Genomic DNA, 55,940 nt, shown 5'->3' with positions numbered 1-55,940 from the left:
AACGCCTTGGTTCTCAGCGCCTCGAGCGACTCCGTGGTGTTCGCCCGCAGGTAGTAGAGCAACTCGGCATGGCCGGGAACGATGTTCGGCGCCGCCCCGCCGTCGCTGACGATGCCGTGGAACTGCTGACCGGGCGCCAGATGCTGACGCAGCAGACCGAGCGCCACCTGGCTGATGGTGACCGCATCGCCAGCGTTGATTCCCCACTCGGGAGCGGCCGACGCGTGCGCGGCGCGGCCGGTGAACTTCACGGCGACGTCGGCCAGAGCCAGCGAGGTCGCACCGACGATGTCGAAGGGTCCGGGGTGGACCATCAGCGCCGCGCCGATGCCGTCGAACACTCCGCGCTCGAGCATCAGCACCTTGCCTCCGCCGGTCTCTTCGGCCGGGGTGCCGAGCACTCGGACGGTGATGCCAAGAGAGTCGGCGACCGGAGCGAGCGCAAGCGCAGCCCCCACCGCGGAACCCGCAATGATGTTGTGCCCGCACGCATGACCGATCTCGGGCAGCGCGTCGTACTCCGCACAGATCCCGATCACCAGGTCGCCGCTACCGAACGACGCGGTGAACGCGGTGTCCATGCCTGCGACGGCCGTCTCGACCTCGAAATCGTGGGCTCGGAGCGTGTCGAGAATCTTGGCGACACTGCGATGTTCCTCGAACGCCAGCTCCGGTTCCGCGTGAATCGAGTGCGAGAGCGCGACCACTTCGTCCGTGGCGGTGGCGAGGGCGCGGTCCATTGCCTCGCCGACCGCAGCGCTGTTCGATTCGTCGATCACGAGAGACAGTGTGTCACTAGCGCGGCCGATAGTCGGAACGGCTGTGCCGAGTTGCGGAAAGAGACGGGGCTTCTACTTTCCGAAGCTGAAGTTGCTGTCGTCGGTGGCGGTGTTCAACGCGGCCAGCAGATCCACGTGAATACGACTCTTGATCCCCGCCAGGTTCGCGCCGCGGGTGCTGGTCAGTGCTGCGGCCTTGGCGACCGCGTCGGAGACCAGCGATTCCTCGGGAGCCGTCGACTCGACTATTCCCGCGGCCTGCGCGTCGGCACCGCCGTAGCGGCGTCCGGTCGTCATCGCGTCGACAGCGGTCTGTTTGGGCAACCGGGAGTTGATCAGTGCGGACATTCCGACGGTGAACGGCATGTTCAGGTTGACCTCGGGCAAGCAGTAGAAACCGCGATCGACGCGTTGGATGCGGAAGTCGTGCGAGGTGGCGAACATTGCGCCCGCCCCGAACGCGTGCCCCTGCACCGCGGCGACGGTAGCCATCGGAAACGAGAGGAGCCGGGTGTAGAGCGTGTGCACGCGGTCGAGGTACCAGGTGATCTTGTCCAGGTTGGCGAAGAGCCAATCGGTGTCGAGACCGTTGGTGTAGAACTTGCCCGCCGACGTGGTGACCAGCGCCGCCGGACCGGTCGCCGCCTCGACCTCGTCGAGCAACGCGTGGACGGCGTCGATCCAGTCCGGGTGGAACCGATTCTCCGGATTGTTCGCACCGTCCTGGGCACCGAGGAACAGGATGTGGACGTCGCCGTCGCGTTCGAGATAGGGCATGCAGCGGATACTACTCGGGGGTAACTTGCTGGTGGCAACCTCCATCGGTCGCACATCCATCGCGCCGATCTCCTACTGTTGATCATCGTGGCAATCACCGACGCACATGAGACCGACCCCGTGACCGACCCCGAGGGGGCCGCGCGCACCGCCGCCGACGCTCTCGCCGCGGCAACCGGAGTCGACACCCATTCCGTGGCCATCGTCCTCGGCTCCGGCTGGCAGGCTGCAGCCGATGTCTTCGGCTCCCCCACCGCGACCGTGCGAATGGCAGACCTGCCCGGTTTCGCGCCGCCGTCGGCTTCGGGTCACTCGGGCACCATCACCTCGGTGGACGTCGGTGGTACCCACACCCTGCTGCTGCAGGGCCGCACCCACGCCTACGAAGGTCACGACCTACGACGCGTCGTGCACCCCGTGCGCACCGCGATCGCCGCAGGCGCGACGACCGTCGTGCTGACCAACGCCGCAGGCGGAATCCGCGAAGGCATGAGCGTCGGGCAGCCCGTCCTGATTTCCGACCACCTCAACCTCACCGCACGTTCGCCTCTCGTCGGTGCCGAGTTCGTGGATCTGGTCGACGCGTACTCCCCTGAACTCCGCGCTCTTGCAGCCGAGATCGATCCGTCGCTCGAAGACGGCGTCTACGCGGGTCTGCCCGGTCCCCACTACGAGACGCCTGCCGAGATCCGAATGCTGCGCACTCTCGGAGCAGACCTCGTGGGTATGTCGACGGTGCACGAGACGATCGCCGCGAGGGCGAAGGGCGCTCGAGTCCTCGGCATCTCGCTGGTCACCAATCTTGCGGCCGGAATGACCGGCGAGCACCTGAACCACACCGAAGTGCTCGCCGCCGGTAAGGATTCCGCTGCCCGGATGGGTGCCTTGCTGCACGAATTGGTTACTCGACTGTGACCGAGGAGCTCGCCGAACGTGTACAGCGCTGGATCGCCGGCGACCCGGACCCCGCTACCCGCGAGGAACTTCACGGCCTGTCCGATGCCGAGCTCACCGATCGGTTCAGCGGCCCACTGACGTTCGGCACGGCGGGCTTGAGAGGACCGGTACGCGCAGGACCGAACGGCATGAACGTGGCGGTGGTGGTGAAGACCACCGCCGGTATCGCAGCATGGTTGATCGAGAAGGGCCTCGGCGGGTCGACCGTCGTCGTCGGTCGCGACGCCAGAACCGGCTCCGAACAGTTCGCTTTCGCGGCTGCGGAAACCCTGTCCGCTCAGGGCTTCTCGGTGGTGTTGCTGCCTCGACCACTCCCGACTCCCGTCGTCGCCTTTGCGGTACGGGCCCTCGGTGCCGAGCTCGGCGTGCAGATCACAGCGTCACACAACCCCGCGGCGGACAACGGCTACAAGGTGTACCTCCGCGGCGGCTCGCAACTGATCCCGCCGAGTGACGCGGAGATCGAGGCGCTGATCGCCGCCACCGGCGACGCGGTCGACGTTCCCCGTTCGATCGTCGAACCCAGCGGTACCGACATCGCTGCGCGCTACCTCGATTCGGTTGTTGCACTGCCTCGTTCGACGCGCCGAGATATTCGCATCGCCCTCACGGCACTGCACGGCGTCGGCGGCGAGCTGGCCACCGCTGCGCTGCGTGGAGCAGGGTTCCGCGACGTCCAGGTGGTCGAGGAACAATTCGAGCCCGACCCCACGTTCCCCACCGTCACGTTCCCCAACCCCGAGGAGCCGGGCGCTGCCGATGCGGTGCTGGCTCTCGCGGCCGAGATCGATGCCGATATCGCGATCGCCCTCGACCCCGATGCCGATCGTTGTGCAGTCGGAGTTCCGGGGCCGGACGGTTGGCGAATGCTGACCGGGGACCAGACCGGAGCCCTGCTCGCGAACTATCTGCTGAGCGATTCGACGGCCGACCCGTTGGTGGCCAACACCATCGTCTCGTCGCAGCTGCTCTCCGCGCTCGCTCCGGCGCGTGGTGCCCGCTATGCCCGCACCCTGACCGGTTTCAAGTGGTTGGTCCGCGCCGGCGACGGCCTCGTGTACGCATACGAGGAAGCAATCGGGCACTGCGTCGATCCGAATGTGGTACGCGACAAGGACGGCATCTCGGCGGCGGTGGTGCTCGCGGATCTGGCCGCCGGACTGAAACTGGACCGCCGCACGCTCCTCGACGTACTCGACGACCTCGCGGTCGAGTTCGGTGTGCACCTGGGTTCACAGGTGTCGCGGCGGGTCGAGGACCTCGCCGAGATCGGGAACATGATGCGCAGGTTGCGTACCGAACCGCCGACTCACCTGGCGGGCCGCCCTGTGGCCATACTGGACTACGCCGACCGCGACGACGAATTGCGTACCGACGCAGTCGAGATCGGCGGATCGGGGCTACGGGTGATCGTGCGGCCGTCCGGTACCGAACCCAAACTCAAGGCCTATCTCGAAGTTGTCGAGCAGGTCGACAACCGAGACGACCTGACGAGAGCGCGGGCGACGGCGGGCGAGCTGCTGGCCGAGCTGACAACCTTCGCCCAGCAGCTCTAGACGCGGCGGACGCCAGGAGTCAAAACAGCGCCGATTGCACCGCGGGCAGGTCAGAGGTGAAGGCACCGAGTTCTATTCGCCGACCCTTGAGTGCTGCCAGATCCACGACGTAGGTGTCGTCGTCCACGGTGGCGATCACCGCCTGCCCGACGCATGTCCTGATCGCGAGTCCGTGAGACCCGGTCGCGACATCCGCGGGGTAGGCGACGCGACTGACGTTCTCGCTCAACGCTTCACGCCCAACAGGAGGCGTCCACCGGTCGTCGATCGGGGTGCACCCTGCGATGCCCGCGCCGGTCAACATCTCGCGGACCTGTGCTGCGCGGCGGGCGGTGGCGGCGTCGAGCTTCTCGACGTCGATCGGAAGACACAGCGAGGCCGCTTTCGCCGCGGATCGCACTGCTTGCCGAAGCCCCATCGACTCGGTCACGAGATCCTCGGCCACCCGAACGGCTTTCCCATCGTCGGCGTGGGCGACGTACCGCGCACTGATGGCACCCTGCTCGGCGAGCCGGCCCCACTTGCGCGTGTCGGCAGCCGTGCCGATCTTGAACGCTCCGTTGGCGAAAGCAGCTAGATAGAGCCAATGTGGCTGCATGACATGCTTTTCCAGATCACGCGAGACGAAACCGCTGCGATGCACGGTGTGCACGAACCTGAAGCTGTCCTTACCGGCGCACGTCTCGCACTGCCCCGACCCGACAGCCCGCTCCCGGCCGGGGCACGGAACGTAGCGCGGTGGACCGTCGGCCCGGAAGGCCGTTCGCCCGGTGCAGTAGCGATCGGTCGAGGCACCCAGCGCACGGAAACCGAGCCTGCGCCCGACCAATTCGTGGAACTCGATCTGCTCGGTGTCGATATCGAGTACCCGCAGCTGTGGAGATGGCATCAGGAGTGGAGCTTGCGGAACGTCCGTTGGCGTCGGCGATGCATTCGAGGGCCAGGAGACCCCGAGCACCAAGCGGGCGGCGGTAGCGGAGGTCAGCGCGGACCGAACTGACGATCGCCGGCGTCACCGAGGCCGGGGACGATGAACGCATTCTCGTTCAGGCCGTCGTCGATGCTCGCCGCCACCAATCGCACCGGCAGGCCCGAGGCTTCGAGCGCGGCAACACCTTCGGGAGCGGCCACGACGCAGATGGCCGTTACCTCCGCCGCACCGCGACCGACGAGCAGTTCGATCGTGTGCACCATGGAACCGCCGGTGGCCAGCATGGGATCGAGCACGTACACCGGCGTCTGCGACAGGTCGTCGGGCAAGGACTCCATGTAAGGAACGGGCTGGTGGGTCTCCTCGTCCCGGGCCATCCCCACGAAACCGACGCGGGACTGCGGGATGAGGCTGCTGGCCTTCTCGACCATGCCGAGACCTGCACGCAGTACCGGTACGAGCAACGGCGGTCGAGCCAGCCTGGTTCCTTCGGTCACGGCGACGGGGGTACGCACTTCGAAGGTGTCGATGGCGGCGTCTCGGGTGGCCTCGTAGACCAGCATGTGGGTGAGTTGACGAAGAGCCGTCCGGAACGTGGCGTTGTCGCTGCGCTCATCCCGCATCGTGGTGAGCAGAGCTGCGGCCAGTGGGTGGTCGACCACGTGTGTTTCCATGCCGTCCAGGATAGGACTTCGGGGGTCGGACGCGAACGGCAAGTCACGGGAACCGAATGGCGGGCATCCGCGTCGAACCAGTTGGGCGTCGCACTCGGCGGCTTACGAATCGATTGCTTTCTCAGGGGGCACTGATGGCCGAACTCGTCGTCGATACCGAGGGGGTCCTCGCATACGGTGCGGTGGCGTCGACCATGGCCCAACAGATCGCCGCAGCGGGTGCCGCCGCTGCTGCCTGCGGGCCCGCTGTGCTCGCACCGGTATTCGGCCTGATCGGACAGGAATTTCTCGGTGCTGCCGCCGGTACCCACCTGGCGCACACCGACGCCGTGGTGCGCTTGGCCGGGGCAGTGGCGAGCATCGGTTCCGCGGCCACGGCGTCGGCCGTGTCGTACGCCCTCACCGATGCCGGCACCGGCGCAACCGTCGCGGGCTCGGCTGCCGGTATCGCGCCGGACGCGCGGTAGCGGCCATGATCGATCTGTTGGCCCGTCCGATCGTCGATCTGCTCGGTGCCTTCGGCAACGGAGCGGTTCCCACCGGGGGTCCGGCCGACGTGCTTCGTGTGTCCTCGGCAGCGATCGAGGCAGCGCAGGGAGTCGGCAGGGTCGCGATCACCGAGCTCGCCGCGAATTGGAACGGTGAGGCCGCCGACGCCGCAATTCGGTACGCCGAGAACGCGCACTCGTCCGCGATCGCCCTCGTGGACCACGCCGACGACATCGCTGCCGTCGTCGATCAGGCCTGCCGCGATACCAATCAGGGTTTCCTCGAACTGCAGGCCATCGCGGCGTCGTTCGTGGGCATCGCACTCTCGGCCGGACCGATCATCGCTACACCGGTAGGGCAGACCATGCTGATCTCGGCAGCCATCGAGCACCTCGAGCGGGCTCTGGTTGTGATTGCCCGTGTTCGCGCCGAATTGGCCGCGCACACTGCGAAAGTCGGGGCACTCGCTGCTCCGCCGACGGTGCCCGCGCCCGTGGGCGGAGGGCCGGCTCCGGCCCCCGGATCCCCCTCGAATCTCATGACCTCACCTGCGACGTCGCAGGTGATCGAGGCCGGCGAGAAATTGGCGAAGACGTTCGCGCAGTCGTTGTCCTCCCCTGATACCGGAGCCGACGCGCCGGGTGGCGGTGGCGGTGGCGGTGGCGCACTGAACTATCTGGGTGATCCGGGCTCCGATTCTTCCCGGTCGACCGACAGCGCCGGTCGCGGTGTCGAGGTGCGGTTGCCCGACGGCAGTATCGTCACCGCACCGAACCCCGAGGCCGCCGGTGCCGTACGTAGTGCATTGACGCAACAGGGCGTGCCCTACGCGTGGGGCGGAACCACTCCGGGCAGCGGACTCGACTGCAGCGGATTGACGCAGTGGGCGTATTCGCAGCAGGGCGTCGAGATCCCCCGTCTGGCTCAGGAACAGGGAATCGGCTCGGCCGTGGCACCGGGTGAGGTGATGCCCGGCGACCTTGCGGTCTGGGACGGCCACGTGGCCATGGTCATCGGCAACGGCCAGCTGGTCGAAGCCGGAGATCCGGTGCAGGTCGGACCGATCCGAACGACCAACAGCGGTATGGGCTTCAAGGGCTTCTACCGTCCGACCGAATGAGAGCCGATCGAATGAAGGGCCAGACGATGACCGACTCCACCCTCACCGTCCTCAGCGCGGTATCGGGCACCAGATCGGGATCGGTGACAGTGCGCTCCACCGAACACGGGCTACCGATCGCAGTTGCCATCGACGAGCGCGAACTGCGTTACGGCGGAGGCGCATTGGCAACGACGATTCTGCAGCAATGCGAGCGAGCGAGCGCCGCAGCCCGCGCCCAGCGTCGTATCCTGCTGGCCGAGGACGGAGTTCCTGCCGACGTACTCGACCGCCTCGGACTACCCACGAGCGCCCGAGTGGCTGCCGCTGCGAACGAGCACCTGGCCGAGGACGTCGCACCCGCGAGTTGGCTGAGGCAGGCATGACCCACACGCACTCCACCGAACTCGACGCTCTGGTCGGCGGGGCCAGGCACCGGCTGGACACCCTGCGCGAGACTCACGAGCGACTGGACCGCATCAGGTTTCGAGTCACCTCTCCGGACAACCTGGTGACCGTCGTCGCCGATGGATCCGGTGCCATGGTCGAACTCGAACTCGCCGAGAACCTCGGATCGGTGACCGCTCGTGTACTCGCGTCGACGATCACCTCCGTGGCTGCCGAGGCCGCCGCTGGGGCACTCGACCACCGCGAAAGCATCCTGCAAAGTCTGCAAGCGTCGTTCACAGACTCCTGAGATAGGCTTCGCGCCATGGCTGGAGACATCATCCCGATCGAACTCGGTCTCACCGCCGGTGACTTCTCGACACTGTGGGCACCGGAGTGGCGAGAAGGCGACGACGAGTGGGAGGCATTCCTCGGACACGAGGAAGATCTGTATGGATTCTCGACCGTCGCAGAGCTCGCGGCGTTCGTCCGATCCGACGACGACAACGATCTCACCGACCATCCGTCGTGGCCGGTGGTCTCCGCTCTGGCGGCGTACGAGCTCGAGCCCGACGATCTGCATCACTTCGATCTGGTGTCGGTACCCGAGTTGGTGGCCTCGGACCCCGAAGCCGACGTCCTCGCCGAACTGCAGGCAACCTTCGACATCGTCGCCTCCATCGGCGATGTGTGCGAATTGCGCCCCGTCACAAGCTTTTTCGGAACCAATCCGTTCGTGGGGGCAGTCGGCGGAGGCGTCGAGAACTTCCTCGGCCGCGAGGGAGCCGAATTGTGGGATCGCATCGGAGCGGCGGTTGCCAAACACTGGGACGACGTGCTGGACGCGGTCGACTCCATCGTCACCTCCCCCGACGTCGACTCTGCTGCCGTTGCCGTAGCAGAAGCCGAGATCACAGCCGCGGCGGAGAATGCCGTGGACGCCGATGACGCCACGGACGACATCGACTCCGATTCCGACGACGAAGACGAAGACGAAGACGACAATTCCGACGCCGAGGATGTCGATCGTGATCCGATCGCCGCGGCGGCCGCCGAGGAGACGTTCTGGACCACTGTCGGGATCGATCCGATTCGCATCATCACCTCGGACGACACGCTGTACACCCTGCGTTGCTATCTCGGCGACAAACCGGTGTTCCTCGGCCGCGGCGGTGCGATCAGTGTGTTCGGCTCCGAGCGCTCGCTCGCCCGGTACCTGGCCGATGATCACGACCACGATCTGGCGCAGGTCAGCACGTACTCCGACATTCAGACTGCCGCTATCGACGGCTCGCTCGACATCGAAATCACCGACGACAACGTGTACGTGCTTCCCGGCCTTGCCGACGATCTCGCCGAGGGCCCGACTGCCGTCGATGCCGATCAGCTGGATCTGGCCGTCGAATTGTTCACCGATGCAGCCGAGTTCGCCGGTGACAACTCCGTCGAGGAGGCGCTCCCCACGTCCACGCCGTTGGGCTGGTACGTCTCGTACACACTCGAACCGAGCCCCGATCGGCTCGCTCCGAGCGCGCCGTTCGCCGTCGAGGCCGAAGCATGGCGCGCTCTCGAGCGCGAGTTCGAGGGCCGGCTCCGCAAGAAGTAGTGCCCGGCCTCGCACGCAGGATCAGCCGATCAGGACCGCATAACCGGGTTTGATGACGTCGTCGATCAGCGCCAGTCGCTCGTCGAACGGTAGAAACGCGGACTTCATCGCATTGATGGTGAACCGCTCCAGATCGCTCCAACCGTAGCCGAACGTCTCGACGAGCTTGACCATCTCGCGACTCATGGACGTGTCACTCATCAACCGGTTGTCCGTATTCACGGTGACCCGAAAGCGTAGGCGTGCAAGCAGATCGAACGGGTGTGTCGCCAAGGACTCGACCGCGCCGGTCTGCACGTTGGAGCTCGGGCAGAGTTCGAGCGGCATTCGGGTGTCACGCACGTATGCGGCCAGCAAACCGAGCGTAGGCGAGCCGTCGGCCTCGCGGGTGATGTCGTCGGTGATCCGAACTCCGTGACCGAGCCTGTCGGTCCCGCAGAACGCCACTGCTTCCTGAATCGACGGCAGACCGAACGCTTCGCCCGCGTGAATGGTGAAGTGCGCGTTGCTTGCTCGCATGTACTCGAAGGCATCGAGGTGGCGGCTGGGAGGGAAGCCCGCTTCGGCACCGGCGATGTCGAAGCCGACGACACCGCGATCGCGGAATCGAACCGTCAGCTCGGCGATCTCCCGCGACCGAGCCGCATGTCGCATCGCGGTGAGCAGGGTGCCGATCGTGATGTTCTTGCCTCGCACCTTGGCTGCGGAGATTCCCGCCTCGAAACCTGCGAGCGTGTGGGTGACGACCTCGTCGAGGGTCAGCCCGCGTTCGAGATGCTGCTCCGGGGCGAAGCGCACCTCGGCATAGACGACGCCGTCATCGGCAAGATCCTCGGCGCATTCGCGCGCTACTCGAAACAGTCCCTCGGGAGTCTGCATCACGGCCACCGTGTGCGCGAACGTCTCGAGGTAGCGCACGAGCGAGCCGCTGTCGGCGGACTCACGGAACCATTCGCCCAATGCGGCGCCGTCGGTGGCGGGGAGTCCGTCGTAGCCACACTCGTCGGCCAGTTCCAGCACGGTCTGCGGTCGAAGTCCGCCATCGAGGTGATCGTGCAGCAACGCCTTCGGAGCTGTCCTGATCGACGCGAGATCGAGTGGCGCACTGCCACCGATCGAAGACTGTGTGTTCTCCGTGGTGCTCATGTGTCGACGGTAGCGCGCAGCCCGTGCGTCCGCGCGTCCGCCGGAGCCCCTCGGCGAGTCCGCGGATTCCGGTGAACCCTGCTACTTCTGCGACCTATTTCGTTGCATTGTTACTCCGATGAAAACAATTCCGTCGATACACAGCGAATCGGCGACGGAAATCGTAGTGTTCATCCAACACACGCGACCGATTCTGTCGGGTCTCCTTCCGACGTCCTCGGTCGACTCGAACCTCGGAGAGACCTATGTCGATTGCGGAACCGCCGAACACCATTCCGGGTAAGGGACTCAACACCGGCGCTCTCGGGTTGGTCGGCAACATCGTCATCGGACTGTCGGCGGTGGCACCGGCATACAGTCTGGCCGCCACCCTCGGCTACGTCGTTCTGGCGGTCGGCGACAAAGCACCGTCGATGTTCCTCATCGCTTTCGTCCCGATGCTGCTCACGGCCTTCGCCTACCGAGAACTGGGACGCGACACCCCGGACTGCGGAACGTCGTTCACCTGGGGCACCAAGGCGTTCGGCCCGTGGGTCGGCTGGATGGCGGGATGGGGGCTGGCAGTCTCGGCGATCATTGTGCTCGCCAACGTTGCCGAGATCGCTGCCATCTATCTGTTCGAGTTCCTCGGCCTGTCGGACTTGGCGGAGTCGACTGCGGCCAAGGTCGCACTCGGTTCGTTCTTCATCGTCTCGATGACCTACGTCAGTTTTCGCGGCATCCTGATCAGCGAACGCATGCAGAACGTGCTGCTGGTCGTGCAGTTCGGTGTCCTCATCGGAGTGTCGGTGACGGCTCTGGTCAAGGTGGGGACCGGCACCGCCGGACCTCAGGCCATCACGCCCCAGTGGAGTTGGTTGGTTCCCACCGGGGTGACGATGTCCGACGCGGCCCAGGCCATCATCCTGTGCATCTTCATCTACTGGGGATGGGACGCCTGCCTGGCCGTCGGCGAGGAAACGAAGGATTCGGAGAAGACGCCGGGACGCGCCGCGGTGATCACCACGCTGATCCTCGTCGCCACGTACGTTCTCGTCGGATACGCCGTGCAGTCGTTCGCCGGCTTCGGCGATACCGGCATCGGCCTGAACAATCCGGACAACGTCGACGACGTGCTCACCATTCTCGGAGATCCCGTCGCCGGCTCGATCGTGGCGTCCTTGCTGTTGCTGACCGTCTCGATCTCGGCACTGTCCTCTACTCAGACGACCATTCTGCCCACGGCCCGAGGAACCCTGTCGATGGCTGTGTACGAGGCTATTCCGAAGCGGTTCGCCAGCGTGCACCCCAAGTACATGACCCCCGGCTTCGGCACGCTCGTGATGGGGGCCGCGGCCCTGCTGTTCTACCTGGTGCTCACCTTCGTCAGCGCCAACGCGCTGCAGGATTCGGTGGCGTCGCTCGGGCTCGCGGTCGCGTTCTACTACGGCATCACCGCGTATGCGTGCACCTGGTACTTCCGCCGCACGCTGCTGACGTCCGTCCGAAACCTGTTCATGCGCGGCATCTTTCCGTTACTCGGTGGACTGTCGATGACGTGGGCGTTCGTGCAGAGCGCAATCGACATGATCAAGCCCGACTACGGTTACACCGTCTACGGTCCGATCGGCGGAGTGTTCGTCCTCGGCGTCGGCATGCTGGTACTCGGAATCCCGCTGATGCTGCTGTGCTTCGTGGGCAACAAGGACTTCTTCCAGGGCAAGACACTCACCGCGTCCACCGAAGTCAAGGTTCCGGACACTTACTAGAAGAGAAGGACCGAAACTCATGAAGATCACCGTCGGCTACCTCGCCACTCCCAGCGGCGACGACGGCGTAGCCCTGGCCATCGCCCTCGCTCGTGCCCTCGACGCCTCAATCGACATCGTGCTGGTCGTGTCCGTGGACGAACCGGTCATGGAAGGCAGCGGCCCGTACCGAAAAGTGCTGGAGGCGAAAGCGAAGGGTTGGGTGGACGACGCCGCTGCCCAGGTCCCGTCGGACATCGCGGTTACCACCCATGTGCTCTCGCACGAGTCTTTCGCCCGGGCCCTCATCGACTTCGCGGTACAGACCGATGCCGACATGATCGTCGTCGGCGGCGCGGGCGACGGTCTGCTGAATCGGCATTCGATCGGGTCGGTTGCCGGTCAGCTTCTGCACGCCTCCGAAGTGCCGCTGGCACTCGCACCTCGGGGCTACCGGCTCTCCGACGCTCCGATCACCGACCTCACCGTCGCTGTCCCCACCCGGGCATCGGCCCCGAATCCGTTGCCGTTCGCGATCGCTCTTGCCAGCGCCGCACACGTGCCGGTCCGGTTGGTGTCGCTGGTGTCTCTCGAACCGACCGGAGCACCGAGCGACGAGACCTCCCTCGACACGCGTCGACGACAGGTCGCCGCCGCGCAGGAGAATCTCGAGCATGCGGCCCGCACTCTCCCCGACATCGACGGCTTGCAGTCGATCGTCGCCGACGGGTCTTCGTTGGACGAGGCCATGGGCAACCTCGACTGGAAGCCGGGCGACGTGCTGTTCCTCGGATCGAGTGGATTGGCAAGCCCCAAGCGGGTATTCCTCGGATCGAGTGCGGCCAAGATACTGCGGGCCGCCCCGGTGCCCGTGGTCGTCGTTCCGCACGAGTAGTGCCAAGGCAGTGGTGCGGTCGAGTGCCGTGGGCAGCACTCAACCGCACCACTGCCGCAGGCACTCAGCTGTCGAAGCCCAGACCCAGCGCGTCCATTCCCTTGAGCCACAGGCCGCGCTTTCCGCCGTTGCGGTCGGCTCGGGCGAATTCTGCGCGGGTGATGTTGATGCCGATGGATCTGATCGGCTCGGGCGGAAACGGCAGCGGCATGCTGCGCACCATCTTCAGTCGCGTTCGTTCGGTGTCCTTGCCGTCGAGTAGGTCGAGAGCGGTGCGGGCTCCGAAGTGGGACGCGCCGACGCCGAGCCCGGTGAACCCGGCCACCGTCGCCACCCGTCCGTTCATACCGAGATCCCAGAACGCACTGAACCGCGAGCAGGTGTCGATCGATCCGCCCCAGGCATGGGTGGCGCGGATTCCTTCGAGGCCGGGGAACATCTGCAGCAGGTGTTCGGCGAGCAATGCGAACTCTTCGGGATGTTGGGTTCGGCGCGGGTCGGTGTCGCTACCGTAGAAGTAGTGCGCGTCCCACCCGCCGAACAAGATGCGATTGTCCGACGTCAACCGGAAGTAGTGGAATCTGTTGCCGGAGTCTGCCAATCCTTCACGGCCGGACCAGCCGATGTCGGCGAGCTGCGAGGGACTCAGCGGTTCGGTCATGATGACGTAGTCCCACACCGGCACGATCCAGTGGCGGAGTTTGCGCCGCAACGACTTCGATGCCGAGGTGGCCAGCAGAACCTTGGCCGCTTCGATGGTTCCGTAGCCTGTCGTCACCCGAATACCATTGCCGGACTTGTCGATCGACAGTGCCTTGGTGTTCTCGTGAATGTGTACGCCGAGAGACTCGGCCGCGTCGGCCAGGCCCCAGGCCAGTTTGGCGGGGTCGATCATCGCGACGTCGGGGTCGAACAGTGCACCGCGCGCCATCGGCGAGGTTATCCGGGACTGCACTGCGGCAACGTCGAGATATTCCATCGGTTGTGACAGGCGCGCTGCCTCGTCGCCGAGCTCGCGCAGATCGTCGACCTGCCACTCGAAGTTCGCGATGTCGAGCTCGCCGGTGCGTTCGATGTCGGCGTCGATTCCGTACTTCTCCGCGGTCGCGCAGATCGCGTCGAGCGTCTCCGTCCCCATCCGCAGCAGGTCCGGTAGTTCGTCGGCATACCGGTCAATTCCATTGCCGAGACCGTGCGTCAGGCTGGCCGCACAGAAGCCGCCATTGCGGCCGGTCGCCCCTTCCGCGATGCGGTCGCCTTCGAGCAACACGATCGATCTGTCGGGATTCTCTTCGGCCGCGTGCACCGCCGCCCACAGGCCGGTGAATCCGCCGCCGACTATCACCAGATCCGCTGTCGCAGAGCCGGTGTGCCTACTGCGCGGAGCGGGCCGTCCGGGACGGTCGAGCCAGTAGGACTCCGGCGTGGCACCCGCCACCATTGCTACACCGCGCTCGGAGGGCTCGGTGGCCCACATTCCGTTCACCAGGCATCCTCCTGAACGTCAGGGCCCGCTGCGGCGAACACTGTTCGATGCCAAGGCTTTCGGGCGATCCCGGTGATGTCGGTCATGACGTGCTTGACGGTGAGGTACTCGTCCAGCGAATAGCTCGACATGTCCTTGCCGAAGCCCGAGGCTCCGAATCCTCCGTGTGGCATCTCGCTGATGATCGGAATGTGATCGTTGATCCATACGCAGCCGGCGGCGATCTCGCGCGTCGCTCGTCCTGCGCGGTACACGTCTCGGGTCCACGCGGAGGCCGCGAGTCCGAACGCAGTGTCGTTGGCGCGCCGAATTGCATCGTCGTCACCGTGATGCTTGGACACCGTGAGCACCGGGCCGAACACCTCGTCGCGATAGATTTCGTCCTGCTCGCCCACATCGGCGACCAATGTCGGCGGGTAGAAGGCACCCCGGCCGTCCGGAACGCTGCCTCCGGTGACGATCCTGGCTCCGGTGTCGCGAGCCCGATTCACCATGGCCGCGACACGATCGCGATGTGCGATCGAGATCAACGAACCCATGTCGGTCGCCGGATCGGTCGGGTCTCCCACCACGACGCGTCCCATCAACTCGGCCACTCCAGCGACGAAGTCGTCGTAGAGGGATTCTGCGACGATGGCGCGGGTGGCCGCCGTGCAGTCCTGGCCCCCGTTGATCAACGATCCGGCGACGGCACCGTGAATGGCGGCATCGAGATCCGCGTCGTCGAAGACAACCAGCGGGGCCTTGCCGCCCAGTTCGAGCTGCACCCGAGTGCCGTGGACGGCGGCCTGCGCCATGACTCGCCTGCCGACGGGGGTCGAGCCGGTGAAGGTCATCAGATCCAGGCCCTCGTGCGAGGACAACGCGACCCCGGCGTCTTCTCCGGTTCCGGTGACCACGTTGAACACGCCGTCGGGAACTCCTGCCTCTGTGGCCAAGCGCGCCAGACGCAGTGTGGTCAGCGGAGTGAGTTCGCTGGGCTTGAGCACGATGGCGCACCCTGCAGCGAGTGCCGGAATTGCCTTCCACACCGCCATCTGCAGCGGATAGTTCCACGGGGTGATCGACCCGACGACTCCGATGGCGTCGCGCCGAATCGACGAGGTGTGCTCACCCGAGTACTCGGCGGTGGCCTTGCCGTCGAGGTGCCGTGCGGCTCCGGCGAAGAATTCGATGTTGTCGATGCTGCCCGGCACGTCGAATTCCTGTGCCAGTCGCACGGCCTTGCCGGTCTGCGCCACTTCCTCGGCCGCGAAGTTCTCGGCATCGGCGTCAACCAGCCGAGCCAACTCCGTCAGGACCTCGCTGCGCTGCGCGGGCGTTGCGCGGGACCATTCCGGACATGCCGACCGCGCATGTGCGAGTGCCGAATCGACGTCGTCTGCCGTGGCCAGCCCGACCTCGGCCACGACCGCCCCCGTCGCGGGATCGTCGACGACATATCGCTGACCACTACCGTCCACCGCGCGTCCGTCGATCCAACAACCAGGAATGTTCGCCATACCTGCACAGTACCGCCGAATCTACTGATTCTCTCCTTTTCATGCCTCGCGACAACTGATTCTGTCGTCCGAATCGACAATTGATACGCATTTCATCGTCGAAGGGTTGTGTTCACCACCACGACAATGACAAGATCGACGCATGCCCGAGCAGCCACCCATCGCACTCGACGACGTCTCCAAGGCGATCATCGAACAACTCCAGGAGGACGGGCGACGCTCGTACGCCGCGATCGGCAAAGCCGTCGGCCTCTCGGAAGCCGCTGTCCGCCAACGCGTTCAACGTCTGACGGACTCCGGCGTCATGCAGATCGTCGCGGTGACCGATCCGGTACAGGTCGGATTCAAACGGCAGGCCATGATCGGTATCAAGTGCACCGGAGACAGCTATGCACTGTCCGAGGAGCTGTCTGCCATCGACGCGATCGACTACGTAGTCCTGACCGCAGGGTCGTTCGACGTCGTCGTAGAAGTGGTGTGCGAGGACGACGAACAGCTTCTGCAGATTCTCAACAAGCAGATCCGCAGCCTGGACGGTGTCACCAGTACCGAAACCCTGGTCTATCTCAAACTCGTCAAACAGCAATACAATTGGGGAACACGATGACACGAACGACAGCCGAACTCGACGCCTCCGCAGCCAAGCACCTGTGGGGCCACTTCACCCGCCACGGAGCCGGGGTCACGCCCCCGATCATCACCCGCGGTGAAGGTTCGACCATCTGGGACTCGAACGGCAAGAGTTACATCGACGGACTGTCGGGCCTGTTCGTGGTTCAGGTGGGGCACGGCCGCGAAGAACTGGCCGAGGCCGCGGCCAAGCAGGCCAAGGAATTGGCCTTCTTCCCGCTGTGGTCGTACGTCACCGAACCGGCCGTCGAACTTGCCGAGCGCCTCGCCGGTTACGCCCCGGGCGACCTGAACCGGGTCTTCTTCACCACCGGTGGCGGCGAGGCCGTCGAGAGCGCATGGAAGCTGGCCAAGCAGTACTTCAAGAAGGTCGGCAAGCCCGGTAAACACAAGGTGATCTCGCGGGCCATCGCCTATCACGGCACCCCACAGGGTGCGCTCGCGATCACCGGAATCCCTGCGCTCAAAGAGCCTTTCGAGCCGTTGACGCCGGGCGCGTTCCGAGTCCCGAACACCAACATCTACCGCGCTCCCGCTCCCCTGGACACCGATCCGAAGGCGTTCGGAATATGGGCTGCGGATCGCATCGCCGAGGCCATCGAATTCGAGGGCCCCGACTCGGTGGCCGCGGTGTTCCTCGAGCCGGTCCAGAATGCCGGGGGTTGCTTCCCGCCCCCGCCCGGATACTTCGAGCGGGTCCGCGAGATCTGCGACCGCTACGACGTCCTCTTGGTCTCGGACGAGGTGATCTGTGCCTTCGGACGGATCGGATCGATGTTCGCGTGCAACGACTTCGGCTATGTTCCCGACATCATCACCTGCGCTAAGGGATTGACCTCGGGCTACTCCCCGATCGGCGCAATGATCGCCTCCGACAGACTGTTCGAGCCGTTCGACGACGGCACATCCAGTTTCGCCCACGGCTACACCTTCGGCGGCCACCCCGTCTCCGCTGCGGTCGCCATGGCCAATCTCGACATCTTCGAGCGCGAGGGAATCAACGCGCATGTCGCAGACAAGGCACCGGCGTTTCGCACGACGCTCGAGAAACTGCACGATCTGCCGATCGTCGGAGACGTGCGCGGTGAAGGGTTCTTCTACGGCATCGAACTGGTCAAGGACAAAGCCACGAAGGAAACGTTCAGCGATGCCGAAGCAGAACGCATCCTCCGCGGGTTCCTGTCAACCGCTCTGTTCGACGCAGGGCTGTACTGCCGCGCCGACGATCGCGGCGATCCGGTAGTACAGCTCGCTCCGCCACTCATCTGCGGCCAGAAGGAGTTCGACGAGATGGAACAGATTCTGCGCAGCGTGTTGACCGAGGCGGGGAACCTGATCTGACCGAAACTGCTACTGGCCGATGCGGTCGATGACGAGAGGGCTCGGCGCGACAGCCGTGGCACCGATTTCCCAGCTGCCGTCGAGCGCCTGCTGCGCGTACTCGAAACGCTCGGGGGTGTCGGTGTACAGGGTTGCGAGCCGATCCCCGGCCCGCACCCGATCGCCCGGCTTGGCGTGCAGCCGCACACCGGCTGCGCTCTGCACCGGCTCACCCTGACGTTCTCGGCCTGCCCCCAGCCGCCACGCCGCGAGTCCGACTCCCATCGCGTCCAGCCCGGTGACGATGCCGTCCTGCGTCGCGGTGAATTCCTGGCTCTCCCGGGCGACGGGCAGCGCGGCGTCGGGATCCCCGCCCTGCGCGGCGATCATGGTTTTCCACCGGTCCATGGCAGACCCGTCGGCGAGCTTGTCGGCCGGATCGATGCCCTCGATCCCGGCCGCGGCGAGCATGGTGCGTGCCAGCGTGATCGTCAGCTCGACGATGTCGGCGGGGCCGCCTCCGGCGAGTACCTCGACGGACTCCTGCACTTCGAGTGCATTGCCTGCGGTGAGCCCGAGCGGGGTGTCCATCGCCGTCAGCACCGCCAGAGTGCGCACACCCGCATCGGTTCCGAGCTCGACCATCGCGGTCGCGAGTTCGCGCGCATCGTCGACGTTCTTCATGAACGCGCCGCCGCCGACCTTCACGTCCAACACCAGTGCGCCGGTGCCCTCGGCGATCTTCTTGCTCATGATCGAGCTGGCGATCAGCGGAATCGACTCGACGGTTCCGGTGACGTCCCGCAGTGCATAGAGCTTCTTGTCGGCCGGAGCCAGATCTGCACCGGCGGCGCAGACGACCGCACCCACGAACGGATCGGCCAGGATGCGATGCATCTCCTCACCGCTGAGGTCAGCTCGCCACCCGGGGATGGACTCGAGCTTGTCGAGTGTCCCGCCGGTGTGGCCCAGTCCTCGACCCGACAGTTGCGGCACCGCTGCCCCGCACGCGGCAACCAAAGGGGCGAGCGGCAGCGTGATCTTGTCTCCGACACCGCCGGTCGAGTGCTTGTCGACGGTGGGCAGCGGCAGCGCCGAGAAATCCATGCGGGTGCCCGAGGCAATCATCGCGTTGGTCCACGTACTCAGTTCCCGACGGGACAATCCCCGCAACAGAATTGCCATCGCCAGTGCCGACATCTGTTCCGGCGCGACGGTTCCGCGCGTGAACTCGGCAATCACCCACTCGATCTGTTCGTCGTCGAGAACGCGGCCGTCGCGCTTGGCGCTGATGATCGATACGGCGTCAGGCATGGTTGTTCACGCGTCCTTCGTCGAGGTTGTCGGGGCCGAATGCATCCGGGAGCAACTCTGCCAGTCGACGCGGTCCCGAGGTGGTGTCGACGAGCAGATCCGGGCCGCCGAACTCGAACAGCAACTGTCGACATCGCCCGCACGGCATCAGGATCTCGCGCCGAGAATCGCAGCAGGAGAACGCCACGAGCCTGCCGCCGCCGCTCGAGTGCAGGTTCGAGACCAACCCACATTCGGCGCAGAGCCCCAAACCGTATGAGACATTTTCCACATTGCACCCGGTCACTATTCGATTGTCGTCCACCAGAGCGGCCGCACCGACCGGAAAGTTCGAGTACGGGGCGTAGGCATGTCGCATCGCCTCATGAGCATTGTCGCGCAACGTATTCCAGTCGATTCCGTCCATGGTTCCCCATCCAATCACGCCGTCTGAATTGATGCAGAAATCTGCCCCGAACTTCGATTACGAATTGGGAAGGCAAACCTAACACCGAATTTCGGCACCGTACGAAGCTCGAGTCGAATTAGTTCCGTGTTTCGAATGGGTTTACAGTTTCGAGTAAGCGGCTAGTACAACCAGCACTAGGGCCGAATCGCGACAAATCGAGCCAGGCAAGACCGGCTACCGGGGCTCGACGCGTCCACCAACGACGTTGGAGGCATTGCACTCGATGAGTAGCACAACGGAAGTCGCTCCGGTCAAGGAGCACAAGCGGTCGCTGTACCGCGGGGATCCGGGCATGTGGTCCTGGGTTCTTCATCGAATCACAGGCGTGTTGGTCTTCTTCTTTTTGTTCGTCCACGTCCTCGACACGGCAATGGTCCGGGTCAACCCCGAGACGTATGACGCCATCATCGAGACCTACAAGACTCCGCTCGTCGGCCTGATGGAACTCGGCCTCGTCGCGGCTGTTCTGTACCACGCGTTGAACGGCATCCGCGTCATGCTGATCGATTTCTGGGGCAAGGGACCGCAGTACCAGAAGCCGATGCTGTGGGTCATCGGAGTCGTCTGGCTCGTCGTCATGATCCCGGGCGCGGGACGAATCTTCTACAACATGTTCACGGCAGGTAGCAACTGATGTCCACGACACACGGCCCCGAGGCCAAGTCACTCGGTACGAACTACGACCGTCCGGCCAGCTTGGCCAACCCGCGTTCACCGCGCCGGCAGAGCAAGGGCAACTTCGAACTCTACGCGTGGCTGTTCATGCGCTTCTCCGGTCTGGCACTCGTCGTGCTCGTGCTGGGACACATGTTCATCATGCTGATGCTCGACGACGGCGTGCACCGCATCAACTTCGCCTTCGTCGCCGGTCGTTGGGCCAGTCCGTTCTGGCAGTTCTGGGACCTGACGATGCTGTGGCTCGCTCAGCTGCACGGCGGTAACGGCCTGCGCACAATCATCGCGGACTACTCCCGCAAGGACACGACGCGATTCTGGCTGACCACGCTGCTGGTGCTGTCGATGATCCTCATCATGGGCGTCGGCACCTACGTCATCTTCACGTTCGATCCCAACATCTCGGCGAGCTAAGGACACTGACGCTTACATGCAGGAACATCGTTACGACGTACTGATCGTCGGCGCAGGCGGTGCCGGTATGCGTGCTGCGATCGAAGCCGGACCCCGCGCTCGCACCGCCGTACTGACCAAGCTCTACCCCACTCGTTCGCACACCGGTGCAGCCCAGGGCGGCATGTGCGCCGCGCTGGCGAACGTGGAGGAAGACAACTGGGAGTGGCACACGTTCGACACCGTCAAGGGCGGCGACTACCTCGCCGACCAGGACGCCGTGGAGATCATGGCGAAGGAAGCAATCGACGCCGTTCTCGACCTCGAGAAGATGGGTCTTCCGTTCAACCGGACGCCCGAGGGCAAGATCGATCAGCGACGGTTCGGAGGCCACACCCGCGACCACGGCAAAGCACCGGTTCGCCGTGCGTGCTACGCAGCCGACCGCACCGGCCACATGATTCTGCAGACGCTCTACCAGAACTGCGTCAAGCACGACGTCGAGTTCTACAACGAGTTCTATGCACTGGATCTGTGCCTGACCGAAACCGACGACGGCCCCGTCGCAACGGGCATCATCGCCTACGAGCTCTCCACCGGCGAGCTGCACATCTTCCACGCGAAGTCGATCGTCTTCGCCACCGGCGGATCGGGCCGCATCTACAAGACGACCTCGAACGCGCACACGCTCACCGGCGACGGCATGAGCATCGTGTTCCGCAAGGGTCTTCCCTTGGAGGACATGGAGTTCCACCAGTTCCACCCGACCGGTCTGGCCGGGCTCGGCATCCTCATCTCCGAGGCGGTCCGCGGCGAGGGTGGCATTCTTCGCAACGAGGAAGGCGAGCGCTTCATGGAGCGTTACGCCCCCACCATCAAGGACCTCGCGCCACGCGACATCGTCGCGCGCTCGATGGTGCTCGAGGTGCTCGAGGGTCGCGGCGGCGGACCCAACAAGGATTACGTCTACATCGACGTCACACACATCCCCGAGGAAGTTCTCAATGAGAAGCTCCCCGACATCATGGAGTTCTCGCGCACTTACCTCGGCGTGGACCCCGTGAAGGAACCGGTACCGGTGTACCCGACGTGCCACTACGTGATGGGTGGTATCCCCACCAAGATTCACGGTGAGGTGTTGCGCAACAACACCGACATCGTGCCCGGTCTGTACGCCGCGGGCGAATGTGCCTGTGTGTCGGTACACGGAGCCAACCGTCTCGGCACCAACTCGCTGCTCGACATCAACGTCTTCGGGCGTCGTGCCGGCATCGCTGCGGCCGAGTACGCCAACTCCGTGGACTTCACCCCGCTCCCCGAGGAGCCGGCGAAGATGGTCCAGGACTGGCTCGAGCTGATCCTGTCCGACCACGGTCACGAGCGCGCGGCCGACATCCGCACCGAGATGCAACAGTCCATGGACAACAATGCGTCGGTGTTCCGTACGGAGGAGCGCCTCGAGACGGCGCTCAAGGATGTGCGGTCACTGAAGGAGCGGTACAACAAGATCACCGTCGAGGACAAGGGCAAGCGCTACAACAGCGACCTGCTCGAAGCCATCGAACTCGGCTTCCTGCTCGAAATGGCGGAGGTCACGGTCGTCGGTGCACTCAACCGGAAGGAATCTCGCGGCGGACACGCGCGCGAGGACTACCCCGAGCGCAACGATGCCGAGTACATGAAGCACACCATGGCCTACAAAGAGGGCGAAGGTCTGCTCACCGAGATCCGCTTGGATTACAAGCCGGTAATCCAAACACGCTACGAGCCGATGGAGCGGAAGTACTGACATGAGCGCACCCACACTGGACAAGAAGTCGGACAAGAAGGATCTGCCGCCCGTCCCCGAAGGCGCGGTGATGGTCAACCTCAAGATCGCGCGCTTCAACCCCGAGAGCGGCGAGGGACAGCGATGGGACACCTTCCAGGTCCCGACCCTGACCACCGATCGTCTGCTGAACCTGCTCCTGTACGTGAAGGGCTACCTCGACGGCACCCTGACGTTCCGACGTTCGTGCGCGCACGGCGTCTGCGGCAGCGACGCAATGCGCATCAACGGCGTCAACCGTCTCGCCTGCAAGGTGCTGATGCGCGACATGCTCCCCAAGGACTCGTCGAAGACGCTCAACATCACCATCGAGCCCATCAAGGGTCTGCCGGTGGAGAAGGACCTCATCGTCGACATGGAACCCTTCTTCGACGCGTTCCGCGCCGTGAAGCCGTTCCTGATGACGACCGGCAACGAGCCGACCCGTGAGCGGATTCAATCCGCCGCGGACCGCGCCCGGTTCGACGACACCACCAAGTGCATCCTGTGCGCGTGCTGCACGACCTCGTGCCCCGTGTTCTGGAGCGACGGCAGCTACTTCGGCCCCGCTGCGATCGTGAATGCACACCGGTTCATCTTCGACAGCCGTGACGAGGGCGCAACCGAACGTCTGGACATCCTCAACGACGTCGAGGGTGTGTGGCGTTGCCGCACCACCTTCAACTGCACCGACGCATGCCCCCGCGGTATCCAGGTGACCAAGGCGATTCAGGAAGTCAAGCGCGCGTTGCTCTTCGCACGCTGATCGTCGGTTCCCATCGGGAACCACAGTGGCCCCCATGCAGACAGTCTGCATGGGGGCTTTCGCGTCGTATCAGAGTGCCGGCCCCCGCGGGATTCGATCTCGTCGCTCGAGCGAGATGAGGTGTTTCTGATGGAATCAGGGGGTTGATTCGCAGGTCGAAAGGGATCAGGCTCGAGTTCGGACTCTGCACCTGGCCATCGAGAGGACTTTCACCATGACCACCGGCACCAGCACAACCCGGACCGGACGGCTCGGAGAAGACGACTGCGACATCGATCGATTCCGTGAATCGGTATCGGAGCAGGTCGACCTCGCGAACTATCCGCATGCAGCGAGCGTGCGCGAGAACGTTCTGATCTACGACGCCCGCTCGGTCGAGGGCCTCGATGTCCCGACACGCGAGGCGGTGCAGAACGAGCTCGCCCAGGCTCTGCTCACCGGGCCCGGCATCGTCGTGTTCGAGGGCGCCTTCACCGAAGACCACGGTGTCCGTGAGGCCACCGACTACTTCATGGACACCATCGCCGGTCAGCACGCGGCAGGGACGAATTCGGGCGATCACTTCGCGGAGCCCGGTGCCAACGATCGCGTCTGGTCTGCGTTGCAGAAGCTGGCCGTCGATCGGCCCGAGGTGTTCACGAAGTACTACGCCAACGATGTGCTCGCATTGGTGTCGCACGCGTGGTTGGGACCGATGTATCAGGTGACGTCCTCGATCAACGTCGTCAACCCGGGCGGTCGAGCCCAGAATCCTCACCGTGATTACCACCTGGGATTCATGTCCATCGACACCGCCGCTGCATTCCCGGCACACGTACACCGACTGTCGCCTGCCCTGACTCTGCAGGGAGCCGTCGCACACTGCGACATGCCGCTCGAGAGCGGGCCGACCATGTACTTACCGTTCTCACAGCGGTACGAACCGGGTTACATCGCATTCAATTTGCCCGAGTTCCGGGAGTACTTCGCGCAGAACTACATTCAACTACCCCTTCGGGTCGGCGACGCCGTCTTCTTCAATCCGGCACTGTTCCATGCTGCCGGACACAACACCACGAATGGCATCCGCCGGATAGCGAATTTGTTGCAGGTGTCGTCGCCATTCGGTCGGGCGATCGACACCGTCGACCGCAAGGCCGTTGTCGAGGCCATCTATCCGTCTCTGCTTCGGATGGCGTCGAGCAGCAGCGCCGCTTCCGTCGAGAACGTCATTGCGGCGTCGGCCGAGGGATACGCATTCCCCACCAACCTCGATCGCGACCGACCGACGACCGGCCTGGCGGGCGAGACCCAGGCCGAACTTCTCGCGCGCGCCGTCGACGCCGCAATGCCTGCGGCCGAGTTGACGACACTGCTCGAGGCTCAGAGCCGGCGCCACAGCATCTGACCCTCTCGACTCACGACCGAACTTCTCGGGCCCTCTCCGGTCTCGACCGGTCACCCGTTGTTGTAGCGGGTCAGGACATGGATCCGCGAGGCCTCGTTGACCACGCCGTCCAGTGCGCCCCTCGCCTGCATGATCATCCGGCAGGCCAACCGTGCGTCGGCGCGCAGTTCGTGATGCAGAACTGCGGACACCGCACCGGACCGCAGCAGCACCCGATTGTCCTCGTCGAGGTCGTGGCCGATGAACACCCGACACCGGCGCCCTGCTGCCTCGAACGCCCTGACGATCGCTGTGTTCCCGCCCCCGATCGAATAGACGGCCTCGATCGCCGGATGCCGGCCGAGGGCGTCCACGACGAGAGACTCGACCGTCGCGTCCAGACCGTCGGTACCGGCGAGCTCGACGACGGTGCGCCCGAATCCCGCACCCCGCTCTGCCGCAAGGGTGCGCAGAGTTGCCCGAAATCCCATTTCGCGTTCTTCTTCGCCACGAAAGGTGTTGCTGCTGAGCGTTATCAGCACCTCTCGGTCCACGTCCCCGAGCCACTGATCGACCAGAAACGCGGCAGTGGCACCCGCCGCGCGATTGTCGATGCCTACGTACCCGAGGCGGTCCGAGGCCGATACGTCGGTCACGTAAGTCACCACCGGCACGCCGGTGCCGACCACGGCGTCGATCGCCTGAGCGACGTCGGGATCGTCCGGGGCTTTGAGGATGACTCCATGGGTGCCGCGGGCGGCGAGCTTTCCGAGGGTCTCGACCATGGCAGGTACCGATTCGGTATCTCGAAAGTGGAATCTGCATCGGACGAGCGCAGGCGAGAGCATCGGCAGTTCGGCCTCGATCGCGGTACGGAACTCGGCCGAGAATCGTGGCGGCGTCTGCATCACGACGTCGAACAGAAACTTGCGACCGTTGAGTCGAAGTTGCGATCGCTGCTTGTCCAGGTCTGTGATCGCCTGCTGCACTTCGGCTCTGGTGTCCTGCCGCACCCCCGGCCTGTCGTGCAGAACACGATCGACCGTGGCTTCGCTCAGACCGGCCTGCTGCGCAATCTCGCGGACCTTGAATCGATGCCTCACACCGACCTCGTTTCGTGATGCCTTTTTGAGGGGTTTTGACTGTTGATCGTAACCTCATCGGCCGCAACACTGAACGCATGAATTCCTACCTGTCCGGCGCACCCCTGCTCGAGAACTCCGTCGTTCTCGTCAGTGGCGGAACCCAGGGCGTCGGTGCGGGCGTTGTTCGAGCTGCTGCGCGAGAGGGTGCTGCAGTCGCCTTCACCGGCCGACGCGTCGACGTCGGTTCGGCCTTGCAGGACGAGTTGAACGCCGCCGGACACTCCACACATTTCATCGAGGCCGACGTGTCGGACCCCGACTCCGCTCGCGGGTCGGTCGAGCGCACGGTGGACAGGTTCGGACGAATAGACGCTCTGTGCAATGCAGCCGGGCTCACCACGCGGGGCACACTGCTGGACACCACTCCGGAGTTGTTCGATCACCACATCGGCGTCAATCTGCGCGGCCCCTTCTTCACGATGCAAGCAGCAGTGCAGAACATGCTCTCGCGCAGTGCAGCCGGGACCATCGTCAACGTCATCTCGATTGCCGAGCACGGCGGCCAGTCCTTTCTCGCCCCCTACGTCGCGGCCAAAGCCGGACTGGCCGGTCTGACGAAGAACGCGGCCTACGCGCACCGGTGGGATCGCATCCGCATCAACGGGCTGAACATCGGCTGGACCGAGACCGAGGGCGAGACCGAGATACAGAAGCGCTTCCACGGTGGTGACGACGACTGGGCCGCCACCGCGAACAACAGAGTCCCCATGGGCAAGCTCGGCCAAGTCGACGAGATTGCCGACTTCGTCGTTCTCCTGCTCTCCTCGCGCAGTGGAGTAGTCACCGGTTCCGTCATCGACTGGGATCAAACGATCATCGGAGGGCAGGACTGATGGGATCGCGGATCGGCGTCATCGGACTCGGACGCATCGGCGCGTTCCACGTCGACACGCTCAGCACACTCGACGGCGTAGACGGCCTCGTCGTCACGGACGAGCGTCAGGAAGTGACCGACTCGGTGGCGCAGAAATCCGGTGCCACAGCGGTCTCGTCCGCCGCGGAGATGATCGCGTCGGGGGTCGATGGAGTTGTCGTCGCCGCCGCAACGTCCGCGCACGCGGGGCTGGTTCTGGCGTGTGTCGATGCCGGGATACCGGTGTTCTGCGAAAAGCCCATTGCCTTCACCGCGGCCGAAAGTCTCGCTGTGGTGCAACGAATCTCGGGCTGCTCCGTGCCGGTTCAGATCGGGTACAACCGGCGATTCGATCCCGCCTTCGTCGCAGCCAAGGCCGCCGTTGTCTCGGGCGATCTAGGCCGACTACATACCGTCCGCTCGACCACCCTCGATCCTGCTCCCCCGCCGATGTCGTACATCGCCACCTCCGGTGGCATCTTCCGAGACTGCAGTGTGCACGATTTCGATATCGTTCGATGGGTCGTCGGACACGAGGTCGTCGAGGTGTACGCAGCAGGGTCGAACCAGGGTGATCCCGAGTTCTCCGCCGTCGGCGACGTCGACACGGCAACTACGACAATCACTTTCGAGAACGGCACGCTGGGCGTCGTATCCAACACCCGATACAACGGACGCGGTTACGACTGTCGCCTCGAAGTACACGGCAGCGACGATACCGTCGTGGCCGGGTGGGATCAGCAGGTACCGGTGCGCAACCTCGACGCGGGCGCAACGTTCCCCGATTCCACACCGCACAGCTTCTTCATGGACCGCTTCGAGTCGGCCTACCAGGCCGAACTGTCTGCCTTTCTGCGGGTCGTCGCCGGCGACATCCCCTCACCGTGCACGGCGCGCGACGCCCTCGAGGTCGCGTGGATTGCCGAGGCCGCAACAATGTCCTTACAACAGCACCGACCGGTGCGGATCGACGAGGTACGTCCATGAGCGCCATTCGTATTGCTGGAGCACCTATCTCGTGGGGAGTGTGCGAGGTTCCCGGATGGGGCTACCAAATTCCGGCAGACCGCGTGCTGACCGAGATGCGCGGAGCAGGACTGACGGCCACGGAAGTGGGACCGGAGGGATTCCTCCCTGCCGAGCCCGCCGAACTCGCACAGACTCTGCAACGCTACGGCCTGACCTCCGTCGGCGGGTTCGCTCCGGTCCTGCTGCACGACCGAGATCACGACCCGGTTCCAGGCATCGGGCCACTGCTCGACGCGTTCGTCGCGAGCCGCGCCGAGGTTCTCGTCCTCGCCGCCACCACCGGCAGCGAAGGCTACGACTCACGCCCCATCCTGAACGATGATCAATGGACAACGTTGCTGCTCAACCTCGATCGGCTGCACGCTGCCGCCGACAGCCGAGGCATCCGTGCCGTTCTGCACCCACACGTGGGCACCATGATCGAGAAGCGCGACGAAGTGTTCCGGGTGCTCGATGGATCGAGCATCCCACTGTGTCTCGATACCGGCCACCTACTCATCGGTGGGACCGATCCGGTGGAACTGGTGACCGTCGCGCCCGAGCGCATCACCCACGCTCACCTCAAGGACGTATCTCTTCCCTTGGCCGCCAAGGTGCAATCGGGCGAGCTCACCTACACCGAGGCTGTCTCCCAAGGCATGTACACCCCGCTCGGTACCGGCGATGTCGACATATCCTCGGTCGTGAACCATCTGCTGGACGCAGGTTTCGAGGGCTGGTTCGTACTGGAACAGGACACCATCCTGTCCGAGGAGCCGTCGGGCGAGGGACCGGTTCGCGATGTCGTTGCCAGTGTCGAATTCTTGCGCAGCATCGTGAGATCGCGCGCGGGGGTACCCGCGTGAGCGTGCTGCGCATCGGCATTCTGGGGGCGTCCCGGATCGCGGAACACGCTCTCGTCGAACCAGCGCGCATTCTCGGTCACCGTCTGGTCGCGTGCGCGGCACGAGACCGCACGCGAGCGGAGAATTTCGCCGAAAGATTCGGAGTGGAGCGGGTTCTCGACTCGTACCAGGACGTCGTCGACGATCCGGAGGTCGACGTCGTGTACAACCCACTGGCAAATGCGTTGCACGCACCGTGGAATCTCGCGTCGATCCGCGCCGGCAAACCGGTACTCACCGAGAAGCCCTCCGCAAGAACCGCGTTCGAGGCCGATGAAGTTCGTCGAGCCGCGTCGGAAGCCGAAGTCCCGGTCATGGAGGGGTTCCACTATCTGTTCCACCCGGTCACCGAGCGCTTGCAGCAGTTGGCGAGCGACGGCACGCTCGGAGACGTGCTTCGCATCGAGACGATCACCCACATGCCTGCCCCGGCGGAGGGTGACCCCAGGTGGTCCCCCGAACTGTCCGGCGGTGCCATGATGGACCTCGGGTGCTACGGCCTGCACGCGCAACGACTGTTCGGAACGACGGTCGGCGGCGACCCGAGCATCACGGCAGCCCGCCTCACCCCACACCCGTCCGGAGTGGACGCTGCCTTCGAGGTCGATCTGACATTTCCCACCGGTGCCACCGGCTCGGTTATCGGCTCCATGACCGCACCGGAGTACGACTTCCGGATCAAGATCATCGGTTGCCGCGGAGAAGCGTTGGCGCACAACTTCATCAAACCGAACGAAGACGATCGCGTCACGACGATCGTGAACGGCGACCGCACAACCGAGCACCTCGGTACGCGTTCGTCGTACACCTACCAGCTCGAGGCGTTCGCCAACCACGTTCTGCACGGCGGTTCTGTGCCGCTGGACACCGACGACGCAGTGCAGAACATGCAGATGATCGACCGAGTCCTCGAGATCGCCTCGCGCACCGACATCAGACGAACGCGCTGAAGCCCGTCACGCCGCGTCCGACGATCAGATTGTTGATCTGCGCAGTGCCCTCGTAGGAGTACAGCGCCTCGGCATCGGCGAAGAACCTGATGACATCATGCTCGATCAGAATTCCGTTGCCGCCCATGATCTCTCGGGCCCAACTCACCACCTCGCGCAGTCACGTCGTACAGAACGTCTTCGCGAGCGCTGCATGCTCGTCGTAGTGGACGCCGTTGTCCTGCAACTGCGAGACCCGAATCGCCATGCTGAGTGATGCAGTGATGTTGGCGGTCATCCGTGCGATGAGATCTGAGATCAGCTGGAACGAGGCGATCGGAGCGCCGAACTGCTCGCGTTCACGTGCGTAGGCCACGGCTCGCTCGTACGCACCCATCATCACACCCACCGCTTGGAACGCGACCCCTCCACGCGTGAGCCGAAGTACCTTGGCGGTGTCGGCGAACGAGTTGGCGTCGGCGAGCTTGTTGTCGAGCGGCACTCGGCAGTTCTCCAGATGGATATCGGCGTTCTCGACTGCGCGTAGCGAATACTTGCCCTCGATCTTCTCCGCCCGGAACCCCTCGAATTCCTTTTCCACCACGAAGCCCTTGACCTCGCCGTCGGCCTCGTCCTTGGCGAAGACGATGGTCAGGTCTGCAAAGGTGGCGTTGCCGATCCAGCGCTTGCTGCCGTTGAGAATCCAGTGATCGCCCTCTAGACGCGCCGTAGTCTCGAGCCCTCCCGCGACATCGGATCCACCGTGCGGTTCGGACAGGCCGAAGGCACCGATCGTCTCCATCCGGCGCATGGACGGTAACCACCGCGCACGTTGTTCCTCCGAGCCCAGGATCGAAATGCTGCTCATCGCCAGCGAGCTGTGGACGCTGAACATCGTTCCCGTCGACGGATCGACCCGAGCGAACTCCATCTCCAGCCATCCGGTGAGCAGCTTGCGCGAGGCCTTGCGATCAGCGAACGCGTAACCGAGACCGGTGATCTCGAGCTGGTCGATCATCGGCAACAGGTGCACCGGAGAGGTGGCCTTCTCCCAGAATTCGTTGGCCCTCGGCGCGACCTCATCCTGCAGGAACCGACGAGTGCGCAGTACTGCCTCGACCTCGGCGTCGTCGAGCATGCCCTGATACCCGAAAAAATCGGATTCGAGAAAGTCCGGCGACAGTGGTCCGAGGGGCTTGTGTTCGCTCATGGTCGGCTCCTTCGTCTGGCACCTCCGTCGGGCACCGCTACCGTTCGTCTACCCGCCGATCCCGATTCTCACGCCCCGCCGAGGCGATGCACTCAGCGTGTGCCGTTACGGGCGTACTCGGCGACAGCGTCGATATTGGTCGAGTCGATGAACGCGGGCCCGGTCAGCACCGGGGTGCCGCCGCCGATCGTGTTGCCGTTGTTGAGGTAGAGCCACAGCGAGTCGATGGCCAGGTAACCCTGCAGGTAGGGCTGCTGATCGATGGCCCACGCAACGTCGCCCGACTCGATCGCATCGACGAGTGCGGCGTTGGTGTCGAACGTGACGATCGTGGCGTCGCTGCCCGCATTGTTCTTGGACTGCACCGCCGTCAGAGCGATCGGAGCGGCCAGCGCGATGACGTGGTCGATGGTCGGGTCCTGCTGCAGCTTGGCGGTGACGGTCGCCTCCACGGACGGCAAGTCCTTGCTGTTGACGTTGAGGATCTCCGTGCTGCCGCCTGTGAACCCCTGTTTCACTCCGGCGCAGCGAGACTCGAGTGACACTGCGCCCTGCTCGTGGATGATGCACAGCGTCGTGCGTGCACCGTCCTCCGTGAGTCGCGCGCCTGCCGCACGGCCTGCGATGGTCTCGTCCTGGCCGAAGTACTGCTGGACTTCCATGTCCTTCCAGGAGTCGTAGCCGGAATTGAACGCGACGACCGGGATGCCCGCGGCGGTCGCGGCCTCGACGGAGGGGGCCATCGCGTCGGGTTTGGCCAGAGTGACCGCGATACCGTCGACCTTCGAGTCGATCGCACTCTGGACGAGGTTGGCCTGGTTGGGCGCCTCGGGATCTGCGGAGTAGCGCAGTTCGATGTTGTCCTTGGCCGCGGCGGCCTCGGCACCCTTGCGAACCAGATCCCAGAAGGTGTCGCCGGGAACCTCGTGAGTGATCATCGCGATCGTTGCCAACGGCGTGTCGGCGACGCCCGCGTTGCTTCCCTCGTCCGACGATCGGGGAGCACCACCGGTGCTCGAACAGGCAGCAAGCGTCAGTGCCACAACCGCTCCGAGCGCGACGACGATATGCCCGCGCCCAGTCCGAACCCGCACCGCACCCGAACCTACGGAGCCGAGGACCTGTCGAAACGGCATTGCACTTCCTCTCGGTAAACCGACGAGTCCGATCTCACCGGCCTGGTCGCGCCCGAACGGATGCGGTACCCGTCGGACATGTTGTCGATCATCTGTCAGGGCAATAGGACTCGTGCGAGCACCGGCGGCCCCCGACGAGATGAGAGAACTCTCATCGGTGACTCACGTACCCACAATGCGCCGTCGTCAGACTCGGCTGTGTGCGAACCATCATCGTCTCGGCCCTGGGACTGCTCACGCTCGCCGTGCTCGTCGCAGCATTGCTGACGACTCGATCGACGGGCGAGCAGACCCCGTTGCCCGCACCCATCGTCGCACCCGCCGCACCCGTGCAATCCGCCCCGGGTACCCCGCAACCCGTTCCCCCAGCACCGGAACCGGGCGATCCCGCGCCCACCACTGCGCCCACCACCGCGCCACAGCCGGTGGCACCGGACGGATTCGTGCCCCCGCCGCCGCTGCCGCCTGCCGACTGGGACGATGACTTCGACGACGACTGGGATGACGATGACGACGACTGACCCTGCTGCGAGACCGACCACGTGATGCGGACGCGACTGCTCCCACTACGCCCGACGAGCGCTCGGAGCCGCATCTTCTCGTGGGTGCTGCTGCTGGTGCTGGCGTCTCTGGCGGCCGTCACCGTCACCACCTGGCTGCTCATGATCCGCGCGACCGACAATCGCATGCGCGAATCGCTGCGCACCGAGATCGCCGAGTTCACCACCCTCACCGACGCAGGCGTCGATCCAGGAACCGGCGCACCGTTCGTCGACATCAACGACGTGCTCCGCGTGGTGATCACCTACAACCTCGCTCGCCCCAACGAGAAGTTCCTGGGTTACGTGGACGGCGCTTTCGCCGTGCAGAGCAGGCAGCAGGCACCGGTGCGTCTCTCCGACGACACCGGCTTCACCGCCGAGGTCGGTACCGTCACCGCGCCGGTCGAGGGTTCGTATTCGAGTGCGGCAGGTGAAGTGGTGTACCTCGCGGTGCCGGTCTCCCTGGCGGGCGACCCGGTGACCGGGGTCGTGGTCGCCGCCTACTTCGCCGACCAGGAACGCGCGTCGGCCGACGAGACCGCGACCCTGATGCTCGTCGTCGGCGGCGTCACCTCGGTGCTGGCGGCAGCAGGGGCGTGGTTCGTCGCGGGCCGCATCATGTCGCCGATCAGACACATCACCGCCACCGCCAGAACGATCACCGAGACCGACCTGTCCGGCCGAATCACCGACGCCAGAACGACGGGTCGAGGCGACGACATCGGAGCCCTGATCGACACCCTGAACTCGATGCTCGACCGAATCGAGTCCGGCGCGGCGAGTCAGCGCCGATTCCTCGACGATGCAGGCCACGAGCTCCGCACTCCCATCACCATCGTCCGAGGTCATCTCGATGTGCTCGACCACGGCGACCCCGCCGACGTTCGAGATACCGTCGCGCTCGTCGACGACGAACTCGATCGAATGAACCGACTCGTCGCAGACCTGTTGCTGCTCACCCGGGCCGACCAGACGAGCTTCGTCACGCCGGTGGACACCGATGTCGACGCGCTCACTCGAAGCGTGTTCGACAAGGTGACCACCCTCGCCGACCGGGAATGGGTGCTGGAGGCGAGCGCAACCGTCCACGCGTCGCTCGACGCGCAACGACTGACCCAGGCACTGCTGGCGTTGGCGGACAACGCAACTCACCACACGATACCCGGCAGTCGCGTCGGCATCGGATCACAACTGTCCGACGGTGACATCCGGTTCTGGGTCACAGACTCGGGCCCGGGAATCGAGCGCGACGAGCAGGAACGAATCTTCGAGCGCTTCGCCCGCGGTCGCAACGGAACCAGACGCACCGAGGGCGCGGGGCTCGGATTGTCCATCGTCACCGCCATCGCACAGGCCCATGGTGGACGGGTGAGTGTCGGCAGCGCACCGGGACACGGGGCCACGTTCACCATCACGATTCCACTGACCGATTCCCTACCCCCGCAGAAGGATCGACCATGGCCCGCATCCTGATCGCCGAAGACGAACCCCGCATAGCCTCATTCGTCCACAAGGGGCTGCGAGCGAGCGGTTTCAGCACGACGACCGTCTCCGACGGCAGATCCGCGTACGAACACGCCCGCAGCGGTGACTTCGATCTGGTGGTACTCGACATCGGGTTGCCGATCATGGACGGCTTCGAGGTACTGCAGCGACTGCGTGGAGAGCAGTGCGAGATACCGGTGATCGTGTTGACCGCCCGCGACAGCGTCCACGACGTGGTGTCCGGTCTCGAGACCGGTGCCGACGACTACATGGCCAAGCCGTTCCGATTCGAGGAACTGCTGGCGCGCATCCGAGTTCGCCTGGGCACCAAACGAACCGTCGACACCACGCAGCTCGCGGTCGCCGACCTCACCCTCGACCTGCGTACTCGGCGAGCTGTGGTGGGAGACCGAACCGTCGACCTGTCGGCCCGTGAGTTCGCCCTGGCCGAGACCTTCATGCGCCACCCCGGCCAGGTCCTCTCGCGAGAGCAACTCCTGTCGCAGGTGTGGGGCTACGACTTCGACCCGGGATCGAATGTCGTCGACGTCTACGTCCGCTACCTTCGGGCGAAATTCGGCGCCGCACGAATCGAGACCGTCCGCGGAATGGGATACCGACTGTCCGAGACATGAGTGGCGTCGGCCGGTGCCGACGCCACTGCTCGAGTATCAGTCGTCCCAGTCGTTCTCGTCGTCCAGATCGTCGTCCCAGTCGTTGTCGTCGTCCAGGCTGTCGTCCAGGTCGTCGTCCAGATCATCGTTGCGGTCGTCCAGATCATCGTTGCGGTCGTCCAGATCATCGTTGCGGTCGTCCCAGTCGTCGTCGCGACCGTCGCGATCATCGCGATCATCGTTGCGGTCGTCCCAGTCGTCGTCGTAGCGGTCGTCCGGGATCTGGGTCGGTGCGGGCTGCTGGGGAGCTGCCGGCGGGTTCGGAGCCGAATCTGCCTCCGACAGAGGCTGTTCCACCGAGATCGAAGACGGCCGCTGCTGGGTGGGGTCGTCATCGGCGATCGCGAGTGCGCCGACGCTTCCGAGGGTGACGACAACGGCTGCTGCGCCGACGATCATGAACTTTCCTGGCATTCTCATGTCTGCTCCTTCGATCCGAGTTCTGTGGGCCACCGTTTCGGTGATGACTCAACGATCGCTGTCGAACGTGAGAACCGAAGGAGCACAACATGAGCGAGTTCTCATACTGGCGACGGGCGCGTGCCGCGACGCGAGGGGCGACATTCGGCCGTTGCCGGTGACGATGCCGGGACAAGAGCCGGAACGGTCGTTCGGGCGATGCTCGCCGGTGGGTCGCCACGTCGACCGACCCCCGAGCGCCTATGGTGATTCGCGATGAAAAGGATTCGAGTGTGCGTGGCCGTGTCGGCAGTGTCGATGGTTCTCGTCGGCATCGGCTGTGGACCGGCTCTGGCGCAACCCGCCGCCGAGCCACCGGCGGTGACGACGACACCGCCGTTCACGACGCCCGACACCGACAGCTGCCCGTTCGCCGCGTCACCTCCCCCGGCGATCGACCTGTCCGAGGTACCGGCCCCTGGAGGCACTGCCCCGCAACCACTCCCGATTCCCGCTGAGGCCGTCGGCGGGGATCGGCTCGCCGAGTGTGGAGCGGTGCTGCCGGACGGGGCTCCCCCTTTGCCTGCCGATATCTCGGCCACCGGGTTCGTGGTGGCCGATATGGACTCCGGCTCCGTTCTGGCCGCCAAGGATCCGCACGGGCGGCATCGGCCGGCGAGCACGATCAAGGTGCTACTTGCGATCGTCGCCCTCGACGAGCTGAACTTGAATTCCCAGATCACCGCGACCGCAGAGGACGCCGATGCCGAGGGCAGTGCCGTCGGCATCGGAGAGAACGGTGTCTACACCAATCTCCAATTGATGCAGGGCCTGGTGATGGCATCGGGAAACGATGCAGCGCACGCGTTGTCCAGGCAGTTGGGCGGCGACGCGGCCACCGTGGACAAGATGAATGCCAAGGCCGCAGAACTGGGTGCGCTCGACACTCGCACGGCCACGCCGTCGGGTCTCGACGGTCCGGGCATGGCGAGCTCTGCCTACGATCTGGCATTGATCTATCGCGCGGCCATGCGTGATCCGACCTTCGCGCAACTGATTTCGACCGAGACCGTTCAGTTTCCCGGCTACCCGAAGGATCCCACGATCCCGGACGACCAAGACCGGCCCGGGTTCACCCTCTCCAACGACAATCAGCTGCTCTACAACTACGAGGGAGCACTCGGAGGCAAGACCGGGTACACCGACGATGCTCGCCAGACATTCGTCGCAGGAGCAGAACGGGGCGACCGGCGGCTCGTCGTGACGATCATGAAGGGTGACGTGCTGCCGATCCGCCCGTGGGAGCAAGCGGCCCGCCTGTTGGACTACGGGTTCGCGCTCGATTCGAGCCGCGGCATAGGCGAACTCGTGGAGCCGCAGTCGACGTCCGCGGTGACGAGCACACGCGCGCCCGAGGCCACGCCGACTCTCGCCCAGCCACCCGCATCGGCGTCGGGGTCGAGCTCCCGCCAGTCCGAGATGCAGGCCCAAGGCGACACCGTCGTTCGCATCGCGATAGGTGTCATCGGTGCGATCGTGGTGATCGGACTGCTGTGGGGAGCTCGACGGCTTTCGCGCAACCGCTGAACCGCGTCCACCGACAGAGCGGTCGCGAGCAATTCAGCGGCGTCTGTTGCGCAATCCCGCGACGCCGAGAGCGGCGAGGGCACCAGCACCCACCAGCGCCAGGCCACCCGTCACGGACGGTCCTTCGCTGACCTCGACCCTCGTGTTGATCACCGCCGGGTCCGGGGCCGGAACATGAGCTTCGGCCAGACTTTCGCGAGTCGTCGCGGCGAACGACGTGGAGAACAGCACGAGCCGCGACGTCGTGAACACGAACACCAGCAGACCGATGATGGGTCCGAAGACCACGCCTGCAGGACCGCTCGTCACCGATGCCAGGTAGATGGCACCGAGTTGCTTGAAGATCTCGAACCCGACGGCAGCGAGCAACGCACCTTTGGCCGCGCTGCGCCACGACACCGGCTCGCGCGGCAGCCGCGAGATCACCCAGGTGAACAACGCCCAGGTGCCCGCCAGCGCGAGGAGAATCGAGAAGACGCGCAGTGCGACACCCACTCCTGGGACGGAATCGAGATTGGCCCACTCGAGAATGCTGCGCATCAGGTCACCACCGGCCAGTGCCGACAACGCCAGCGACAGCACCAGTGCGGTCCCCAGCCCGAGCAGCGCGGCGAAATCCTTGGCCTTGGTGGCCAGAAAACCGCCCTGCTCGTGCTGGCTCTCCCACATGGCGGTCAGTGCCTCGCGCAGGTTTGCGATCCAACCGAGACCGGCATACAGGGCACCGAGCAGACCGATGATGCCGACGCTCGTCCGAGATTCGATGGCCGTCTGGATCAGCGAACTGATGGTCTCACCGAAGCTGCCGGGCACGTTCTCGGCAATCTGCGACTGGATTTCGGCAAGCCATTCGGGCTGATTCACCAGCACGAACCCGGCGATCGCGAATGCGACCATCAGCAGCGGGAACAGGGCCAGCACACTGAAATACGTCATGCCTGCCGCGTAGTAGTCGCCCTTCTGGCCCTGATACCGCTGCGCAGCAACAACGGTGTGATCGAGCCACGGCCACCGTGTGCGCCGGTCGTCGAGGATCGCCTTGAAATCGGGCATGGCACTCACCTTCTCGCTGTCGTCGGCTGCTGTCGGATCGTGTCGCCACGGTGCCGCGCCTCGAAGTACTCTTTGCCGAAATCCAGCACGCCCAAACTCGGTGTGCCGTAGATGCTATGCACCCGGCGGCAGGAAACCCACCCTGTCGTAGACCTGAGCGAGCGTTCGACTCGCCACTTCCCTGGCTCGATGCGCACCGGCCGTGAGGATGCGATCGAGTTCGGCCACATCGGCCATGAACCCGTCCATCCGCTCCCGTAGCGGAACGACGAACTCGGTCAGAACGTCGGCGGTGTCGGACTTGAGGTCGCCATATCCCTTGCCCGCGTACCCGGCAACGAGATCGTCGATACTCGCGCCCGACAGCGCAGACTGAATCACCAGCAGGTTGCTGACGCCCGCTTTGTTCTCCGGATCGAACACGATGTCGCGTTCGTTGTCCGTCACTGCCGAACGGATCTTCTTCGCCGACACCTTCGGATCGTCGAGAATGTTGACGATGCCCGCCGGATTCGACGAGGACTTGCTCATCTTCGCGGTGGGATCCTGCAGATCGAAGATCTTCGCGGTGCCCTTGATGATGTGCGCATCGGGCACGACGAACGTCTTCTTGAACCGCGTGTTGAAACGCTGCGCCAGATCGCGAGTCAACTCCAGGTGTTGCCGCTGATCCTCGCCCACGGGCACCAGGTTCGGCCGATAGAGCAGGATGTCGGCGGCCTGCAGAATCGGGTAGGTGAACAGTCCGACGCTGGTGTGATCGCGACCCTGCTTGGCGGACTTGTCCTTGAACTGTGTCATCCGCGCAGCTTCGCCGAATCCGGTGATGCAGTTCAGAACCCACGCCAACTGCGCATGCTCGGGCACCTGACTCTGGACGAACAGCGTCGACTTCTCGGGATCGATTCCCACCGCGAGCAACTGCGCAGCGGCCACTCGGGTGCGGCGACGCAGTTCCTTCGGGTCCTGCGGAACGGTGATCGCATGCAGGTCCGGGATGAAGTAGAACGCGTCGAACTCGTCCTGCAACTCCACCCAGTTCCGCACCGCACCCAGGTAGTTACCGAGATGGAACGAATCGGCAGTCGGTTGGATGCCGGAGAGCACCCGCCGACGCGGACCCTGCGGAGTGTCGATGGAGTCGGAAGAAGACATGCCGCAATCTTTTCACGAACCCATCGACGCCCACTTCCTGCCTAGCGGTAGCGCACTGTCACCGGCGCGTGATCGGACCATCGCTGGTCGTATGCCTCGGCCCGCTCGGTGATCGCTTCCTTGGCGCGCTCGGCCAGATCACTCGTGGCCAACTGATAGTCGATCCGCCAGCCGGCGTCGTTGTCGAAGGCCTTGCCGCGGTAGGACCACCAGCTGTACGGACCTTCGACGCCCGGGTGCAGCGCCCGCACGACGTCGGTCCAGGGGGCCTTCTCGGCGAGCAACCGCGTCACCCACTCGCGTTCCTCGGTCAGGAAGCCGGAGTTCTTGCGGTTGGTCTTCCATGCCTTCAGATCGGCCTCGGTGTGGGCGATGTTCCAATCGCCGCACACCACCACGTCACGATTATCGGACTTCGCGGCCTTGGCCGTCTTGGCCAGATACTTCGCGAACGCCTTCATGAAGCGTTCCTTCTCGTCCTGACGCTCGGTACCCACCTCGCCTGACGGCAAGTACAGGCTCGCAACGGTGACGTCGCCGAAGTCGCCTTCGATGTAGCGACCTACGTCGGCGAATTCGGCCGCCCCGATGCCGGTGCGAATCGCATCGGGAGCCGCCTTCGACAGCAACGCCACCCCGTTGCGTCCTTTGGCGGACGGCTCGGCCGAGGCCAGGTGCCAGCCCGCATCGAGGGCCGGGGCCAGCGCCTTGGTCAGTTCGCCGTCGTTGGCGCGGGTTTCCTGCAAGCAGATGACGTCGGCATCGGTGGTCTCGAGCCACGGCAGCATGCCCTTGCGAACAGCTGCGCGAATTCCGTTGACGTTGACAGTGGAAACAGTGATCGGCACGCCGACGACGGTAGCGGAGCCCACCGACAGACGGCACGTGGGCTTCTTGCCCGAGGTCATCCCTGCAGGCTCCACTCCCGCTCGTGGGAGCCGTCACCGCCGGCCGGCTACCGACGCCTCGGCTTGGCCCCGGGTTTCGGCGCGGAGACCGCCGATGTCACCTCCGGCGAGATACTCGGTTCTCGATCGATGCGTCGGTAGACGAGGTGCTGCTGGGCGTAGGTCCAGATGTTGTTGCTCACCCAGTACAGCAGCACCGCGACCGGAAGTACCGGCCCACCGACGAGCACGCCTGCCGGGAACACCCAGAGCACGAGCTTGTTCATGATCGCCGTCTGCGGGTTGGCGATCGCCGCTGCGTCCTGCCGGGCGACGGACGCCCGCGAGTTCATATGCGTCGCCACCGCAGCGACGATCATCAACGGGACGGCAACGAACGCAATGCTCCAGACCGACGGCACTCCCCCGAACGGACCGAAAGCCTCCAGCACCTCCCGAGAGCTGTTGACGGCAGCAGAGATCGGCGCGCCGAAGAGCCGGGCGTCGAGAAAGGACTGCACATCGGCGGCGCTGAAGACGTAGTTCGCGGTGTTCGCATTTTCCTGCGCCGTCATACCGAGATGACCGAATCCGGTACCGGTTCGGTTGAACGAGCGCAGCACGTGCAGCAGACCGATGAAGACCGGGCCCTGCGCCAGCAGGGGTAGGCACCCCATCAAGGGGTTGAAACCGTGTTCCTGCTGCAACTTCCGCATCTCGGTTGCCTGTCGAGCACGGTCCCCGGAGTACTTCTTCTGCACGGCCTTGATCTGTGGTTGGAGCCTTTTCATGGCGAGCTGGGAACGAATCTGGCTGACGAACGGCTTGATCAGTAACGCACGCAGTGTGAAGACAAGGAATATCACCGCCAAGGCCCAGGCGAAGCCGTTGTCGGGGCCGAGCACGGACCCGAAGACTTTGTGCCAGAACCACAGCACCGCGGAGACGGGATAGTAGACGACATCGAGCATGGTGGAGCACCTCACTGTGAGAGAAGTCGGTCGGTTGGCGTCTCGACCGGATCTCGCAGTGGCTCAGGAGAACTGGAGCCACCGGTCCGGTCCATGGACCGGACCGGGCGCTCTGGGCATGGGGCGACCTGGCGCATCGGGTTGCTGTTGCCTGCGATAGGACCCGCGAAGTCTCCGCCCGTCCGCGCCTGCAGCGCACGACGACAGCGGTGCGATCACTGCGAGGTCGGACGGCGCACCGAGGACGACCAGGGACGCCGCGACCAGCGCACCGAACATCGCTATCTGTGCGGCGGGTTGTGCGTCGACGACGGTGAAGACGACGAGCAGGACGGCGAGGACGCCGACCAGCGTCCCGGCGTAGCGTCGAATCGCCAGACGAAGGGTTCGAGAATGGAGCATCTTCAGTTCCTTGGGACAGCCTCGCGGACAACGGGTTGCGAAGGTGTGGGGGAACTGTCGAGCTACAGTGCCCCCACCAGTGCACCGGGTGCTCGTGGCTGTGGGCGGCCCGGGGCATCCGGGCGATCCTGACGCCGGAACGAACCTCGGAGGTGGCGTTCCTCGGCGGTGGGGCCGATATTCGGCAGCAGGCCCAGCAGTGCCGGAACATCGATACGGTGCGCAATCAGCATCAGCGTTGCCAGCGCCGCGACGAGGATCAGCGCCACGTCTGCGGTCGCGGTCGGCATCGTCAGGTACAGCGACACGAGGAGCAACGAAGTGACGACCATGCTCTGGTATCTCATCGCGCACCTCCCTGTTTCCGACGCCTGCCCGATGGTTCGAGTCGTTGCTCAGGGTACAGATACCGATGGGTCCGTGCACAGGTGCCAGGTATCGCCGACGAACACCGGACCGCGAGCTTCTACGCAGGGACGCACGTAGTCGGGCAGTCGCTCGAGTTCTGCGTCCGCGTCGGCCGACAACCCACCCACATAGGACGTATCGATGCGTCCAGTCTGCTCGAAGCGATCGACGTTGTGCCGTGCGATGTACGCATCCGGATTCAGAGCCGCCAGCGCGAGCACGGTCAGAACTGCACCGACTCCCACTGCTCGCGGAAGCCAGCGGCCCGACATCCGAACGCCCGAGACCAGCAGCAGTACGAAGACCGATCCCAGCCACCACTCGACGGCAGTGACGAACAACCTGAGCGTCGTGTAGCCGTACTGCTGCTCGTACAACGACATTCGGTGCAGGGCTGACGCAACGATCACCAACGACAGCAGGCACAGCCCTCCGAGCAGGGCCCGCAATGCACTTCGATCGCGCCGATCCTCGCGTCGAGCCTTCGCGACCGTGACGGCGATGACGAGCAGTGTCAGTACCGTGACCGCGAGCAATTGCCAGAAGCCCTGCCGGGCGTATTCGGCATTGGTCAGACCTTCGGTGGTCACGACGTGCCCCTGCCCGCCGAACAGCGTCGGCACCTGGAAGGCGACGAACACGACGAACAGGGCTACCACCGCCCCGAGGGGAACCATCCACTCCCACAACCGCAGTGTTCGACGCGGCGACGGTGCCAGGCGATCGAACCGAGGCGGATGCAGTGCAACGTATGCCACGGCAAGCGCACCTGCTGCGGTGAACACGAAGACGAGAGTGCGTCCGACGATCGACGCGGCATCGAACTCGGGCGTCACCGCGCCCAGTGCATCCGCGAAACGCTTGTCGGCCGCACCGAACAACGCCGCGAACACGACGCAGAGCGCCACAGTCACGACGGCCACCATGCCGATCCGCACCGGCCGAGGCCCCTCCAGATCGATCGAACCGGCTCCGCGTCGGGTCCACCGAGCCACGCGCACCGGTAGAAACAACGGCAGGAGAGCGCCGAGTGCAATTCCCGTCCACGTCCAGGCACGGGAGAGCACCACCACTCCGACCACGATGGCAAGCGTCGTCGACATCGTCACGATCCACTCGGCCGCTCTCAGTGCGGACACACTCGCCAGTGCCAGCACTCCTGCCACGCCCGCCCATTCCCACCGCGATAACCTGCCGCTGCGCGCTGCGAGCACGACGACCACGAAGGTCACGGCAGTGATCAGCACACCGAACGTGTTGTTCACCAACGTCACTGCACCGATCAGTCCGGCAAGAGCCGACCCGAGGAGCGCCGCGCGAGGGGGCTGCGAATACCGCAGCACCGGCCAGGTGCGCGGCCCCCAGGGAAAGCGCCCGTGCTTCGTTCTCGGATGAATCGGAATGTCGATCGTGCTCATGGCTTTTCCTTCTTGTGTGTTTCGGGCATGGAAGGTCGGCGGCTGCAGTCCGGAGAAGAGCAGTCGCGGTTCGGATGGATCGTGAAAGTCAGTGCTCGGGGATGGCCACTCTGATGTGGCAGCCGAATTCGCTGTCGAGAACTTCGATGGTTCCGCCGTGCAGTTCGGTGGCCCAGCGGGCGATGCCGAGGCCGAGACCTGTTCCGCCGTCGGTGGATCCGCCGCGAGTGAATCGGTCGAACACCGCATGGCGATCGGCGAGCGCGATGCCTGGGCCCTGGTCGACGACGTCGAATGCGTACGCTCCACCGATTCGATGGGCCCGCAGCGTCACGGTGCTCGAATGGGGTGAATGCCGCACGGCGTTGTCGACGAGGTTGGTGATCACCTGGGTCATGCGAGATCGGTCGGCCACGACGGTCGAATCGCCGGGCGCGACAACGATCGACACTCGTTCTCGGTGAACGGAGGTCGCATCCTCGAGGAATTGCCGTACCGCGAACTCCTCCGGGGCAATGGAGAGAACACCGCCCTCCACCCGCGACAGGTCGAGCAGTTCGTTGACCAGATCGCCGAGTCTCTCGGTCTGGCTCAGCGCCACCGACAGTGTTGCGGGATTCGCGTCGGTCACCCCGTCGACCATGTTCTCCAATACTGCACGCAGCGCCGCGATGGGCGTCTTCAACTCGTGCGAGACATTGCCGATCAGTTCTCGGCGATACTTCTCGGCGGCTTCCAGATCGTCTGCCATGGTGTTGAACGCGGTGGCGAGCTCTCCCACCTCGTCCCGCGAGGTGGCCCGCACTCGTTTCGAGTAGTCGCCGCGCGCCATCGCCTTGGCCGCCGAGGTCATCTCGCGCAGCGGCGACGTCATTCCGTGAGCGACGAATTGTGTTGCGGCCAAGGAGACCACGAGCGCCGCGAGCAGGGTGTAGCGAAACTGCCAGCCCGCCCCGATCCAGAAGACGACACTGGCCAACACCAACACCGTGCCTACGACGAACGAGACCTTGAGCTTGAACGAGCGCAAGGGATCCAGCGGGCGCGGCAGCATGGGCATCATCGCGGCGACTCCACGGCATACCCGACGCCGTGCACCGTTCGAATGAGATCGCCACCGAGCTTGCGGCGCAATGCTTTCACGTGAGAGTCGACGGTTCGACTGCTTGCGGAATCGTCCCAGCCCCACAATTGCGACAGCAGGGTCTCTCGTGAGACCGCCGTACGGGGACGAGCAGCAAGATAAGCCAGGATGTCGAATTCCGTTCTGGTCAAATGGATGTCACCGGATTCATTGGACACGCGTCGTTCACGGTGATCGATCTGCAGGTCGCCGATTCGGACGGAGTTCGATTCGACGGTCGCCGATCGCTCGGCGCGGCGAATCAGCGCGTGCACGCGAGCGACCAACTCCCGCATGCTGAACGGCTTGCCCAGATAGTCGTCCGCGCCGACGCCCAGGCCGACGAGCATGTCGGTCTCGTCGGACTTGGCCGTCAGCATCAACACCGGCACCGGCCGGGATACTTGAATACGGCGGCACACCTCGAGCCCGTCGAAACCGGGCAGCATCAGGTCGAGAACCACGAGGTCGGGATCGAATTGCGCACAGGCCTCGACAGCGGTGGGGCCATCGGCCGCGGTGACGACCTGGTACCCCTCGCCGCGGAGCCGCGCTGCGACGGCGTCGGAGATCGTGGGCTCGTCGTCCACGACGAGAACTGTGCGGCTCATGAGAACTGACCCTAGAGGGCGCAGATGGAGGACTCCGTCGGGAAATGTGGAGGTTCGGTGAAGGTTCGAGCCGGACCGTCAGGTCGATCCCGAACTCGACTGCACGTCTGTTTTAGGGCCGGCTATCCTTCCGTTTGTTAGCCAACCCTTCCGAAAGGCGTATCGATGCACCCCCGACCACTACGCACGACTCTGGCGGTGTGTGCGATAGCGCTGACCACCGCAGGACTGCTCAGCGCTTGCTCGAACTCGAGTGACGAGGCGTCGCCCACCGCAGGGCCGGACACGGGCTCCCCGTCCAGCTCGTCCGCATTTCCGGTCACGATCGAGCACGCGTTCGGTCAGACCGTCGTTCCCGCGAAACCCACTCGCATCGTCGTGGCGGGGTACACCGAGCAGGACACCGTGCTGGCGCTCGGCGTCATACCCGTCGGCGTCACGGAGTGGTACGGCGAACAGCCGTACGCAACCTGGCCCTGGGCTCAAGCAGCGTTGGGTGACGCGCAGCCCGAGGTTCTCTCGAACGTCGGCGATGGATTCGAGACGGAAAAGATCGCCGCACTCGAGCCCGATCTGATCATCGCCACCAATGCCGGCCTGACGGCGGACACGTACGACACACTCAGCGACATCGCACCGACGCTCGCGCAGTCCGACACGTCGACCGCCTACTTCGAGCCCTGGGACGTCCAGGCCGAGAAGATCGGACGCGCACTGGGCCAGAAGACCGAGGTCGATGCGTTGATCGACGACGTGAACCAGAAGTTCGCGGACGCCGCGGCCGCACATCCGGAGTTTGCCGGCAAGAACGCGATCTTCTTGCAGAACGCGTTCTACGAGGGCAAGGCGATTGCGTACCAGGACGGACTGAGCACCGACTTTCTCACCAAGCTCGGCTTCACGATTCCCGACGACATCGACGCGTACGTTCCGGCGGACGGTAGTGCTCAGGCCAGTATTCCGATGGAGAACCTGTCTGTCCTCAACGTCGCCGACGTGTTGATCTGGGGAACCGAGGGGCCCAGCGACCGCGCCCAGTTGGAGAAAGAAGCGGTGTACAACGCGCTGGAGCCGGTGCAGGACGGCAATCTTGTCTTCACCGACGGGGTGACGGCCGGTGCGATCTACTTCACCAGCGTGCTGAGCCTGCCGTACGTCATCGACAAGCTGACTCCGGCGCTGACCGAAGCACTCGGCGGAACGGCAGCGACGATCACCAGCTGACAGGACCGGGTCGCCTACTGTGCGGCCGCGCGCCTGTCCATCCACATGGCGGTGGCCAGCACACCGAGACCGGCCACCGCCAGGCCCGAGCCGACGGCGGCGGGTGCCGTGTAGCCGAAGCCGGCGGCAATCACGGCTCCACCGACTGCTGCACCGATGGCATTGGCCAGGTTGAATGCAGCGTGGTTCAGCGATGCGGCCAGCGTTTGGGCGTCCTCGGCCACGTCCATCAACCTCGTCTGGAGGCCGGGTACGACCGAGGAGCCGGCCGCGCCGATCAGGAACACCAGGAGCAGAGCGGTGATCGGATTGTGTGCCGCCACCACGAACAGCGCCAAGAACACTGCAGTCGCGGCCAGGCCGACGAAGGTGCCCTTGAGCTGGTACCGGTCGGCCAGCCAGCCACCGGCATAGTTGCCCGCGACCATCCCGAGTCCATAGATCATCAGGGCGACCGGAACGAGCGCGCGAGCGAGACCGGCGACATCGGTCAGCGTCGACGCGATGTAGGTGTAGACCGCGAACATGCCACCGAATCCGACGATGCCCACGAACAGGGTCATCCACACCTGGCTCCGGCGCAGTGCACCGAGCTCGGTGATGGGGCTGGTGGTCGGCATGGCGTCGAGTCGCGGCATCCACACAGCGAGCGCGGCGACGGTGAGGGCACCGATGACCGCCACGAGAGCGAACGCACTGCGCCAACCGAGCGCCTGCCCGATCCAGGTTGCCACCGGTACGCCGACGACGTTGGCGACCGAGAGTCCCATCATCACCATTGCGACGGCTTTGGCTCGTTTGCCCGGTTCGGCGAGGTGGGCAGCCACCAGCGCGGCCACTCCGAAGTACGCACCGTGCGGCAGGCCCGCGACGAATCGCGAGGCGACGAGCTCGTTGAAACTGGGTGCGAACACCGTGCCGAGGTTGCCCAGAGTGAAGGCGACCATCAACACCAGCAGCAACATCCGCCGTGGAACGCGTGCAGCCAGGGCAGCGATGGTGGGTGCTCCGACCACGACGCCGAGAGCGTAGGCAGAGATCATGTGGCCCGCAGAGGGCTCGGAGATCCCCATCGTGGTGGCGATGTCCGGCAGCAAGCCCATCGACGCGAATTCCGTGGTGCCGATGCCGAAGCCGCCGATGGACAGGGCCAACATGGCGAGCCTGCGACGGGTCGAGTGCGGCCGATGACCGACACTCAGACCACTCGACACCTTGCCGCGCACAGCGCTGACTCGGGAAAGAGCGGAATCGGTGACAGTCACAGCGGTACTACCTTCGTTTCGATCGGGGAAATGAACAACAAGAACGGTGGCTCGCCGAATCGATTCAGCACGGGGGAACCGAGTAAGAGAACAGCCAACCAGACCATTGTCTTCCCTCCGGCAACTCGTTTTCGAGTCGCAGCGCGGTGATTGTCCTCACCCGAGCATCTGCTCGAGCCTCACCGGCCGCCGCGCCGAGCCCTTGTTCCGCTGACACGTCCCCACCCGCTAAGATCTTCGCCAGGTCATGAGTGCCAGCATCGAGCCCCGGCTTGCTGGCCGGCAACCCTCCAACCGCGGTGGGGTGCCCCGGGTGAACGACCGGGCCGATCCGGCACGCCGAGTGCCGAATCGACAAGCGCGGGTCCGCAGGAAGCGGACCCACTGAATCTTCGGCCTCCTGGGGTCGAGGCCTGTCAGGAGGTTCTCTCATGTGTTGCTGTACCGATACGCCCCGTAACGCTCGACTTCTCGAGCATCATTCGACATTCGATTCGTCTTAGACAGACTCGTCTCAGAAAACGGAGTATCACCAGCCATGACCGATTCGACCCCCGACGTCGTCGACGCCACCGGAGCACCCACCGAGGATCCGTTCACCGACCCGTCGGCCAACTGGAGCTTCGAGACCAAGCAGATCCACTCGGGTCAGACCCCGGACGGCGCTACCAACGCCCGCGCATTGCCGATCTACCAGACCACCTCGTACACGTTCGACAACACCGATCACGCGGCTGCATTGTTCGGCCTCGCAGAGCCGGGCAACATCTACACCCGCATCATCAACCCCACCCAGGACGTCGTGGAGCAGCGCATCGCCGCTCTCGAAGGTGGCGTCGCTGCCCTGCTGCTCGCGTCGGGTCAGGCGGCCGAGACGTTTGCGATTCTCAACCTCGCCGAGGCAGGAGACCACATCGTCTCAAGCCCTCGACTGTACGGCGGTACGTACAACCTCTTCCACTACACGCTCCCCAAGCTGGGCATCACCGTCTCGTTCGTCGACGATCCCGATGATCTCGAGCAGTGGCGAGCCGCGATCACGCCGTCGACCAAGGCGTTCTACGGTGAGTCGATCTCCAACCCGAAGAACGACATTCTCGACATCCCCGGCATCTCGGCGGTGGCCCACGAAAACGGCATCCCGTTGATCGTGGACAACACAGTGGCAACGCCGTACCTGCTGCAGCCGTTGAAGCACGGTGCCGACATCGTCGTGCACTCGGCGACCAAGTACCTGGGCGGGCACGGCACGGCGATCGCGGGCGTCATCGTCGACGGTGGCACCTTCGATTGGACGCAGGGCCGTCACCCGAACTTCACCACCGCGGACCCCAGCTACCACGGTGTGGTCTTCGCCGATCTCGGCGCACCTGCATTCGCATTGAAAGCACGCGTGCAGCTGCTGCGTGACATCGGTGCGGCGGTCTCCCCGTTCAACGCCTTCCTCATCAGCCAGGGCATCGAGACGTTGAGCCTCCGAATCGAGCGGCACGTGGCGAACGCTCAGAAGGTGGCCGAGTTCCTCGCCGGCCGCGACGATGTCGTCTCGATCAACTACGCCGGACTCGAATCGTCGCCGTGGTACCGACGCGGCCAGGAGTTGTTGCCCAAGGGGCAAGGTGCGATCGTCGCGTTCGAGTTGAAGGGCGGCGTGGACGCGGGCAAGAAGTTCGTCAACGCGCTCACACTGCACAGCCACGTCGCTAACATCGGAGACGTGCGCTCACTCGTCATTCATCCCGCGTCCACCACCCATTCCCAGCTGACTCCCGACGAGCAGCTGGCATCGGGAGTGACGCCAGGTCTGGTTCGTCTGGCCGTGGGAATCGAAGGAATCGACGACATCATCGCCGATCTCGAGGTCGGCTTCAGCGCGGCGGCATCTTGAGTCACAGCTGCGACACAGGCGTTCGTCCGGAGGCGGTTCTTCCGTCTCCGGACGGGCGTCTGGGCACCATCGACATCGGCGCTCTCGATCTCGAGAACGGCGCGCGCATCCCTCAGGTCACTGTCGCGGTGCAGCGGTGGGGCGAACTCGCCACCGACCGCAGCAACGTCGTGCTCGTCGAACATGCACTGACGGGCGATTCGCATGTGTCGGGCCCGCCGGACGCAGATCATGCACTGCCCGGTTGGTGGAACGGAATGGTCGGACCCGGGCGCCCTATCGACACCGACGAGTGGTGCGTGGTGGCGACCAACGTGCTCGGCGGGTGCGGCGGCACCACCGGACCGAGCAGTATCTCGCCCGACGGCACACCGTATGGGTCGACGTTCCCCGAAATCTCCATCCGTGACCAGGTCGCGGCCGAGGCAGCCGTCGCCGACGCTTTGGGCATCGACCGCTTCGCCGCTGTCGTCGGCGGCTCGATGGGCGGCATGCGCACCCTCGAGTGGATAGTGAGTCGCCCCGATCGAGTGGCAGCGGCACTCGTTCTGGCCGTTGGAGCCCGGGCAACAGCCGACCAGATCGGCACGCAGACAACGCAGATCGCCGCGATCAAGGCGGATCCGGGGTGGCTCGGTGGCAATTACCACGCCACCGGCACGTCTCCGACGGCCGGACTGGGTATCGCGCGACGCATCGCGCATCTGACGTATCGCACCGAGAGCGAACTCGACATCCGGTTCGGCAACTCTCCGCAGAACGACGAAGATCCGTGGGCCGGCGGCCGCTACTCGGTACAGAGCTACCTCGAGCATCAGGCCGCAAAGCTGGTCAATCGATTCGACGCGGCGACGTATGTCCTACTCACCGAGGCAATGAACCGTCACGATGTGGGTCGTGGCCGCGGCGGTGTAGCCGAAGCTCTTGCGTCGGTACCGGTTCCGACCATCGTCGGCGGAGTCGATTCGGATCGTCTCTATCCACTGCGCTTGCAGAAGGAGATCGCTCGCGAACTCCCCCAGTGCCGCGGACTCGAAGTTATCCAATCTCGCGACGGTCACGACGGGTTCCTCACCGAAGCCGATTCCGTGGCGAAACTGCTCGCCGAGACGATGGAACTCGCTCGCCTCGGACGCCGCTGAAACCGACGGGCAAGATCAGTCGGTTCCCAGTGGGTCGATCGACAGCGACAAGAACACGATCGCTCCGCCGACGCAGCCCAACGCGAGCACGTCGAATCCACGACTGCGCACGCTGAGGGTTCCGACCCGGGATTCCGGCAGGCACAACCGCAGCACCGCGGCCAGTAATGCCGCACAACCGAAGATGAACGCGCCGCGCCGCCAGCGATCCGCCAGCACCAGAACGAGCGCAGCAAGCACGACGACCGACACCGCGACGATCGGTAGGTTACGCGCCACGGCTGCACGAAATCCCTGATCGGATTCAGCCCGTGAATCCTTGGCGGCGTTCATGCTCGGATCGCTCAGCTCTCGGCTGCGGTGCGCTCGGCACGCTCGACGACGTTGGTGAGCAAGAAGGCTCGGGTTAGGGGTCCGACGCCACCGGGGTTGGGCGAGAGGAAACCTGCCACATCGGCAACACCGTCGGCGACGTCCCCGCGCAATCCGTCCTCGGTGCGGGTCACGCCGACATCGAGCACGGCGGCACCGGGCTTGACCATGTCTGGGGTGATCAATCCGGGAACTCCGGCGGCGGCAACGATGATATCGGCGCGCGAGACCTCGGCAGCAAGATCGCGAGTTCCGGTGTGGCACAACGTTACCGTAGCGTTCTCCGACCGCCTCGTGAGCAACAGCCCGATGGGTCGACCTACAGTGACGCCGCGGCCGATGACCACCGCGTGCGCGCCGTCGAGTGTCACGTCGTAACGACGCAGCAGGTGCACGATGCCACGCGGCGTGCACGGCAGCGCAGCGTCCTTACCGAGCACCAGACGTCCCAGGTTGATCGGATGGAGGCCGTCGGCGTCCTTATCCGGATCGATCCGCTCCAGAGCAGCATTCTCGTCGAGATGCTTCGGCAACGGCAGCTGCACGATGTATCCGGTGCAGTCGGGGTTGGCGTTGAGTTCGTCGATGACTGCTTCGAGATCCGACTGGGTGATGTCCGCGGGCAGATCGCGACGAATCGAGGTGATCCCGACCTTGGCGCAGTCGTTGTGCTTGCCACGGACGTACGCCGCAGATCCCGGGTCGTCGCCCACCAAGACTGTGGCCAGTCCCGGGGTGATGCCCTGCTCCCGCAGCGCCGCCACGCGGGCGGTGAGATCGACGAATATCTCGTCACGGGTCGCTTTGCCATCGAGGATCGTTGCAGTCACAGGGCTATTGTTCCAGGCTCGGGGTCGGCCGTGCCGCGCCGGTCCGAAGACCGCGTCAGCCCTCCACGACGAGACCGTGCGCTCCCGCGTATGCCACGGCCTGCATCAGCTCGATCTTGGCACCCCGCACACTCGCGCTGACCCACAGAGACGGATCGACCACTGCTCCGCGTAGATCGGCCTCGTCGAACTTGGCGTCGACGGTGCGGGCTCCCGCGAAATCGACCGAGCGCACTGTTGCTTTCCGAAAATCTGCAGACACCAGGTTCGCCTCCCGCATCCGGCACCCCGTGAGGTCGAGACCGCGCAGGTCGACGTTCCCCAACGCCGCGAGAGTGAAATCGACCTCGTCATAGGTCGCGGGCCGCATCCGGCTGTCCACGAACACCGAACCCATCATGGTCGAGTGCCGAAATGTACTGTGCTGCAGATTCGTCCGAGTGAAGGTGCACGAGCGAAAGGCAGAATTCGTGTGGATCGATTCGGTCAGGTCGGTGCCGGTGAAATCGCATTCGGTGAACACGACCGAGTCGGTTCGCACTCCACTCATGTCGGCATCACGAAAGGTGCACCGGACGAATTGCCTGCCGTTCCATTCCTGCCCGTCCAGTCGAGTGTCGGAAAAATCTTCACCGATGATCTGCTCGTCGTCCACCTGCCCCATACTTCCCCGGTTCGTGGTGGCAGAGTGAACCGGGTGTTTCGACTGATGTTCTTCGAGCCCCGAATCCCCCAGAACACCGGCAACGCAATTCGCCTGGTCGCCGGCACCGGATGCGAACTGCACCTGGTGGGTCCCCTCGGTTTCGACATGTCCGAGCCGAAACTCAAACGGGCCGGCTTGGACTACCACGATCTGGCGTCCGTCACCGTGCACCGAGACCTGCCGTCGGCCTGGTCTGCTCTGGCACCGACGCGAGTGTTCGCCTACACCGCCCACGCCACACGCTCCTACGCCGACGTCGCGTACGAGCCCGGCGATGTCCTCCTCTTCGGGCCGGAACCCACAGGACTCCCCGACGAGGTCCTCGAAGACCCGCACGTGACCGATCGCCTTCGCATCCCGATGATTCCCGGCCGTCGATCGCTCAACCTCGCCAACGCAGCGGCGGTGACGATGTACGAGGCATGGCGGCAACACGGGTACGAGGGCAGCGTCTGACGGGTTTGCGTTCGAGTGCGCTCGAAGCCCTAGCTTGCCGTTCATGACACAAACACCCGCGACACCACGACCCACTCGCAACTGGCTGATCACCGGGGCATCGTCCGGGTTGGGACGGGCGCTGACCGTAGCGGCCCTGGAAGCAGGCGACACCGTCGTCGCGGCCATGCGGCGCCCCGAACGTATCGGCGACCTGATGGCCGAGTTCCCGGAGTCGTTACTGCCCATTGCTTTCGACGTCCGAGACACCGCATCCGCGCCGACCGTCGTCGAGAGGGCGATCGATCGATTCGGACGGGTCGACGTGCTCGTCAACAACGGTGGCGTCGGGCAGATCGGTGCTGCCGAGGAAATCGACGACGCACGACTGCGCGACATGCTCGAACAGCATGTCGTCGGACCCGCCGCCCTGACCAGGGCCGTGCTGCCGGGAATGCGTGCGCGGGGCACAGGAACGATCGTGCAGATGAGTAGCCAGGGCGGCCGCATCTCGTTTCCCGGAGCCGGTTCCTACTCGGCTGGAAAATTCGCACTGGAGGGTTGGTCGGAGGCACTGTCCGGCGAGGTCGCACCGTTCGGGATTCGAGTTCTGATCGTCGAGCCGAGCCGCTTTCGAACCGGCTTCAACGGTGCCGACGTGCTCGAACAAGCCGCATCCGGCGTTGTGTACGCCGACGCTCTCGGCGCGATGAGAGCCGACATGCTCTCCGCGAACGGTCGACAGGAAGGCGATCCGAACCGCGCGGCTCGAATCATCCGTGACCTGGTCGAGGCCGAATCTGCTCCCCTGCGCATTCCTCTCGGACGCGAAGCGGTCCGTCGGCTTCACGAGTCGTACCGCAGAGAACTGTCCTCGCTCGAAACCCACGCGGAGTTGTCGGAGAGCGCGGACTTCCCGGGCGTACCCGAGTCCGTCCGCCCGGCCTGACGCCACCGGCCGGACTATCTTCTGTACCCATGGCGACGATGGATCTGATGAACAAGGCGCTGGCAGCCGCGGCCGATTCGGACGTACCGCTGACCGTCGACCTGGTGCACGAGCTGATCGAACCCGGTGAGATCGCCGAACCCCTCGGCATTGCCGAGGTTGCCGAACTCCTCGATATCTCAGCACACACTCTCCGCTACTACGAACGGTGTGGCCTGATCGAGGTGGCCCGCGATGGGCTCGACCATCGAAGCTACGACAACGTAGCTGTTCGCAGACTCGTGTTCCTCACCCGCATGCGGTTGTCGGGCATGCCGATGCGCGACTTGCAGCACTATGTCGAACTGGTCGACGGCGGGGAGCACACCGTTCCGGAACGACTCGACATGCTCGTAGAGCATCGAGACACCGTCCGACGCCGCATCCGAGAACTGCAACTCTCGCTGGTGGCAACCGAATACAAAATTGCCACCTACGGCGGTACAACCGGACCCTGAGGCTGCGAGGTCAAGGCGAAGCCCGGACCGGTTCGGGCGGGCCGTCCCCTTCCTCGGACGCGAAATCAATTGTGAGCGTCGATAAATGGCCAGGCGGTTCTTCTGTGACAACGAACCGTCGCACGTGCCCTGACGGCTCGATACTGTCGATCCTGTCTCGATGACATCGGCAATGTTCGACGCGTCTGAGCCCAGCGGCGGTCGACAGCTGTCGGTAACGATTTCCTTGCGATCGGCGGGCATCGGCGCTTGCGTCCGTGCCCCGCCGCCGGCCGAGTCCGGCGTGCCAGAGCGTGCTGATCCGAACGCCGAAATACGAAGCGATGGAGGAGAATTCGATTGATCTACCGTACAGCAGAACAGTGCCGTGGACGCATGACCGGCGGCCACGACAGCCGCGGCGAGGGTACGGAAAATCGGACTTCCACGGCGATTCATTCCCGGATGTCAGCGGCACCGTTACACAAACCGCAGCGGCTTGCTGCCGTGAACGACTCGAGCGGGGTACCGTGTGCCGCACCGACCCGTTTCGCTCGTGAAGGAGCTTTCTGTTGTTCTCTGTTTCCCAGCCCCGCCGTTCTTCGCCCTCCTCCTCCACCACGCGCACGTCGAGTCGGTTCGGTAGCCGAATTGCCCGCACCGCAGCAATATTCGCTCTCGGCTCAGGAATGACCGCCGCGGCGCTGGTGGGTGCCGGCACCGCGTCGGCCGCCCCCGTCAACTGCGTGTCTCCGCCTTCGGCCAACGACATCCAGGTCGACGGCACCGCGAGCTGCGGCGCCACCTCGAACGGCACCGGTCGGGCCACGGCCGGGGCTGCCGACAGTGGCACGGCGGTCAGCGTCAACGACGGTCCCGGCGCGACGACCACGTATGCCAACGGATTCGGCGTCGCACTCGGAGCGAGCAAGAATGCGGGCACGGCCTACGCCCTCGCGCTCGGCGGGGGCATCGCACACTCCTGGGCCGACGCCGGCCAGACGACTCTCGCCGTCGCCGGATGGGGATCCGGTGCCACATCCGAGGGTCAGGGTGTCGATTGCGTCGGCCCGCTGTCTCTCGCTCTGAATCTTTCCAGCGGCCAGTTCTGCGTCCTCGGTAGCTGATTCTTCAGGGACACAATTCTCGTCGGGTCGAACGGAGCCGATTACCCCCAGCTACTGCTCGAGGTAATCGGCTCCGCCCACGTAGACAACATGCCCTGATCGTTCGATCGCATCGACGCATGCTGCCACCACAGCCGTAGCGAATTCAGCGACTGTCGGAAGCGCACCGCATGCGGTGCGAGCGGCCACCGCGTCGGGGTTTCGACGTTCCAGCAGAGTGACGACGGTGGTTCCGTCGATCATGTCACCCGAGACGACGACCAATTCGATTCCGCGCGAATTGAAATCGGGGATCGAATCGCGCAGGCCGTATTTTCCCGCACGCTTGCTCGCGGCAATGGGCTCGCACTCGACCGGGACCGGCTTGCGGCCGTGAAAATGCGCCTGATGGCTGGCGAGAAAGACAATGCGCGAGCCCGGTTTCCTCGAACTCAGGCGATGCACCGACGATATCCCGTCCAGCGTTCTCGCCACCAGGTTGCGCACCTCGTCGACGCTCGGGTGCTTCTCGAGGCCCCCGAGGGCTCCTATCGCCTCACCGAACTCGATGACGAGCTTGGGCCGGCACTCGAACCGCTCTGGCAGTGGGCGCAACGATGGAACGATAGAACGAAGGCAACGACACCGACGGTTACCGCCCCTGAACAGGAGAATCAGCTCGATCGTCGTGCCTCTTCCGTTTCCTGTCGGTGGCTCGGGTTACTGTTCTTCTTGTTCGAACAGGCGTTCTTGTTTCGGGTCACCGGGGGGTGAAAAGGGATGGCAGTACCGACCGTGTCACTGGAGGCGTTGACCGCTGCCGCACAAGCAGAAAACCGTCAGGCGGCCCGCAAGATCGCAGCCTGCTACCGCGTGCACTGCGACTGGATCACACTCGATGTCGAGCACAAGCACT

Annotated in this window: 57 protein-coding genes, 1 pseudogene and 1 riboswitch (1 of these 59 running past the window's edge); of the genes and pseudogenes, 31 read left to right on the top strand and 27 right to left on the bottom strand. The window is 64.7% G+C overall.

What is annotated here, in order from left to right; genetic code table 11:
• On the bottom strand, positions 1 to 740 hold the 5' portion of the coding sequence (locus QM797_RS21035) for a M20 family metallopeptidase (RefSeq protein ID WP_283277656.1). The gene continues 424 nt to the left of window position 1, outside the view; 740 of the gene's 1,164 nt are visible here — the first part of the coding sequence; its start codon is at positions 738 to 740; its stop codon lies off the left edge, out of view.
• A gap of 111 nt (positions 741 to 851) precedes the next feature.
• Positions 852 to 1,556 (bottom strand): enoyl-CoA hydratase/isomerase family protein, encoded by a 705-nt coding sequence (locus QM797_RS21030; protein ID WP_283277599.1) that lies wholly within the window; start codon positions 1,554 to 1,556, stop codon positions 852 to 854.
• A gap of 93 nt (positions 1,557 to 1,649) precedes the next feature.
• Here QM797_RS21030 and QM797_RS21025 point away from each other — a divergent pair, with 93 nt between their 5' ends.
• On the top strand, positions 1,650 to 2,471 hold the full coding sequence (locus QM797_RS21025; protein ID WP_283277655.1) for a purine-nucleoside phosphorylase: 822 nt from the start codon (positions 1,650 to 1,652) through the stop codon (positions 2,469 to 2,471).
• Entirely contained in the window at positions 2,468 to 4,069 is a 1,602-nt protein-coding gene (locus tag QM797_RS21020) for a phospho-sugar mutase (protein WP_283277598.1), read from the top strand. Before QM797_RS21025 ends, QM797_RS21020 begins: the two co-directional genes overlap by 4 nt.
• A 19-nt stretch (positions 4,070 to 4,088) precedes the next feature.
• Here the strand turns inward: QM797_RS21020 and QM797_RS21015 are convergent, their stop codons facing one another.
• Positions 4,089 to 4,958 (bottom strand): DUF2797 domain-containing protein, encoded by an 870-nt coding sequence (locus QM797_RS21015; RefSeq protein WP_283277597.1) that lies wholly within the window; start codon positions 4,956 to 4,958, stop codon positions 4,089 to 4,091.
• 92 nt (positions 4,959 to 5,050) lie between these two features.
• Positions 5,051 to 5,674, bottom strand: a complete 624-nt coding sequence (upp, locus tag QM797_RS21010) for a uracil phosphoribosyltransferase (protein WP_283277596.1) — start codon at positions 5,672 to 5,674, stop codon at positions 5,051 to 5,053.
• A 134-nt stretch (positions 5,675 to 5,808) separates the two neighbouring features.
• Here upp and QM797_RS21005 point away from each other — a divergent pair, with 134 nt between their 5' ends.
• The 5 genes from QM797_RS21005 to QM797_RS20985 are packed head-to-tail and all read left to right on the top strand — an operon-like array spanning position 5,809 to position 9,255.
• Entirely contained in the window at positions 5,809 to 6,141 is a 333-nt protein-coding gene (locus QM797_RS21005) for a type VII secretion target (protein WP_283277595.1), read from the top strand.
• Positions 6,142 to 6,146: 5 nt separating this feature from the next.
• The gene (locus QM797_RS21000; RefSeq protein ID WP_283277594.1) at positions 6,147 to 7,283 is read left to right on the top strand and encodes a C40 family peptidase; all 1,137 of its coding nucleotides are present in this window, start codon (positions 6,147 to 6,149) and stop codon (positions 7,281 to 7,283) included.
• Complete coding sequence (locus tag QM797_RS20995) at positions 7,280 to 7,648, top strand: hypothetical protein (protein WP_283277593.1); 369 nt, start codon at positions 7,280 to 7,282, stop codon at positions 7,646 to 7,648. The genes QM797_RS21000 and QM797_RS20995 overlap by 4 nt, the downstream gene beginning before the upstream one ends.
• Entirely contained in the window at positions 7,645 to 7,959 is a 315-nt protein-coding gene (locus QM797_RS20990; RefSeq protein ID WP_283277592.1) for a YbaB/EbfC family nucleoid-associated protein, read from the top strand. The genes QM797_RS20995 and QM797_RS20990 overlap by 4 nt, the downstream gene beginning before the upstream one ends.
• 15 nt (positions 7,960 to 7,974) lie before the next feature.
• A complete protein-coding gene (locus tag QM797_RS20985) occupies positions 7,975 to 9,255 on the top strand; it encodes a SatS C-terminal domain-containing protein (protein ID WP_283277591.1) in 1,281 nt (426 codons plus the stop codon).
• 21 nt (positions 9,256 to 9,276) lie between these two features.
• Here QM797_RS20985 and QM797_RS20980 read toward each other — a convergent pair whose 3' ends face one another.
• Positions 9,277 to 10,401 carry an adenosine deaminase gene (locus QM797_RS20980; protein WP_283277590.1) on the bottom strand — a complete coding sequence of 375 codons (1,125 nt, stop codon included), beginning with the start codon at positions 10,399 to 10,401 and terminating at the stop codon, positions 9,277 to 9,279.
• 245 nt (positions 10,402 to 10,646) lie between these two features.
• Between QM797_RS20980 and QM797_RS20975 the strand changes: the two genes are divergently transcribed.
• Both QM797_RS20975 and QM797_RS20970 read left to right on the top strand, forming a co-directional pair.
• The gene (locus QM797_RS20975; RefSeq protein WP_283277589.1) at positions 10,647 to 12,149 is read left to right on the top strand and encodes an APC family permease; all 1,503 of its coding nucleotides are present in this window, start codon (positions 10,647 to 10,649) and stop codon (positions 12,147 to 12,149) included.
• A gap of 19 nt (positions 12,150 to 12,168) precedes the next feature.
• Positions 12,169 to 13,023, top strand: coding sequence for a universal stress protein (locus QM797_RS20970; RefSeq protein WP_283277588.1), 855 nt, complete (start codon positions 12,169 to 12,171; stop codon positions 13,021 to 13,023).
• A 64-nt stretch (positions 13,024 to 13,087) separates the two neighbouring features.
• On the opposite strand, the gene QM797_RS20965 is transcribed toward QM797_RS20970, so the two are convergent.
• Together QM797_RS20965 and QM797_RS20960 are read right to left on the bottom strand one after the other, a co-directional pair.
• Positions 13,088 to 14,500, bottom strand: a complete 1,413-nt coding sequence (locus QM797_RS20965; protein WP_283277654.1) for an NAD(P)/FAD-dependent oxidoreductase — start codon at positions 14,498 to 14,500, stop codon at positions 13,088 to 13,090.
• A 5-nt stretch (positions 14,501 to 14,505) separates the two neighbouring features.
• Entirely contained in the window at positions 14,506 to 16,011 is a 1,506-nt protein-coding gene (locus tag QM797_RS20960; protein ID WP_283277587.1) for a gamma-aminobutyraldehyde dehydrogenase, read from the bottom strand.
• Positions 16,012 to 16,153: 142 nt separating this feature from the next.
• On the opposite strand from QM797_RS20960, the gene QM797_RS20955 reads away from it, so the two are divergent.
• Together QM797_RS20955 and QM797_RS20950 are read left to right on the top strand one after the other, a co-directional pair.
• The gene (locus QM797_RS20955) at positions 16,154 to 16,618 is read left to right on the top strand and encodes an Lrp/AsnC family transcriptional regulator (RefSeq protein WP_032376836.1); all 465 of its coding nucleotides are present in this window, start codon (positions 16,154 to 16,156) and stop codon (positions 16,616 to 16,618) included.
• On the top strand, positions 16,615 to 17,982 hold the full coding sequence (locus QM797_RS20950; protein ID WP_283277586.1) for an aspartate aminotransferase family protein: 1,368 nt from the start codon (positions 16,615 to 16,617) through the stop codon (positions 17,980 to 17,982). Before QM797_RS20955 ends, QM797_RS20950 begins: the two co-directional genes overlap by 4 nt.
• A 9-nt stretch (positions 17,983 to 17,991) precedes the next feature.
• Here the strand turns inward: QM797_RS20950 and QM797_RS20945 are convergent, their stop codons facing one another.
• Both QM797_RS20945 and QM797_RS20940 read right to left on the bottom strand, forming a co-directional pair.
• Entirely contained in the window at positions 17,992 to 19,275 is a 1,284-nt protein-coding gene (locus tag QM797_RS20945) for a thymidine phosphorylase (RefSeq protein WP_283277585.1), read from the bottom strand.
• The gene (locus QM797_RS20940; RefSeq protein WP_283277584.1) at positions 19,268 to 19,681 is read right to left on the bottom strand and encodes a cytidine deaminase; all 414 of its coding nucleotides are present in this window, start codon (positions 19,679 to 19,681) and stop codon (positions 19,268 to 19,270) included. The genes QM797_RS20945 and QM797_RS20940 overlap by 8 nt, the downstream gene beginning before the upstream one ends.
• A gap of 265 nt (positions 19,682 to 19,946) precedes the next feature.
• On the opposite strand from QM797_RS20940, the gene sdhC reads away from it, so the two are divergent.
• The 5 genes from sdhC (at position 19,947) to QM797_RS20915 (ending at position 24,751) form a co-directional block, all read left to right on the top strand.
• On the top strand, positions 19,947 to 20,357 hold the full coding sequence (gene sdhC / locus QM797_RS20935) for a succinate dehydrogenase, cytochrome b556 subunit (protein ID WP_283277583.1): 411 nt from the start codon (positions 19,947 to 19,949) through the stop codon (positions 20,355 to 20,357).
• Entirely contained in the window at positions 20,357 to 20,812 is a 456-nt protein-coding gene (locus tag QM797_RS20930) for a succinate dehydrogenase hydrophobic membrane anchor subunit (protein WP_283277582.1), read from the top strand. The genes sdhC and QM797_RS20930 overlap by 1 nt, the downstream gene beginning before the upstream one ends.
• A gap of 16 nt (positions 20,813 to 20,828) precedes the next feature.
• Positions 20,829 to 22,580, top strand: a complete 1,752-nt coding sequence (gene sdhA, locus QM797_RS20925; protein ID WP_283277581.1) for a succinate dehydrogenase flavoprotein subunit — start codon at positions 20,829 to 20,831, stop codon at positions 22,578 to 22,580.
• Between the two features lies 1 nt (position 22,581).
• Positions 22,582 to 23,364 carry a succinate dehydrogenase iron-sulfur subunit gene (locus QM797_RS20920; protein WP_283277580.1) on the top strand — a complete coding sequence of 261 codons (783 nt, stop codon included), beginning with the start codon at positions 22,582 to 22,584 and terminating at the stop codon, positions 23,362 to 23,364.
• Between the two features lie 214 nt (positions 23,365 to 23,578).
• Entirely contained in the window at positions 23,579 to 24,751 is a 1,173-nt protein-coding gene (locus tag QM797_RS20915; RefSeq protein WP_283277579.1) for a phytanoyl-CoA dioxygenase family protein, read from the top strand.
• A gap of 50 nt (positions 24,752 to 24,801) precedes the next feature.
• On the opposite strand, the gene QM797_RS20910 is transcribed toward QM797_RS20915, so the two are convergent.
• Entirely contained in the window at positions 24,802 to 25,833 is a 1,032-nt protein-coding gene (locus QM797_RS20910; protein WP_283277578.1) for a LacI family DNA-binding transcriptional regulator, read from the bottom strand.
• A 77-nt stretch (positions 25,834 to 25,910) separates the two neighbouring features.
• On the opposite strand from QM797_RS20910, the gene QM797_RS20905 reads away from it, so the two are divergent.
• The 4 genes from QM797_RS20905 to QM797_RS20890 are packed head-to-tail and all read left to right on the top strand — an operon-like array spanning position 25,911 to position 29,591.
• Positions 25,911 to 26,708: an SDR family oxidoreductase gene (locus tag QM797_RS20905; protein ID WP_283277577.1), complete on the top strand. Its 798-nt coding sequence runs from the start codon at positions 25,911 to 25,913 to the stop codon at positions 26,706 to 26,708.
• Positions 26,708 to 27,715: a Gfo/Idh/MocA family protein gene (locus QM797_RS20900; protein WP_283277576.1), complete on the top strand. Its 1,008-nt coding sequence runs from the start codon at positions 26,708 to 26,710 to the stop codon at positions 27,713 to 27,715. The genes QM797_RS20905 and QM797_RS20900 overlap by 1 nt, the downstream gene beginning before the upstream one ends.
• Entirely contained in the window at positions 27,712 to 28,602 is an 891-nt protein-coding gene (locus QM797_RS20895; protein WP_283277575.1) for a sugar phosphate isomerase/epimerase family protein, read from the top strand. Before QM797_RS20900 ends, QM797_RS20895 begins: the two co-directional genes overlap by 4 nt.
• On the top strand, positions 28,599 to 29,591 hold the full coding sequence (locus QM797_RS20890; RefSeq protein ID WP_283277574.1) for a Gfo/Idh/MocA family protein: 993 nt from the start codon (positions 28,599 to 28,601) through the stop codon (positions 29,589 to 29,591). The genes QM797_RS20895 and QM797_RS20890 overlap by 4 nt, the downstream gene beginning before the upstream one ends.
• Here the strand turns inward: QM797_RS20890 and QM797_RS20885 are convergent.
• Both QM797_RS20885 and QM797_RS20880 read right to left on the bottom strand, forming a co-directional pair.
• Positions 29,575 to 30,708 (bottom strand): annotated as a pseudogene (locus tag QM797_RS20885) (acyl-CoA dehydrogenase family protein). The gene QM797_RS20890 and the pseudogene QM797_RS20885 overlap by 17 nt on opposite strands.
• A 164-nt stretch (positions 30,709 to 30,872) precedes the next feature.
• Positions 30,873 to 31,916, bottom strand: a complete 1,044-nt coding sequence (locus tag QM797_RS20880) for a substrate-binding domain-containing protein (RefSeq protein ID WP_502942371.1) — start codon at positions 31,914 to 31,916, stop codon at positions 30,873 to 30,875.
• A gap of 200 nt (positions 31,917 to 32,116) precedes the next feature.
• Here QM797_RS20880 and QM797_RS20875 point away from each other — a divergent pair, with 200 nt between their 5' ends.
• Genes QM797_RS20875 through QM797_RS20865 form a run of 3 tightly spaced genes read left to right on the top strand, consistent with a single transcriptional unit; the run spans position 32,117 to position 34,578 of the window.
• Complete coding sequence (locus QM797_RS20875) at positions 32,117 to 32,437, top strand: hypothetical protein (protein WP_283277573.1); 321 nt, start codon at positions 32,117 to 32,119, stop codon at positions 32,435 to 32,437.
• A gap of 24 nt (positions 32,438 to 32,461) precedes the next feature.
• Positions 32,462 to 33,931 carry a sensor histidine kinase gene (locus QM797_RS20870; protein WP_283277572.1) on the top strand — a complete coding sequence of 490 codons (1,470 nt, stop codon included), beginning with the start codon at positions 32,462 to 32,464 and terminating at the stop codon, positions 33,929 to 33,931.
• Complete coding sequence (locus tag QM797_RS20865; RefSeq protein WP_283277571.1) at positions 33,916 to 34,578, top strand: response regulator transcription factor; 663 nt, start codon at positions 33,916 to 33,918, stop codon at positions 34,576 to 34,578. Before QM797_RS20870 ends, QM797_RS20865 begins: the two co-directional genes overlap by 16 nt.
• Before the next feature lie 36 nt (positions 34,579 to 34,614).
• On the opposite strand, the gene QM797_RS20860 is transcribed toward QM797_RS20865, so the two are convergent.
• Entirely contained in the window at positions 34,615 to 35,037 is a 423-nt protein-coding gene (locus QM797_RS20860; RefSeq protein ID WP_283277570.1) for a hypothetical protein, read from the bottom strand.
• A gap of 255 nt (positions 35,038 to 35,292) precedes the next feature.
• Between QM797_RS20860 and QM797_RS20855 the strand changes: the two genes are divergently transcribed.
• Positions 35,293 to 36,603: a D-alanyl-D-alanine carboxypeptidase family protein gene (locus QM797_RS20855; RefSeq protein WP_502942370.1), complete on the top strand. Its 1,311-nt coding sequence runs from the start codon at positions 35,293 to 35,295 to the stop codon at positions 36,601 to 36,603.
• 33 nt (positions 36,604 to 36,636) lie between these two features.
• On the opposite strand, the gene yhjD is transcribed toward QM797_RS20855, so the two are convergent.
• The 9 genes from yhjD to QM797_RS20810 all read right to left on the bottom strand — a co-directional run bounded on the left by yhjD (position 36,637) and on the right by QM797_RS20810 (position 44,631).
• Entirely contained in the window at positions 36,637 to 37,656 is a 1,020-nt protein-coding gene (gene yhjD, locus QM797_RS20850) for an inner membrane protein YhjD (protein ID WP_283277569.1), read from the bottom strand.
• Positions 37,657 to 37,770: 114 nt separating this feature from the next.
• Complete coding sequence (gene trpS / locus QM797_RS20845; protein ID WP_283277568.1) at positions 37,771 to 38,811, bottom strand: tryptophan--tRNA ligase; 1,041 nt, start codon at positions 38,809 to 38,811, stop codon at positions 37,771 to 37,773.
• Positions 38,812 to 38,852: 41 nt separating this feature from the next.
• Positions 38,853 to 39,719 (bottom strand): exodeoxyribonuclease III, encoded by an 867-nt coding sequence (locus QM797_RS20840; protein ID WP_502942369.1) that lies wholly within the window; start codon positions 39,717 to 39,719, stop codon positions 38,853 to 38,855.
• Positions 39,720 to 39,766: 47 nt separating this feature from the next.
• Positions 39,767 to 40,669, bottom strand: coding sequence for a membrane protein insertase YidC (gene yidC, locus QM797_RS20835; protein WP_283277567.1), 903 nt, complete (start codon positions 40,667 to 40,669; stop codon positions 39,767 to 39,769).
• A 63-nt stretch (positions 40,670 to 40,732) separates the two neighbouring features.
• Positions 40,733 to 41,071 (bottom strand): DUF6412 domain-containing protein, encoded by a 339-nt coding sequence (locus QM797_RS20830; RefSeq protein WP_283277566.1) that lies wholly within the window; start codon positions 41,069 to 41,071, stop codon positions 40,733 to 40,735.
• Between the two features lie 62 nt (positions 41,072 to 41,133).
• Entirely contained in the window at positions 41,134 to 41,418 is a 285-nt protein-coding gene (locus tag QM797_RS20825; RefSeq protein WP_283277565.1) for a DUF6412 domain-containing protein, read from the bottom strand.
• A 48-nt stretch (positions 41,419 to 41,466) separates the two neighbouring features.
• Positions 41,467 to 42,897 (bottom strand): DUF4153 domain-containing protein, encoded by a 1,431-nt coding sequence (locus tag QM797_RS20820; protein ID WP_283277564.1) that lies wholly within the window; start codon positions 42,895 to 42,897, stop codon positions 41,467 to 41,469.
• Between the two features lie 88 nt (positions 42,898 to 42,985).
• Entirely contained in the window at positions 42,986 to 43,957 is a 972-nt protein-coding gene (locus QM797_RS20815) for a HAMP domain-containing sensor histidine kinase (RefSeq protein WP_283277650.1), read from the bottom strand.
• Positions 43,957 to 44,631 (bottom strand): response regulator transcription factor, encoded by a 675-nt coding sequence (locus QM797_RS20810; protein WP_283277563.1) that lies wholly within the window; start codon positions 44,629 to 44,631, stop codon positions 43,957 to 43,959. Before QM797_RS20810 ends, QM797_RS20815 begins: the two co-directional genes overlap by 1 nt.
• A gap of 165 nt (positions 44,632 to 44,796) precedes the next feature.
• On the opposite strand from QM797_RS20810, the gene QM797_RS20805 reads away from it, so the two are divergent.
• Positions 44,797 to 45,855, top strand: coding sequence for an ABC transporter substrate-binding protein (locus QM797_RS20805; protein ID WP_283277562.1), 1,059 nt, complete (start codon positions 44,797 to 44,799; stop codon positions 45,853 to 45,855).
• Positions 45,856 to 45,869: 14 nt separating this feature from the next.
• Here the strand turns inward: QM797_RS20805 and QM797_RS20800 are convergent, their stop codons facing one another.
• The gene (locus tag QM797_RS20800; RefSeq protein WP_283277649.1) at positions 45,870 to 47,012 is read right to left on the bottom strand and encodes an MFS transporter; all 1,143 of its coding nucleotides are present in this window, start codon (positions 47,010 to 47,012) and stop codon (positions 45,870 to 45,872) included.
• 351 nt (positions 47,013 to 47,363) lie between these two features.
• Positions 47,364 to 47,487, top strand: a riboswitch (SAM riboswitch).
• 171 nt (positions 47,488 to 47,658) lie between these two features.
• Between QM797_RS20800 and QM797_RS20795 the strand changes: the two genes are divergently transcribed.
• Both QM797_RS20795 and metX read left to right on the top strand, forming a co-directional pair.
• A complete protein-coding gene (locus tag QM797_RS20795; protein WP_283277561.1) occupies positions 47,659 to 49,008 on the top strand; it encodes a bifunctional o-acetylhomoserine/o-acetylserine sulfhydrylase in 1,350 nt (449 codons plus the stop codon).
• Complete coding sequence (gene metX / locus QM797_RS20790; protein ID WP_283277560.1) at positions 49,005 to 50,150, top strand: homoserine O-acetyltransferase MetX; 1,146 nt, start codon at positions 49,005 to 49,007, stop codon at positions 50,148 to 50,150. Before QM797_RS20795 ends, metX begins: the two co-directional genes overlap by 4 nt.
• Before the next feature lie 15 nt (positions 50,151 to 50,165).
• Here metX and QM797_RS20785 read toward each other — a convergent pair whose 3' ends face one another.
• From QM797_RS20785 to QM797_RS20775, 3 genes are read right to left on the bottom strand one after another with little or no spacing between them, the layout of a single operon-like run.
• Entirely contained in the window at positions 50,166 to 50,483 is a 318-nt protein-coding gene (locus QM797_RS20785) for a DUF3017 domain-containing protein (RefSeq protein WP_283277559.1), read from the bottom strand.
• An 11-nt stretch (positions 50,484 to 50,494) separates the two neighbouring features.
• A complete protein-coding gene (locus tag QM797_RS20780; protein WP_283277558.1) occupies positions 50,495 to 51,352 on the bottom strand; it encodes a bifunctional methylenetetrahydrofolate dehydrogenase/methenyltetrahydrofolate cyclohydrolase in 858 nt (285 codons plus the stop codon).
• A gap of 55 nt (positions 51,353 to 51,407) precedes the next feature.
• Positions 51,408 to 52,016 (bottom strand): pentapeptide repeat-containing protein, encoded by a 609-nt coding sequence (locus QM797_RS20775; RefSeq protein WP_283277557.1) that lies wholly within the window; start codon positions 52,014 to 52,016, stop codon positions 51,408 to 51,410.
• Positions 52,017 to 52,049: 33 nt separating this feature from the next.
• Here QM797_RS20775 and QM797_RS20770 point away from each other — a divergent pair, with 33 nt between their 5' ends.
• From QM797_RS20770 to QM797_RS20755, 4 genes are all read left to right on the top strand, one after another.
• Complete coding sequence (locus QM797_RS20770) at positions 52,050 to 52,514, top strand: tRNA (cytidine(34)-2'-O)-methyltransferase (RefSeq protein ID WP_283277648.1); 465 nt, start codon at positions 52,050 to 52,052, stop codon at positions 52,512 to 52,514.
• A gap of 43 nt (positions 52,515 to 52,557) precedes the next feature.
• Positions 52,558 to 53,442, top strand: coding sequence for an SDR family NAD(P)-dependent oxidoreductase (locus QM797_RS20765; RefSeq protein ID WP_283277556.1), 885 nt, complete (start codon positions 52,558 to 52,560; stop codon positions 53,440 to 53,442).
• A 29-nt stretch (positions 53,443 to 53,471) separates the two neighbouring features.
• Positions 53,472 to 53,939 carry a MerR family transcriptional regulator gene (locus tag QM797_RS20760; RefSeq protein WP_283277555.1) on the top strand — a complete coding sequence of 156 codons (468 nt, stop codon included), beginning with the start codon at positions 53,472 to 53,474 and terminating at the stop codon, positions 53,937 to 53,939.
• Positions 53,940 to 54,490: 551 nt separating this feature from the next.
• Positions 54,491 to 55,045: a DUF6764 family protein gene (locus tag QM797_RS20755; RefSeq protein ID WP_283277554.1), complete on the top strand. Its 555-nt coding sequence runs from the start codon at positions 54,491 to 54,493 to the stop codon at positions 55,043 to 55,045.
• A gap of 51 nt (positions 55,046 to 55,096) precedes the next feature.
• Here the strand turns inward: QM797_RS20755 and QM797_RS20750 are convergent, their stop codons facing one another.
• On the bottom strand, positions 55,097 to 55,639 hold the full coding sequence (locus tag QM797_RS20750) for a Rossmann-fold NAD(P)-binding domain-containing protein (RefSeq protein ID WP_283277553.1): 543 nt from the start codon (positions 55,637 to 55,639) through the stop codon (positions 55,097 to 55,099).
• Positions 55,640 to 55,940: the final 301 nt, after the last annotated feature.

The sequence above is a fragment of the Rhodococcus sp. IEGM 1381 genome, assembly GCF_030056795.1.
Taxonomy (GTDB): domain Bacteria; phylum Actinomycetota; class Actinomycetes; order Mycobacteriales; family Mycobacteriaceae; genus Rhodococcoides.
This window is presented reverse-complemented; position numbering and strand designations above follow the sequence as displayed.

Excerpts from the sequence above, each read along its gene's own strand:
- QM797_RS21030 (WP_283277599.1), bottom strand. The coding sequence starts at position 1,556 with ATGCCCTATCTCGAACGCGACGGCGACGTCCACATCCTGTTCCTCGGT.
- QM797_RS21015 (WP_283277597.1), bottom strand. The coding sequence starts at position 4,958 with ATGCCATCTCCACAGCTGCGGGTACTCGATATCGACACCGAGCAGATC.
- upp (WP_283277596.1), bottom strand. The coding sequence starts at position 5,674 with ATGGAAACACACGTGGTCGACCACCCACTGGCCGCAGCTCTGCTCACC.
- QM797_RS21005 (WP_283277595.1), top strand. The coding sequence starts at position 5,809 with ATGGCCGAACTCGTCGTCGATACCGAGGGGGTCCTCGCATACGGTGCG.
- QM797_RS21000 (WP_283277594.1), top strand. The coding sequence starts at position 6,147 with ATGATCGATCTGTTGGCCCGTCCGATCGTCGATCTGCTCGGTGCCTTC.
- QM797_RS20995 (WP_283277593.1), top strand. The coding sequence starts at position 7,280 with ATGAGAGCCGATCGAATGAAGGGCCAGACGATGACCGACTCCACCCTC.
- QM797_RS20990 (WP_283277592.1), top strand. The coding sequence starts at position 7,645 with ATGACCCACACGCACTCCACCGAACTCGACGCTCTGGTCGGCGGGGCC.
- QM797_RS20985 (WP_283277591.1), top strand. The coding sequence starts at position 7,975 with ATGGCTGGAGACATCATCCCGATCGAACTCGGTCTCACCGCCGGTGAC.
- QM797_RS20980 (WP_283277590.1), bottom strand. The coding sequence starts at position 10,401 with ATGAGCACCACGGAGAACACACAGTCTTCGATCGGTGGCAGTGCGCCA.
- QM797_RS20975 (WP_283277589.1), top strand. The coding sequence starts at position 10,647 with ATGTCGATTGCGGAACCGCCGAACACCATTCCGGGTAAGGGACTCAAC.
- QM797_RS20970 (WP_283277588.1), top strand. The coding sequence starts at position 12,169 with ATGAAGATCACCGTCGGCTACCTCGCCACTCCCAGCGGCGACGACGGC.
- QM797_RS20965 (WP_283277654.1), bottom strand. The coding sequence starts at position 14,500 with ATGTGGGCCACCGAGCCCTCCGAGCGCGGTGTAGCAATGGTGGCGGGT.
- QM797_RS20960 (WP_283277587.1), bottom strand. The coding sequence starts at position 16,011 with ATGGCGAACATTCCTGGTTGTTGGATCGACGGACGCGCGGTGGACGGT.
- QM797_RS20955 (WP_032376836.1), top strand. The coding sequence starts at position 16,154 with ATGCCCGAGCAGCCACCCATCGCACTCGACGACGTCTCCAAGGCGATC.
- QM797_RS20950 (WP_283277586.1), top strand. The coding sequence starts at position 16,615 with ATGACACGAACGACAGCCGAACTCGACGCCTCCGCAGCCAAGCACCTG.
- QM797_RS20945 (WP_283277585.1), bottom strand. The coding sequence starts at position 19,275 with ATGCCTGACGCCGTATCGATCATCAGCGCCAAGCGCGACGGCCGCGTT.
- QM797_RS20940 (WP_283277584.1), bottom strand. The coding sequence starts at position 19,681 with ATGGACGGAATCGACTGGAATACGTTGCGCGACAATGCTCATGAGGCG.
- sdhC (WP_283277583.1), top strand. The coding sequence starts at position 19,947 with ATGAGTAGCACAACGGAAGTCGCTCCGGTCAAGGAGCACAAGCGGTCG.
- QM797_RS20930 (WP_283277582.1), top strand. The coding sequence starts at position 20,357 with ATGTCCACGACACACGGCCCCGAGGCCAAGTCACTCGGTACGAACTAC.
- sdhA (WP_283277581.1), top strand. The coding sequence starts at position 20,829 with ATGCAGGAACATCGTTACGACGTACTGATCGTCGGCGCAGGCGGTGCC.
- QM797_RS20920 (WP_283277580.1), top strand. The coding sequence starts at position 22,582 with ATGAGCGCACCCACACTGGACAAGAAGTCGGACAAGAAGGATCTGCCG.
- QM797_RS20915 (WP_283277579.1), top strand. The coding sequence starts at position 23,579 with ATGACCACCGGCACCAGCACAACCCGGACCGGACGGCTCGGAGAAGAC.
- QM797_RS20905 (WP_283277577.1), top strand. The coding sequence starts at position 25,911 with ATGAATTCCTACCTGTCCGGCGCACCCCTGCTCGAGAACTCCGTCGTT.
- QM797_RS20900 (WP_283277576.1), top strand. The coding sequence starts at position 26,708 with ATGGGATCGCGGATCGGCGTCATCGGACTCGGACGCATCGGCGCGTTC.
- QM797_RS20895 (WP_283277575.1), top strand. The coding sequence starts at position 27,712 with ATGAGCGCCATTCGTATTGCTGGAGCACCTATCTCGTGGGGAGTGTGC.
- QM797_RS20880 (WP_502942371.1), bottom strand. The coding sequence starts at position 31,916 with ATGCCGTTTCGACAGGTCCTCGGCTCCGTAGGTTCGGGTGCGGTGCGG.
- QM797_RS20870 (WP_283277572.1), top strand. The coding sequence starts at position 32,462 with ATGCGGACGCGACTGCTCCCACTACGCCCGACGAGCGCTCGGAGCCGC.
- QM797_RS20865 (WP_283277571.1), top strand. The coding sequence starts at position 33,916 with ATGGCCCGCATCCTGATCGCCGAAGACGAACCCCGCATAGCCTCATTC.
- QM797_RS20860 (WP_283277570.1), bottom strand. The coding sequence starts at position 35,037 with ATGAGAATGCCAGGAAAGTTCATGATCGTCGGCGCAGCAGCCGTTGTC.
- QM797_RS20855 (WP_502942370.1), top strand. The coding sequence starts at position 35,293 with ATGAAAAGGATTCGAGTGTGCGTGGCCGTGTCGGCAGTGTCGATGGTT.
- yhjD (WP_283277569.1), bottom strand. The coding sequence starts at position 37,656 with ATGCCCGATTTCAAGGCGATCCTCGACGACCGGCGCACACGGTGGCCG.
- trpS (WP_283277568.1), bottom strand. The coding sequence starts at position 38,811 with ATGTCTTCTTCCGACTCCATCGACACTCCGCAGGGTCCGCGTCGGCGG.
- QM797_RS20840 (WP_502942369.1), bottom strand. The coding sequence starts at position 39,719 with ATGACCTCGGGCAAGAAGCCCACGTGCCGTCTGTCGGTGGGCTCCGCT.
- yidC (WP_283277567.1), bottom strand. The coding sequence starts at position 40,669 with ATGCTCGATGTCGTCTACTATCCCGTCTCCGCGGTGCTGTGGTTCTGG.
- QM797_RS20830 (WP_283277566.1), bottom strand. The coding sequence starts at position 41,071 with ATGCTCCATTCTCGAACCCTTCGTCTGGCGATTCGACGCTACGCCGGG.
- QM797_RS20825 (WP_283277565.1), bottom strand. The coding sequence starts at position 41,418 with ATGAGATACCAGAGCATGGTCGTCACTTCGTTGCTCCTCGTGTCGCTG.
- QM797_RS20820 (WP_283277564.1), bottom strand. The coding sequence starts at position 42,897 with ATGAGCACGATCGACATTCCGATTCATCCGAGAACGAAGCACGGGCGC.
- QM797_RS20815 (WP_283277650.1), bottom strand. The coding sequence starts at position 43,957 with ATGCCCATGCTGCCGCGCCCGCTGGATCCCTTGCGCTCGTTCAAGCTC.
- QM797_RS20810 (WP_283277563.1), bottom strand. The coding sequence starts at position 44,631 with ATGAGCCGCACAGTTCTCGTCGTGGACGACGAGCCCACGATCTCCGAC.
- QM797_RS20805 (WP_283277562.1), top strand. The coding sequence starts at position 44,797 with ATGCACCCCCGACCACTACGCACGACTCTGGCGGTGTGTGCGATAGCG.
- QM797_RS20800 (WP_283277649.1), bottom strand. The coding sequence starts at position 47,012 with ATGTTGGCCCTGTCCATCGGCGGCTTCGGCATCGGCACCACGGAATTC.
- QM797_RS20795 (WP_283277561.1), top strand. The coding sequence starts at position 47,659 with ATGACCGATTCGACCCCCGACGTCGTCGACGCCACCGGAGCACCCACC.
- QM797_RS20785 (WP_283277559.1), bottom strand. The coding sequence starts at position 50,483 with ATGAACGCCGCCAAGGATTCACGGGCTGAATCCGATCAGGGATTTCGT.
- QM797_RS20775 (WP_283277557.1), bottom strand. The coding sequence starts at position 52,016 with ATGGGGCAGGTGGACGACGAGCAGATCATCGGTGAAGATTTTTCCGAC.
- QM797_RS20765 (WP_283277556.1), top strand. The coding sequence starts at position 52,558 with ATGACACAAACACCCGCGACACCACGACCCACTCGCAACTGGCTGATC.
- QM797_RS20760 (WP_283277555.1), top strand. The coding sequence starts at position 53,472 with ATGGCGACGATGGATCTGATGAACAAGGCGCTGGCAGCCGCGGCCGAT.